This window comes from Amaricoccus solimangrovi (assembly GCF_006385685.1).
GTDB lineage: Bacteria > Pseudomonadota > Alphaproteobacteria > Rhodobacterales > Rhodobacteraceae > Amaricoccus > Amaricoccus solimangrovi.
On record NZ_VFRP01000015.1, the window covers coordinates 53,888 to 104,011 of the forward strand.

Here is a 50,124-nt window from a genome sequence, read left to right on the forward strand (position 1 = left end):
TAGGAGCCGCCGAACCGCCCGAGCATCCGCGCCAGATAACCGGTGCCGAGCCGGGCGTTGTAGATGGGATCGCTCGCGAGCCGCGCCCCGTCGTAGGGCAGGCCCTCGGCCTCGGCGACGGAGCGGGCGGTCGCGGGCATCAGCTGCATCAGCCCGCGCGCGCCCGCGCCGCTGCCGGCGCGCGCGTTGAATTCCGATTCCTGCCGGGCGATCGCCATCGCCCATTCGGTCGGCACGGCCCAGGTCGCGCCCGCCATCCGGTGCGGCGGATAGTATTGCGCCGGCAGCACGATCCCCTCGGCGGCGGCGTCCTTGGCGACGCGAAGGCCGATATGCGGCCGGCCGCTGTCGATCGCCATCTGCGCCAGCGCGGCGCGGTCCGCCGCCCCCCGCCCCTCGGCGGCCTGGCGGAAGAAGCGCGTGGCATTCGCATCGTCGCCCGCGAGCAGGAAGAGGCTCGCCGCCCGCGCCACCGGGCGCGCGGCCGCGGGCATGTCCTGCCAGTCCGGCACCGCGCCCGCCGCCACGAGATCGGCGTCGAAACCGATCCCCGCCTCCTCCGCGGCGAGCTGGCCGTAGAAGCTCGTTTGGTACCTCGCCCCTTCGCGGAAGGCCGCGGCCGCCGCCTCGGGGGCGCCCGCCGCCGCCTCGGCCCGGCCGATCCAGTAGAAGGCCCGGCCGAGGCTGATCGGCGTGCCGGCGAGACCCCGGAAGGTCCGGAAATGGCCGAGCGCGCGCTCGGGATCGTCCATCCGCGTCAGCGCGATGAAGCCGGCGAGCCATTCCGACTCGGCGTAATCGGCGCCCGAGGTGCCATGGCCGGAGGCCGCGAGGCCATAGGCCGTGGCGACGTCGCCCCGCTGGAGCGCGTCGCGCGCAAGCCCCGCGCGGCGCTCCATCCACATCTCCGGCCGGCCGAGCGTCGCCGCGGAGCCGGAATGGGCGAGCATGTAGGCGCCCGCCTCCTCCCAGCGGCGCTGCTTGACGCGGTAGAGATAGCGCTCGTAGGCGAGGCCCGGATCGTTGGCGAGGCTCTCCGGCACCGCCTCGATCAGCGCCATCAGCCCGTCGGAATCGCGCCGGACCGCGATCCGGGCGCGGCCGAGCGCGCGCCAGTCCTCCGGGACCAGCGGCAGCATCCGCTCCGCCTGGTCGGTCAGCCCGCGCCAGAGCAGCATGTCGAGCCGCTCCACGTCATGCGGCGCGACCTCCGGCTCCCAGGCGGCCTGGATCGCGACCTGCTCGGCCGGGCTCATCGAGAGGGTGGTCCAGGCCGCGACGATCGCCCGCGCCCCCTCCGCGCCCCGAGCGAGCGCCGCGAGCGCGTCGGCGTAGCGGAGCGCGCCGGAAGGCGTGAGCGGCGCCTCGTCGCCGAAGAAGGCGACCACCGCCTCGGGGGCCAGATCCGCGGGGATCTTCGCCTCGGCCCGCGCGCGGATCCGGTCACGCTCGGGCCAGTCGGCGTCGCGCGCGAGGAAATCGGCGTATTCGTCGAAACCGGCGACGCCATCGACCAGCCGGACCCAGAGGATGATGTCGGCGCCGACGCCCGCGTCCGCCGCCCGCGCCCGGGCGAGCGCGGTGGTCCAGTCGCCCGCGCGCGCCTTGCCCATCGCCTCGGTGAGCGCGCGGCCGTCGGGCGGCGAGGCCTCCGCCCTCGGCTCGTTCGCCGGCGCGAGGGCGAGCGCGCCGAAAACCGCCGCGAACAGCGCCGGAGCGAAGAGGAGGGAGAGCTTCGGGTTCATGCGGTGCCTCGGGACCTCTGGCGCCCGGGTTGGCGCGGGCGCAAGGGCCCGGCGTCCCGGATCGTCGTCGCCCCGCAGGATACCAGAGCCGCGCGCCGGAGTCAGGGCCGGGGTAAGGGCCGGGAACCGCGATCCCGCGCTTGCGGCGGCCGGGTTTCGCGACTAGGTTCGCGCCGGTTTTCGGGAGGCCGCCCAGGGTCGGGCGGCTCCCCTTCGGGAGGCTCAGCCATGCAGTTCAGAGGATCGATTCCGGCTCTCATCACCCCGTTTCGCGACGGCGCGGTGGATGAGAAGGCGCTGGTCGACCTGGTGAACTGGCATGTCGACGAAGGCACCCATGGGCTCGTCGCGGTCGGCACCACCGGCGAGACGCCGACGCTCACGCATGAGGAGCACGAGCATGTCATCGAGCTCTGCGTGCGGACGGCCGCGGGGCGGATCCCGGTGATCGCCGGCGCGGGCTCGAACAACACCGAGGAATCGGTGAGCCTGATGCGCTTCGCCAAGAAGGTCGGCGCCGACGCGGCGCTGGTCGTGACGCCCTATTACAACAAGCCGAGCCAGCGCGGCCTCTACCACCATTTCCGGACGCTGCACGACGCGGTCGAACTGCCGATCATCATCTACAACATCCCCGGCCGCTCGGTCGTCGACATGACACCCGCGACCATGGGTGAGCTTGCGAAGCTGCCGCGCATCGTCGGCGTCAAGGACGCGACCGGCGACATCACCCGCGTCTCGGACACGCGGATCACCTGCGGCAAGGACTTCATCCAGCTGTCGGGCGAGGATGCGAGCGCGCTCGGCTTCAACGCCCATGGCGGGGTCGGCTGCATCTCGGTGGTAGCGAACATCGCGCCCCGGCTCTGCGTCGAGTTCCAGCAGGCGATGCTGGACGGGAACTTCCGCGCCGCGCTCGAATATCAGGACCGGCTGATGCCGCTGCACCGCGCCGCCTTCGCCGAGCCCAACCCCTGCCCGACGAAATACGCGCTGTCGCTGCTCGGGAAATGCACCGACGAGGTCCGCTCGCCGATGGTTCCGCTCGAGGAGCCGACGAAGGAGCGGATGCGCGCGGCGATGCGCCACGCCGGTCTCATCGACTGAGGCGCCGGCCAGGAGGCCCGGCGGCCACCATGGCGGCCGTCGTGGCTGGACAGGCGGCCCCGGGCTCACTACATCGCCGGGACCATGGCCGAGAAACGCGCGAACAAGCAGAAGATCGTCGCCGAGAACCGCAAGGCGCGGCACAACTATTTCATCGAGGATGATCTCGAGACCGGGATCGTCCTCGAAGGGTCGGAGGTGAAGAGCCTCAGGACAGGCAAGGCGAACATCGCCGAGAGCTACGCCTCGGTCGAGGATGGCGAGCTCTGGCTCATCAACGGCTACATCCCCGCCTATGACCGCGCCCGCTCCTTCGGCCACGAGGAGCGGCGGCGGCGCAAGCTTCTGGTGACGAAGCGCGAGCTCTCGAAACTCTGGCAGGGCGTCGGCCGCGAGGGCATGACGCTGGTCCCGCTCGAGCTCTATTTCAACGAGAAGGGCTATGCGAAGCTGAAGCTCGGCATCGCGAAGGGCAAGAAGATGGCCGACAAGCGCGAGACCGAGAAGAAGCGCGACTGGGACCGCCAGAAGGCCCGGCTCCTGCGCGAGCGGGGGTGACGCGCCCGCGCGGAACGGCCCGTGCTCAGTCCCTCTCGCCCCGGCGCGCGCTCCGCACCGCGGCGAGCGTCGCCAGTCCGACGATCCCCAGACCGAGCATCTTGCCGAATCCGGTCTTGCCCCCGGTCGCGCCGCCGAGCGCCGTCATCATCGCGAGCTGCTTGAGACGGCCCCGCATCTCGTCGCGTTCCTCGGCGAGGCGCCGGTGCTTGCGGTCCGCCGCCTTCATCAGGACGATCACGATGGCGCCGCAGAGAAGCGCCGCGCCGGCCATGATCAGGAAGGCGTAGAGCAGGCCCACGACCGCGGTGAGCGCCGTGGTCGCGGCGGCGAGCCCGAAGACGAGCACCAGAAGCCCGAAGAAGGCGAGGATCCCGGCGTAGGCGAGCTTCCTGCCGGCATGGGATCTCATCTCTCCGACCTGCGCGGTGAAGAGCGAGATGAACAGACGGGCGATGGTCAGCATCAGCGCCGCGCGAGGAAGCCGAACAGGAAGCCGAGAATCGCGGCGATCCCGAGCGCGCGCCAAGGATAGGCGCGCGTCGCATCCGCGATGTCCTGCTCAAGCGCGCGCAATTCCTTGGCCGCGCCGTCGAGCGCCGCCTCGCCGGCGGCGATGCCGTGCGTGAGCGTCTCGTTATGGGTGATCGCATGCACCCGTTCGCGCCCGATCCTCCCCACGTTCTCGACGAGACCCGCGAGTTCGGAGCGCAGCTTGCCCACCTCCTCGGTGATCGCGTTCATGTCCTGCTCGGCGGCCTGCCCGGCCTCGGTCCGCGATTCGGTGTTCATGCCTGTCCCTCCTGCATGCCCGCGCGAGGCTAGGACCGCCGCGCGGGCGCGGTCAACCTTCGCCGGACAAACGCCGGCCCGCGCGGTGGGTTCCCGCCCTGGCGGCGCTCAGACGAAGCGGTTCACGAGATTTTCCAGCCGCTCCTGCCTGCCCGAGCGCGGTTCCGGCTCGATCCCGTCGCGCTCGACCCAGTCGGCGATCGCGCCGAGGTCCATGCCGAGCATCTCCGTCGCGTCCGGCCGGTCCCAGCCGGCGTAGCGCTCGGCCAGCGCGCGGTCGAGGCCGCCGTCCTCGACGATCGCCGCGGCCGAGAGCAGCGCGCGGGCGCAGACATCCATGCCGCCGACATGGGCCGCGATCAGATCCTCCGGATCGAGCGACTGGCGGCGCAGCTTCGAATCGAAGTTGAAGCCCCCGGACCCCAGGCCACCCGCCTTCAGGATGTGATAGAGCGCGAGCGTCATCTCCGGGTGGTTGTTCGGGAACTGGTCGGTGTCCCAGCCGGACTGGTAGTCGTTGCGGTTCGCGTCGACGCTGCCGAGGATGCCGAGCGCGGAGGCGAGCGCGATCTCGTGCTCGAAGGAATGGCCGGCGAGAACGGCGTGGCCGACCTCGATATTGACCTTCACCTCCTTCTCGAGCCCGTAGCGCCGGAGGAAGCCGTAGACCGTCGCGACGTCGTGGTCGTACTGGTGCTTGGTCGGCTCCTGCGGCTTCGGCTCGATCAGGATCGTGCCCTGGAAGCCGACGCGGTGCTTGTAGTCGACGACCATCGCGAGGAAGCGGCCGAGTTGGTCGAGCTCGCGTTCGAGATCGGTGTTGAGCAGCGTCTCGTAACCCTCGCGCCCGCCCCAGAGCACGTAGTTCGCGCCGCCGAGCCGATGGGTGACGTCGAAGACCGCGCGGACCTGGGCGGCGGCGTAGGCGAAGACCTCCGGGTCCGGATTGGTCGCGGCCCCCGCCATGTAGCGGCGGTTCGAGAAGAGGTTGGCGGTGCCCCAGAGCAGCTTGCGGCCGGTCTTCTCCATCTTCTCCGCGAAGATGTCGGCGATCTCGCGCAGGTTGCGGTTCGATTCCGCGAGGCTGTGCCCCTCCGGCGCCGCGTCGCGGTCGTGGAAGCAGAAGAAGGGGGCGTCGAGCAGGTCGAGCATCTCGAAACAGACATCGGCCTTCAGCCGCGCCGCCTCCATGCCGCCGTCGAACCAGGGGCGCGCGAAGGTGCGCCCGCCGAACGGGTCGCCCCCCTCCCAGGCGAAGCTGTGCCAGTAGGCGACGGCGAAGCGCAGATGATCCTCCATGCGCTTGCCGAGCACGAGCCGGTCCTTCTCATAGTAGCGGAAGGCGAGCGGGTTCGCGCTGTCGGGGCCTTCGTACCTCACCGGGGCCAGCCCCTGGAAGAAGTCGCTCATCGGCTCAGATCTCCTTTGTCGCGGGGTAGAGGGCCCGGTAGCGGGCATATCCGTCGGCATAGCGCGCGACGGCGCAACGCTCGGGTTCGATGACGGCTCGGATCGCCGGCGGGGCGCAGACCCGGTGCGGATCCGCCCCCTCCGCCGCGCAGATGGCGAGCCGGGCCGCGCCGAGCGCGCCGCCGACGTCGGCGTCCGCGGGGATCTCCAGCGGGCGGTTCAGCACATTGGCGATGATCCGGAGCCAGGTCTCCGACCGCGCCCCGCCGCCGACCGCGAGCGCCGAGGCGAAGTCGGTCCCCGCCGCGCCCAGCGCCGCCTGGCAGTCGGCGAAGGCGTAGGCGACGCCCTCCATCACCGCCTGGGTCAGATCGGCCGGGCCATGGCTCTGCGACAGCCCGGTGAAGGCGCCCCGCGCATTGGCGTCGTTGTGCGGCGTCCGCTCGCCGGAGAGATAGGGCAGGAAGGTGATCTCCGAGGGCCGGTCGACCGGACCAAGCCCGGCGGCCAGTTCCGCCGGCCGCTTGCCCGTGATCCGCGCCAGCCATTCGAGGCTGTCGGAGGCCGAGAGGATCACGCCCATCTGGTGCCAGGTCTCCGGGATCGCGTGGCAGAAGGCATGGACCGCGCCCCTCGTGTTCGGGGAGAAGCGGTCGTTCGAGACGAAGAGCACCCCGGAGGTGCCGAGCGAGACGAAGGCGGAGCCGGGCGTGACCACGCCGACGCCGCAGGCCGCGGCCGCGTTGTCGCCCGCGCCGCCCGCGACCACCACGGGCCCGCGGCAGCCCCAGCGCGCGGCGAGTTCGGGACGCAGGTCGCCCGAGGGTTCGGACCCCTCGACCAGCCGGGGCATGTGCCCCCGGTTCAGCCCGCTCGCCTCGAGCAGGTCGTCCGACCAGTCCCGCGCCGCGACGTCGAGCCAGAGCGTGCCGGCCGCGTCCGACATGTCGGAGACATGGTGCCCGGTCAGCCGGAACCGGACGTAGTCCTTGGGCAGCAGCACCGTGTCGATATGGGCGTAGACCTCGGGCTCGTGGTGCTTGAGCCAGAGGATCTTCGGCGCGGTGAAGCCCGGCATCGCGATGTTGCCCGCGATCTCGCGCAGCCGCGGCTCGGCCGCCTCGAGCGCCGCGCATTCCGCCGCCGCGCGCCCGTCGTTCCAGAGGATCGCGGGCCGCAGCACCTTGTCGTCGTGGTCGAGGCAGACCGCGCCGTGCATCTGCCCCGAAAGACCGATGCCGCGCAGCCCGTCGAGCGGACGCTCGGCGGCGAGCGCGTCGACCGCGCGCTCGACCGCGCCCCACCAGGCCTCCGGATCCTGTTCCGACCAGCCCGGATGGGGCCGCTGGACCGTCAGCGCCTCGCTCGCCTGGGCGAGCAGGCGCTGGTCGCCGTCGAAAAGCACGGCCTTCACCGAAGAGGTGCCGATGTCGATGCCGATATACATGCGTATTCCCCCGGGTTTCCCCGCTCCTCAGACGCTGGTCTGGGGCGTAGGCTTCTTTCCGAGGATGATCATGCCGAGGATATCGTCCTCCGTCACCTCCCCCACCCGCTCCGTTCCGACGAGCTGGCCGTTCTTCATCACCGTGACGCGGTCGCAGAGGTTCATCACGTCGTGAATGTCGTGGGAGATCAGGAAGATGCCGATCCCCTCGGATTTGAGCTGCTCGATGAGCTCGCCCACCATCTGCGTCTCGCGCACGCCCAGCGCGGCGGTGGGCTCGTCCATGATCAGGATCCTGGCGTTGAAATAGACCGCGCGCGCGATCGCGACCGACTGCCGCTGCCCGCCCGAGAGCGCCTTCACCGGCGCGTGGAACTTCTGGAAGTTCGGATTGAGCCGCTTCAGGATCTTGCGGGTCTCCGCCTCCATCGCGTCGTCGTCGACGAAGCCCATCGGCGTCACGATCTCGCGGCCGAGGAAGAGGTTCGAGGCCGCGTCGAGATTGTCGGCGAGCGCGAGCGTCTGGTAGATCGTCTCGATGTTGTAGCGCCGCGCGTCGCGGGGCGAGCGGATCTCGGCCTTCTCGCCATTGATCAGGATCTCGCCCGAATCGGCGTGATAGGCGCCGGAGAGGATCTTGATCAGCGTCGACTTGCCGGCGCCGTTGTGGCCGAGCAGGCCGACGACCTCGCCGGGATAGAGATCGACGCTGACATGATCGACGGCGCGCACGCCGCCGAAGCTGATGCAGATGTCGCGCATCTCGACGAGCGGGGTCTCTCCCTGGCGGGTGGCGGCGCTCATAGGCCGAACCTCCGGCGGTAGATGATGTCGATGACCACGGCGAGGACCAGCACCACGCCGACCACGATGGATTGCAACGGCGCGTCCACGCCCACCATCGCCATGCCCGACTGCAGGCTCTGCATGATGAGCGCGCCGATCACCGCGCCGTGGATCGTACCGATCCCGCCCGAGAGCGCCGTGCCGCCGATCACCGCGGCGGCGATCACGCGCAATTCGTCGAGCGTGCCGAGATCGTTGCCGACCGAGCCGAGGCGCGCCGAGGAGATGACCGCCGCGATCCCGGTCAGCGCGCCCATCAGCGCGAAGATCTTCAGCGTGAGCCAGCGGATGTTGATACCCGAGAGCTCCGCCGCGTCGGGATTGCCGCCGGTGGCGAAGACGTAGCGGCCGAAGCGGGTGCGCCGCGCGACCACCGTCATCACGACGGCGACGACGAGCAGGATCACGACCGGGATGGCGACGCCCTGCGCCATGTCGATCGGCCCGTCCGGGACCGGCTCGCCCCGCGCCTGCAGGATGCGCTTCGCCGCGCTCTCGGGCACGGGATAGGCGTTCATCAGCGCGACGAAACCGAGGATGCCGGCCGCGACGATGCCCGCGACCGTCGCCTCGGCCCAGAGCGGCTTCACCGGAAAGCCGTGGTGCGCGCGGCGCTTGCGCGCGTTGAAGATGAGCGCGATCGCGGCGAGGGTCGCGGCGATCCCCAAGCCCCAGCTCCAGGTCGCGCCGAGCGAGCCGCCGGCGCCGCCGCCGAGGCGCTTGAAGGTCGCGTCGAGCGGCGCGATGGTCTGCCCGCTCGTCACCCACCAGGCCGCGCCGCGCCAGACCAGCAGGCCGCCGAGCGTGACGATGAAGGCCGGCACGTTGAGATAGCCGATGATCCAGCCCTGGAAGCCGCCGATCAGCGCGCCGAAGAGGATGCCGACGATCACGGTGAGGATCCAGATCGCCGCGCTTCCCTCGCCGAACACCCCGGGCAGGACGTGGAGCTGCGTCACGCCCATGATCATGCCGACGAAGCCGAGCATCGAGCCGACGCTGAGGTCGATGTGGCGCGTCACGATCACGAAGACCATGCCCGTCGCCATCACCGCGACCGAGGCGGTCTGGACCGAGAGGTTGAAGAGGTTGCGCGGCGTCAGGAACCGGCCCCCCGTGAAGATGTCGAACACGATCCAGATCACGAAGAGCGCGCCGATCATGCCGACGAGGCGCAGGTCGATGCCGAGTTGCTTGAAGGCCTTGCCGAGGCTCATGTCGTCGGTCTCCGGTCACCCCGGGCGGGCGGGGGCGCGGTGAGGGAAGGGACGCCCGCGCGGGACGCCCCGGAAGAGGCGGGCCTTAGTCGCAGGCGGCCACGCGGCCGCTCGGGACGCCGGCGCAGAGCGCGTCCTTGGTGATCCAGCCCGCGTCGACGACGACGTTCAGGTTGTCCTTGGTGATCGGCACCGGGGTCAGGAAGATGGAATCGAGTTCGACCCCGCCGGCGGAGGTCCATTTCTTCGTCCCCTCGACCTCGTCGAGCGCCTCTCCGCTGGCCAGCGCCACGGCGATGTCGGCCGCCGCCTTGCCGAGTTCGCGCGAGTCCTTCCAGATCGTGACGGTCTGGGTGCCGAGCGCGATCCGGTTCAACGCGGCGGTGTCCGCGTCCTGGCCCGAGACCGGGATTCCCGCCATGCCCTGCGCGTTCAGCGCCGCGATCGCGCCGCCGGCCGTGCCGTCGTTCGAGGCGACCACCGCGTCGACCTTGTTGTCGTTCGCGGTCAGGATCTGCTCCATGTTGCGCTGCGCGTTCGCGGGCAGCCAGCCGTCGGTATAGGCCTCGCCCACGATGGTGACGTCGCCCGAATCGATCGACTTCTGGAGCACCTCCTGCTGGCCCGCGCGCAGGAAGTCGGCGTTCGGGTCGGTCGGAGAGCCCTTGATCATCACGTAGTTGCCCTTCGGCGCCGCCTGGAGCACCGCGGAGGCCTCCATCCGCCCGACCTCGACATTGTCGAAGGTCAGGTAGAAGGCACGCGGATCCTCGATCAGCCGGTCGTAGCCCACGACCGGGATCCCCTCCGCCTCGGCCGCGTCGAGCGCGGGGCCGACGGCGGCGGAATCCTGGGCGAGAATGATGAGCGCGTTCGCGCCCTGCGAGATCAGGCTCTCGATGTCGGAAAGCTGCTTCGAGGGAGAGCTCTGCGCGTCGGCGGAGATGTATTTCGCGCCGAGCTTGTCGAGTTCGGCCTTGATCGCCGCCTCGTCCGTCTTCCAGCGCTCCTCCTGGAAGTTGGACCAGCTGACGCCCACGGTGAGATCGGCCGCCATCGCCGAGCCGGCGAGCGCGGAACCGAGCAGGGCCGCGGTGAGCAGATACTTCATGTCGTTCTCCCCAGGTTGCGGCCTCGCGCCGCGTTATCCGCGCCTCCGATTCCGGCGACCGCGCGGTGTTTTCATGGCCGGCAGATTCCCATAATAAATTCGCTTGTCAAATTTATTTTGACACCATTGGCGGGACGGGCATGTAATCTCGGGAAGATCTCCGCCCGCGCGCGCCGAAAAACGCTCGCCGCGGTGCGAAATGCCCGACGGCCCAGCTTCGCCGTCGATCCGGAGCGGGCAGGTGCGCCGATATAGTTTCCCTTACGAATTTAACTGGTGGGGCCGCCCGTGATCGAACCCTTTCCCGGGCAGGTTCAGGGCCTGCGCAGCCAGAACCGCCGCGCGATCCTCGCCGCGATCCGGCGGCTCGGCCGGACCGCCCGCGTTGATATCGCACGCGAAACCGGGATGAGCGCGGCGACGGTGACCTCGATCACCGCCGATCTCGTCGCCCGCGGCCTCGTCGAGGAGGTGGTGGACGAGGAAGCCCGGACGGCCGGCGTCACCCGCGGTCGGCCGCGGGTGCTGCTCCGGATCCGGCCCGACGCCTATCTGGTGGGCGGTGCGAAAATCTCCGAGGACCACATCACCGTCACGCTGATGGATTTCGAGGGCAACGAATCGCACCACCACGTCGTCGAGCTCCGCCTGCTCGACAAGTCGCCCGAGGAAGTGGCCGCGCATCTGCGCCGCGCGACCGAGGCGGCGCTGAAGCTCACCGGCCGCGCGCTGGGCGATCTCGCCTGCCTCGGCGTCGGCCTGCCCGGCTTCGTCGAGGCCGCGCGCGGCCGCGTCTGGTGGAGCCCCTGCTTCCGGATGCGCGACGTTCCCTTCGGCGCGCTGCTCGCCGCCGCCTTCCCCTTCCCGGTCTTCATCGACAACGACGCCAATCTCGCGGCGCTGGCCGAGCAGTGGTTCGGCTATGGGCAGGGAGTCGCGGATTTCCTCGTGGTCACGATCGAGCAGGGCGTCGGCATGGGGATCGTGCTCGACCACCGGCTGTTCCGGGGCACGCGCGGCATCGGCGCCGAATTCGGCCATGTGAAGGTCGAGCGCGACGGCGCGCTCTGCCGCTGCGGCCAGCGCGGCTGCCTCGAGGCCTATGTCGCCGATTACGCGCTGCTGCGCGAGGCGCCGATGGCGCTCGACCCGGGCGGGCCGCCGCTCGCGCCCCGCGCCGCGCTCGACGCGCTCTTCGCCGCGGCCAAGGCCGGCGATCCGACGGCGCTCTCGATCTTCGACCGGGCCGGGAGGATGTTCAGCCTCGGCCTCGCCAATCTCGTCAACATCTTCGACCCCGCGCTCGTCATCTTCTCGGGCGAGCAGATGCGTTTCGACTTCCTCTACGGCGCGCGGGTGCTGGAGCAGATGCGCGGCAACACGCTCGCTACCGGGCGGCCGGGCCCGCGGGTCCGGGTGCACAAATGGGGCGACCGGCTCTGGGCGATGGGCGCCGCGGCGCTCGCCATCGACGGGCTGACCGAGCGCGTGCTGCGCGAGCCGCCGCCCGGCGAGGCGGCGGAGGGTCAGGGCAGCAGCCCGGCCTCGCGGTAATAGGCCTCGGCCGCGGGATGCAGCGGGGCGCCCAGGCCCCCGGTCACCGCGGCCTTCCGGTCGAGACCCGCCAGCACCGGGACGAGCCCGGTCAGCATGTCGAAATCGCCGAGGATGCCGGAGATGATGTCGCGCACCTCAGGATCGGGCGTCTCCGCGCGGGTGAGAAGCGTGGCGCCGGGACCGAAGCTCGGCGTCGGATCGGGATTGCCGCGATAGACGCCGCCGGGGATCTCCGCCTTCACGAGCGCGGGCGTGTCCGCGACGAGCCTGTCGACCGCCGCCCCCCCGGCCGGCACCAGCCGCGCGTCGCAACCCCGCGTCGTCTCGCGGATCACGAGCGCCGGATGGCCGATCGCGATCATGTAGGCGTCGATCCGGCCCCCGCAGAGCGCCGCGGCCAGATCCTCCGGCGCGAGATCGGGCGTTTCCGCGAAACTCGCATCGCTCCAGCCGAGCGCCGCGACCAGCGTCTCGGCCAGCGCGCGCTGGCCCGAGCCCTGCTGGCCGAGCGCCACGCGCTTGCCCTGGAGGTCCGTGAGCGAGGCGATCCCGGCATCGGCGCGGGCGACCACGCTCAGCGGCTCGGGGTAGAGCGACATGACCGCGCGAAGATCCTCCATCGGCCCCGCCTGCGCGAAGGCGCCGGCGCCGGCGATCGCCTCGGCCGCGACGTCGGTCTGGGCGAGCGCCAGGCCCGCCTCGCCGGCGCGCAGCGCCTCGATATTTGCGACCGAGCCCTCGCTCGGCACGGCGGCGCAGCGCAGTCCGGTCTCGGGACGATGCTGATTCGGCAAGCGGCAGAGCGCCACGCCGACGGGATAATAGACCCCGGCGAGGCTGCCGGTCCCGAGCAGGATCACGGTCGGGCCGCTCTGGCTGGCTGGCTCTTCGCTGGCTGGCGCGGGGCTGGCTGGCGGTTGGCTGGCTGGCGACACGGCGGCCGCCCCCTCGGGCGGCTTCGCCCCCTGGTCCTGACCGGTCTCCTGAGCGCGGAGCGGTCCGGCGGCGGGACCGAGCATCAGCGCGAGGCCGAGCATCGGGGCGAGAAACGGGACGCGGCGAAGCATGGAACCTCCTCGGGCGGGCGGGCGCGCCCCGGAGAAACTAGCTCCCGCGTCGCCTTCCGGCAATCGCGCGCGAGGCCACGCGCGACCGGAAGGCGCGGCGGATCACTCCGCGTCGGGCGCGGGCTCGGCGTTCAGCTGCTCGTAGTTCGGCTGGCCGATGCGCTCGAGCAGTTCGAGCTGGGTCTCGAGGAAATCCACATGGCCTTCCTCGTCGGTCAGCAGTTCCTCGAAGAGGTTCTTCGACACGTAGTCGCGCACGCTCTCGCAATAGTCGCGCGCTTCCTTGTAGAGCTTCACCGCGTCGAGCTCGGCGGCGAGGTCGCATTCGAGCGTTTCCTTCGAGCTCTCGCCGATGCGCAGCGGGTCGAGGGTCTGCAGGTTCGGATGGCCTTCGAGGAAGATGATCCGGTCCATCAGCTTGTCGGCGTGGCCCATTTCCTCGATCGACTCGGCGCGCGACTTCTTCGCGAGCTTGCCGAGGCCCCAGTCGGCCTGCAGGCGGTAGTGCAGCCAGTACTGGTTGATCGCCGTCAGTTCGCTGCGCAGCGCCTTGTTGAGATAGTCGATAACGCCCTGGTCGCCCTTCATGAGCTCGTCTCCTCGCGGAACGACGGGCATCCATGCCCGCCCTCGCCCGGACCTTAGGCAAGAGGTCCGCGGGGCGCAATATGGAATGGTTCTAAACTGCGGAGAAAAGTCCGCCCTGCCCGGCCGCTACTCCGGGACGGTGGCGAGGCGCGCGCGCCGGCGCAGGTCGCGCAGTTCCGCCGGAACGCCCAGCTTGTCGTTCGAGCGCATCTTGTCGACGAAGAGCCGGATGCAGGCGCCGCATTCCGGCGTCTTGCCCAGGGCGCGATAGATCTTGCCGGGGGTGATCAGCGTGTAGGGGTCCGCGTCCCGCATCCAGTCGATCGCCTGGTGGATGTCACGGTCGCTGATATGCGCGCAGGAACACACGATCATGGCCGAGGGTCCGGAAGGGAGCGATCGAATGCGGGCATGGCGAGTCGCCTCTGCGTAGGGTTTCTCGAAACCTGACAAAGGAACTCGGAATAATCAAGGGGCCGGAAGGGCTCCCGGTCGCAAATGTGATCGAAAGCCTCGGGATTGATTTCGCCGCCGGGGCCGGACCGGAGTCAGGCCACCGCGCGCGAGAGCGCGCACTGGCTCCAGAGGTCGCTCAGCGCGCGGACCAGATGGTCGATATCGGCGTCGCTGTGATAGGGCGTCGGCGTCAGCCGCAGCCGCTCCCCGCCTTTCGGAACCGTCGGGTAGTTGATCGGCTGGACGTAGATCCCGTAGTCCCGCAGCAGGATGTCGGAGATCATCTTGCACTTCACCGGGTCCTTCACCATCACCGGCACGATGTGGCTCGGGTTCGGCAGGTGCGGGATGCCGATCGCGTCGAGCCGGGCGCGCAGCTTCGCCACGTTGGCCCGCTGGCGCATCCGCTCCATGTCGCTGCCCTTCAGGTGGCGGATGCTGGCCCGCGCGCCCGCCGCGACGGCGGGCGGCAGCGCGGTGGTGAAGATGAAGCCGCTCGCGAAGCTGCGGATGAAATCGACCAGGTCGCGCGAACCGGTGACATAGCCGCCGACGACGCCGAAGGCCTTGCCGAGCGTGCCCTCGATCAGGGTCACACGGTCCATCAGCCCCTCGCGCTCCGCGACGCCGCCGCCGCGGGGGCCGTACATGCCGACCGCGTGCACCTCGTCGAGATAGGTCATCGCGCCGTATTTCTCGGCCACGTCGAGGATCTCGGCGATCGGGGCGATGTCGCCGTCCATCGAATAGACGCTCTCGAAGGCGACGACCTTGGGCGCGGCGGGATCGAGTTCCGCGAGATGCCGCTCGAGATCGCGCGGGTCGTTGTGCTTCCAGATCCGCTTCTCGCAGCGGGCGTGGCGGATGCCCTCGATCATGCTGGCGTGGTTGAACGCGTCGGAGAGAATCACGCAGCCTTCGAGCTTCGCGCCCAGCGTGCCGAGCGCGGCCCAGTTCGAGACATAGCCGCTCGTGAAGAGGAGCGCCGCCTCCTTGCCATGCAGATCGGCCAGTTCGGCCTCGAGCAGCACATGGTCGTGATTGTTGCCGGAGATGTTGCGCGTGCCACCCGCGCCCGCGCCGCAGCGGTCGAGCGCCTCGTGCATCGCCGTCAGCACGACCGGGTGCTGGCCCATGCCGAGATAGTCGTTCGAGCACCAGACGGTGACGCCGCTGACCGTTCCGTCCGTGTGCCGGCGGGCGCGCGGAAACGCGCCGTTCTCGCGCTCGAGCTCGGCGAAGACACGGTAGTTGCCTTCGGCCCGGAGCGCGTCCAGGTGCTTGCGGAACAGGGAATCGTAATCCATCTCGCTTCCTTCGGCATCACGCGGCGCCCGGTTTCCGGACCCCGTGTCGGCAACGAAACCGCGCCCCCCGCGGGGCGCGCGCGCCGCTGCCCATATCACCAAGCCGCCCGCCGGAACAGCCCCGGAACGGCGCCCGCATCCTGCCGCGGAAATTCGTCACGGCCACCGGGACGATGGTCGCATGACCGGTCAATGCAAGATGTTGGAACCATTCTAACCCGTCAGCCCCCGCCGCGGCAAGCTTCCGGCGCGCCTCCCCGCCCGGAAGTCCTTCGCCTCATCGCGCGGGTTCGGCCCAGAGGCCGCGCAACCGCGCCGCCACCGGGGCGAGGACGAAGCCGACGACGGGAATCAGCGCGAGGCCGACCAGCAGCCCGACCACGCCGAAACAGGCCGCCTCCACGAGCCAGCCCGCGAAACCCTTCGCAAAGGGCGCCGCCTCGGAGGCGGCGTGGGAGAGGTCATGGATCAGATGCCCCGGCTGCTCCACGCCGAGCGTCTCGAGCCCGTGCGTCAGGATCCCGCCCCCGACCCAGATCATCGCGGCCGTGCCGACGCCCGCCAGCGCGGTCAGGAAGGGCGGCATCGCCCGGACGATCGCGAGGCCGATCCGGCGGCGCAGCCCCGCGCCGCCCTCCGCCATCGCGAGACCGATGTCGTCCGCCTTCACGATCAGCGCGACGACCCCGTAGACGGCGAGCGTGATGATGATCCCGATGACCGCGAGCACGGCGGCGCGGTTCCAGAAGCCGCCGTCCGGCACCGCGGCGAGGGCGAGCACCATGATCTCTGCCGAGAGGATGAAATCGGTGCGCACCGCGCTCGCCACCTTGGCATCCTCGAGCGCCTCGGGCGAGCGCGCCCCGGCCGCCGCCTCCGCCTCTTCCTCGCCGGCGCCATGGTGGAAGAAGATCTCGAACACCTTCTCCGCGCCCTCGTAGGCGAGATAGGCGCCGCCGACCATCAGCAGCGGCGTGATCGCCCAGGCCGCGAAGAGCGACAGCAGCAGCGCGATCGGAAGCAGGAAGACGAGCTTGTTGACGAGCGAGCCCTTCGCGATCCGCGCGATGATCGGCAGTTCGCGGCTCGGGTGCAGCCCGACGACATAGCGCGGCGTCACGGCGGTGTCGTCGATCAGGATGCCGCTCGACTTCACGCTGACCTTGGCGGCGTGTCCGACCACGTCGTCGACGGAGGCGGCCGCGAGTTTCGCGAGGCCCGCGATGTCGTCGAGCAATGCGATCAGTCCGACACTCATGCCTTGTCCTCCCCGTTCCGCCCAAGCCGTCGCCCAGCCCTCGCCCGGAGCTTAGCGGCCCGGGGCGTCCCGGCGCCAGTGCCCGCGTGGGGCCAACGCCCCGAGGCGGGCGCGCGTTCCGGGACGGCCGAGAACCGGGGAAGCCCTCCCCTCAAGGGGCTTCCCCGGCCGGCGCGTGGCTGTCCCCCGCCCGGGCGCCGGGCGCCGCCCGCGGATCCGGACCGACCCACCATCGGGCCGGACCGCGCCGCGGCGCCACCGGAGGCACCGAGCCCGCCACGCACGCTCCCGGGGTCTCGGGGACCCGCGCGGGACGCAATGACATGATGTTCGGAGAGCGGCGGATCCTGGTCTCGGGCGCTTCTGCCTCGGCCGCCGTTGGATCGACTATGCCCGACGGCGCGGAAACCGCAAGGAAATCCCGCGGAGAAGTTGATTAGACTCAATCTCTTCTTCGCCGAAAGGCCGCGCCCCCGGCGAAGGACGGCGCGGAGGAATCCCGCGCCGCCCGTTCGGCTCCGCGATCAGTAGCGGTAGTGCTCGGCCTTGTAGGGGCCGTCGACGGCGACGCCGATGTAATCGGCCTGTTCCGGCAGGAGCTCGGTCAGCTTCACGCCGATCTTCGCGAGATGCAGCCGCGCGACCTTCTCGTCGAGATGCTTCGGCAGGATGTAGACCTGATTCTCGTACTGGTCGCCCTTGGTGAAGAGCTCGATCTGGGCCAGCACCTGGTTCGTGAAGGAGGCCGACATCACGAAGGACGGGTGGCCGGTCGCATTGCCGAGGTTCAGGAGCCGGCCCTGGGAGAGCAGGATGATGCGCTTCCCGTCCGGGAAGCCGATCATGTCGACCTGATCCTTGATGTTGGTCCAGGTCATGTTCTTGAGCGCGGCGACCTGGATCTCGTTGTCGAAATGGCCGATGTTGCCGACGATGGCCATGTCCTTCATCTCGCGCATGTGCTCGAGCCGGATCACGTCCTTGTTGCCGGTCGTGGTGACGAAGATGTCGGCCTTCGCAGCCACGTCCTCGAGCCGGACGACCTCGAACCCGTCCATCGCCGCCTGAAGCGCGCAGATCGGGTCGATCTCGGTCACCTGCACCCGCGCGCCCGCGCCCCTGAGCGAGGCCGCCGAGCCCTTGCCCACGTCGCCGTAGCCGAGCACGACTGCGGTCTTGCCCGCCATCATCGTGTCGGTCGCCCGCCGGATGCCGTCGACGAGCGATTCCTTGCAGCCGTACTTGTTGTCGAACTTCGACTTGGTGACCGAGTCGTTGACGTTGATCGCCGGGAAGGGCAGCCGGCCCTTCTCCATCAGCTGGTAGAGCCTGTGCACGCCGGTCGTGGTCTCCTCCGACACGCCCCTGATCCTGTGACGCTGCTTCACGAACCAGCCGGGCTCGGCGGCGAGGCGCTTGCGGATCTGGGCGAAGAAGTAGATCTCCTCCTCGGAGCCGGGGGTCTCGATGAGCGCGGTCTCGCCCTCCTCGACCCGCGCGCCGGTCAGGATGTACATCGTCGCATCGCCGCCGTCGTCGAGGATCATGTTCGCGCCGTCGGCGAAGTCGAAGATCCGGTCGGTATAGGCCCAGTACTCCTCGAGCGTCTCGCCCTTCACCGCGAAGACCGGGATGCCGCGCGCCGCGATCGCCGCCGCCGCGTGGTCCTGGGTCGAGAAGATGTTGCACGACGCCCAGCGCACTTCCGCGCCGAGATGGACCAGCGTCTCGATCAGCACGGCGGTCTGGATCGTCATGTGCAGGCTGCCGGCGATCCGCGCGCCGCTGAGCGGCTTCGCCTCGCCGAACTCCGCCCGGAGCGCCATCAGCCCCGGCATCTCGGTCTCGGCGATGTCGAGCTCCTTGCGGCCGAAATCGGCCAGGTTGATGTCCTTGACGATGTAATCAGCGCCCATGCGAAAAACTCCGAACGACTATGGCCGAACCCGAACCAGCGCCCCGCGTTTACCAGCCGTTCCCGCTCTCGACAACAGCGGCCCGCGCGCGCTTAGGTCTCCGGCGAACTCGCGCGGCGACGGGCGGCGCGGAGAGCGGGAGGTGACAGTGACGATCGAACTCGCCGCCGGCGACGCCCCGAAGAGCGACAAGGCCATCGTCTTCGCCTGCGACGCCAATTACGCCCCCTTCGCCTGGTTCGCCGCCGCCCGGATCGCCGCGCTGTCGCCGGGGCGCGACTTCGACATCTGCCTCGCGGCGACGGAGCCGCTGACGGCCCCCGCGGGGCTCGCGATCGGCGCGCGGATCTGCCGGATCGGGACCGGCGACGCCTTCGCCGCGCTTTGCCGCGACACCCGGCGGACCGGGGCGGCCTATCTGCGCTACGCGCTGCCGCGGGCGCTGGGGCGCGACTACCGGCGGATCCTCTATCTCGACGCCGACATCTTCCCGCAGGCGGGCGATCTCTCGGCGCTGCTCGACATCGACCTGCTCGGCCACGCGGTCGGCGCGGTGCGCGACAATTCGCAGTGGCGCACGCCCTCGCGCCGGCCCCGCTCCTTCGGACGGCTCGGCCTGCCCTGGGCGCCCTATTTCAACAGCGGCGTGCTGCTGATCGACACCGCCGCCTACGAGGCGGCGGGGGTGCTGGACCGCGCGCTGGCGCTCGGCGCCGAATACCCGCCCGAGCGGATCGGCCTCGACCAGGAACTGATCAACGCGACGCTGCGCGGGGACTGGGCCGAACTCTCGCCGGTCTGGAACTGGCAATATACCTGGGCCTCGCGGCTGCTCGAAGGCATGGTCTGCGCCAATCTGGTGCATTTCATCGGCCACCGGAAACCCTGGACCCACGACGGCGGCGAACTGCCGCCCCGGTTCCGCCGCGCCTATCGCGCCTTTCTCGCCACGCATTTTCCCGACCGGCCGCCGATCGGGCCGGACGGGATGCTTCCGCACCGCAATCCGGTCTTCCTCTATCAGCTCTATCTCAAGCATCTCGTCAGCACCTGGCCGATGATCGCCTATCTCTCCCGCTTCCCGGACGAACTGACCGCGCTCGAACCCGACTGACGCCCGCGGTCTCGACAAGCACCCCCGGCGGCGGCTAGCACGCTGGCAACCCCGGAGCGGAGAAGGACGGACATGGCGAAGGCGCGCGCGTGGCAAAGGATGCTGTCGGGCCGCAGGCTGGACCTGCTCGATCCCTCGCCGCTCGACATCGAGATCGAGGACATCGCCCATGGCCTCGCCTTCGTCGCGCGCTGGAACGGCCAGACGACCGGGGACTTCCCCTATTCCGTCGCCGAGCATTCGCTGCTCGTCGAGGAGATCTACGGCCAGATCGCGACGCGGCCGCTGCCACGCTGGCGGCTCGCCGCGCTGCTGCACGACGCCCCGGAATACGTGATCGGCGACATGATCTCGCCGGTGAAGGCGGCGATCGGCCCGGGCTACGCCGCGCTCGACATCCGCCTCGCCCAGGCGGTGCACCTGCGCTTCGGCCTGCCCGCGACGCTGCCCGCGCCGGTGAAGGCGCAGATCAAGCGCGCCGACCGCGTCTCCGCCTGGATCGAGGCGGTGCGGCTCGCGGGGTTCACGCTGGAGGAGGCCGACCGCTTCTTCGGCGACGCCCGCGCCGCAGGCCTCGAAGGCCGCGCGCTGACGCTACGCCCGCCCGCGGAAGTGAAACAGGCCTTCATCGCCCGGTTCGAGGACCTGATGCGCGACTGCGAGCCGCGATAGGCCCAGGCGGCGGCATCCGGTGCGAAGCCGACCCCGGCCATCTCCGGCGCGGCCGCATTGCGCTTGACGGCCGTCGCGGGCTACACCACCTAACGATCCGGCCCGACCGCAACGATGCTGGCCGCCGCCCAGACCGGACGCGGCGGCCGACGCGATGGAGACGCTCCGCATGGAACTCAAGCCCGCCGCCCAGACCGACACGCTGATCAAGGACGGGGACGAAGCCGGCTTCATGGCCGACGTGGTCGACGCCTCGATGGAGGTTCCGGTCATCGTCGATTTCTGGGCGCCCTGGTGCGGCCCCTGCAAGTCGCTCGGACCCACGCTCGAAAAGGCGGTGACCGAGGCGAAGGGCAAGGTCCGGCTCGTCAAGATCGACGTCGACCAGAACCCGCGGATCGCCGCCCAGCTCCGCGTCCAGTCGATCCCGGCGGTCTTCGCCTTCTACAAGGGCCAGCCGATCGACGGCTTCATGGGCGCGCAGTCGCCCGCGCAGATCAAGGATTTCATCGCGCGGCTGATCGAGGGTTCAGGCGGCAACGCCGGGCTCGAGGAGGCGCTCGCCATGGCCGAGGAGATGCTCGACGAGGGCGCGGTCGCGGACGCGGCGCAGACCTTCGCCGCGATCCTCGCCGAGGACGAAGGCAACGCCGCGGCGCTCGGCGGGCTCGCCCGCGCCCATCTCGCGCTCGGCGAGGTCGAGAAGGCGGCGGCGATCCTCGATCTCGCGCCGAAGGAGAAGCTCAACGATCCGGCGATCCTCGCCGCCCGCGCGCAGATCGAGCTCGCCGGGACCGGCGCCGACGCGGGCGAGGTGGCCCGGCTTGGCGCCGAGGTCGAGCGCGATCCCGCCAACCACCAGGCCCGCTTCGATCTCGCCGACGCGCTGATCGCCAAGGGCGACGCCGAGGAGGCGATCGCCCAGCTGCTCGAGCTCTTCCGGCGCGACCGGGAATGGAACGACGGCGCCGCCAAGGCGCGGCTCTTCACGCTCTTCGACAGCCTCGGGCCGAAGCATCCGGCGGTGCTCAAGGGACGGCGCGGCCTTTCCTCGATGATCTTCGCCTGACGGGCGGGGGCGGGTCATGGCCAAGACCTTCACCCTGGCCGATCTTCCGGACTGCGTTCCGATCTTCCCGCTGCCCGGCGCGCTGCTCCTGCCCCGCGCGCGGCTGCCGCTCAACATCTTCGAGCCGCGCTACCTCGCGATGCTCGAGGATACGCTGAAGACGCCGCACCGGCTGATCGGCATGATCCAGCCCGTCCCCCTGCCCGAGGGGCGCGCCGCCCCGGGCCATATGCGGCTGCACCAGATCGGCTGCGCCGGCCGCGTCACCGCGCTGCAGGAGACCGAGGACGGGCGGTATCTCATCACCCTCTCCGGCGTCTGCCGCTTCCGGATCGGCGACCCGCGCGAGGGATTTGCGCCCTATCTGCGCGCCGAGGTCGCGTGGGCGGATTTCGAGCGCGACCTCGGCCGGACCGAGCAGGACCCGGGTTTCGACCGCCCGGCCTTCCTCGACGTGCTGGCGCGCTTCTTCGCCGCCGCGCAGCTCAATTCCGACTGGGACAGCCTGAAGCAGGCGGAGCCGGAGCTGCTCGTCAATTCGCTCTCGATCCTCTGCCCGTTCGATCCGGAGGAAAAGCAGGCGCTGCTCGAGGCGCCGACGCTCGCGACCCGGCGGGAGACGCTGGTCACGCTGATGGAATTCGCCCTCAGGGGCGGCGGCGAGGAAGGATCCATCCAATGACGGAAATGCCCGAGGCCCCGGCGGCGGGCGCCGGCGCGCATGCGATCGACCGGCGGATGCTCGAATTCCTGGTCTGCCCGGTCACCCGCGGCCCGCTCGTCTACGACGCCGCCCGGCAGGAGCTGATCTCGCGCGGCGCGCATCTCGCCTTCCCGATCCGGGGCGGCATCCCGGTGATGCTGATCGACGAGGCACGCCGCCTCGACGACTGAGGCCCGGTCCCGGCGCGGGAATAAGCCTATGCATATTCGCGCGCCGGACCGGAATATGCATAGGCTTATTCGCCCGAGGGTCAGCCCCGGATCGCCCGGAGCATGCGCTCGACATTCGCGGGATCCGCGTCGGGCGTGATGCCGTGGCCGAGGTTGAAGACATGGGGCCCGCCGGCGAAGGCCGCGACGCAGGCGCGCGTCGCCGCGTCGAGCGCGGAGCCGCCGGTCACGAGCAGGAGCGGGTCGAGATTGCCCTGCAGGCAGATCCCCGGCAGCGCGCGGCGCGCCCAGGCCGGATCGACCGAGGTGTCGAGCGCGAGCGCGGAGACCCCCGTCGCCGCGGCGAAGCTCTGGTAGTTGCCGCCCGCGCCGCGCGGGAAGCCGATCACCGGCACGCCGGGCGCCGCCGCCCTCAGCGCCGCAACGATCCGCGCGGCCGGGCGCGCGCAATAGGCGTCGAATTCCGCGCCGGGCAGCGCCCCCGCCCAGCTGTCGAAGAGCTTCACCACCTCGGCCCCGGCCTCGATCTGGCGCAGCAGATAGGCGATCGTCGCCTCGGTGATGCGCTCGATCAGCGCGTCGAAGACCGGGCGGTCCGTGTAGATGAGCCGGCGCGCCGGCGCCTGGTCGGGCGTACCCCGGCCCGCGACCATGTAGGTGGCGACCGTCCAGGGCGCGCCCGCGAAGCCGATCAGCGCTGTTTCCGCCGGAAGCTCGGCGCGGAGCCGCCGCACCGTCTCGTAGACCGGGGCCAGCGTCTCGTGGATCGCCTCGGCCGGGCCGAGCCGCGCGAGATCCTCGGCGCCCGTCACGGTCGAGAGCCGCGGCCCCTCGCCCTCGACGAAGCGGAGATCGGCCCCGAGCGCCTGGGGCACCAGCAGGATGTCGGCGAAGAGGATCGCCGCGTCGAAGCCGAAGCGGCGGATCGGCTGCAGCGTGACCTCGGTCGCGAGATCGGGATCGTAGCAGAGATCGAGGAAGCTGCCGGCCCTGGCCCGGGTGGCGCGATATTCCGGCAGGTAGCGCCCCGCCTGCCGCATCATCCAGACCGGCGGAACGGCCAGCGTCTCGCCCGCGAGCGCCCGCATCAGAAGCTTGGTCCCGGTCCGCATGGCCGCCCGCTCATCCTGTTTGTCGTTGTCTCCGCGCGACCTAACGGATAAAGCGGACGGAGAAAAGACGGGGAGGCCAGATCGCGCCCCCCACCCGACAGGGATCCCGATCTCCGCTCCATGACCGACCTTCCCGATCCAGACCGGCCGTTACGAATCGGCACCCGGGGCAGCCCTCTGGCGCTCGCCCAGGCGCAGGAGACCAAGATCCGGCTGATGGCGGCGCATGGCCTGCCCGAGGCCGCCTTCGTGATCGTTCCGATCAAGACGACGGGCGACCGGGTGCAGGACCGCTCGCTGTCGGAGCTGGGCGGCAAGGGCCTCTTCACGCGCGAGATCGAGGACGCGCTGCTCGCGGGCGAGATAGACATCGCCGTGCACTCCATGAAGGACATGCCGACGCTGCAGCCTGGCGGACTCGCGATCACCTGCTACCTGCCGCGGGAGGATGTGCGCGACGCCTTCGTGTCGCTCGACGCGCGCGCGCTGGGCGATCTTCCGCCCGGGGCGGTGGTCGGCACCTCCTCGCTCCGGCGGCGGGCGCAGCTGCGCCACCGCCGGCCGGATCTCGAGGTGGTGGAGTTCCGCGGCAACGTGCAGACCCGGCTCCGCAAGCTCTCCGAAGGGGTGGCGGAGGCGACCTTCCTCGCCATGGCCGGGCTGCGGCGGCTCGGCCTCCCGGAGATCGCGAAGGCGCCGATTCCCGTCGACGAAATGCTGCCCGCCGTCGCGCAGGGCGCGATCGGCGTGGAGCAGCGGCTGGACGACGCGGCGGTTGGCGCGCTGCTGGCGCGAATCAACGACGCGGATACGTGCCATCGCCTGCGCGCCGAGCGCGCGCTTCTCGCCGGGCTCGACGGATCCTGCCAGACGCCGATCGCGGGGCTTGCGACCCTTTCGGAGGGGAAGTTGCGGCTCCGGGCGGAGATCCTGCGTCCCGACGGATCGGAATGCGTCGCGGGCGAGACGAGCGGCGGGATCGCGGAGGCGGAGGATCTGGGCGCCGCGCTGGCCGCGGAGCTGCTCGGGCGCGCGGGCCCCGGTTTCCTCGCCAGCTAGGCGGCGGCGCCGAAGATCGTCTCGGAGTGGCGCGCGAGATAGAGCCTGAGCCAGGGGGTGAACCGCTCCGGCGCCTCGGCGATCTCCCGGACGAGTTCCGCCAGCGTCGGCCAGCGCCAGTCCATCACCTCGGCGGGATCGGGCCGGATCTCGAGTTCCGGCCGCCACGCGCCGGTGAAGAGGCGCACCACCTCGTGCTCCACCATGCCGCCGCCCACCTCGGCGCGGTATTCGATCTCGCCGCGCGGTTCCAGCGCGACGCCGGAGAGGCCCAGTTCCTCACCGAGCCGCCGCGCCGCGCAATCCGCCGGCGCCTCGCCCCAGCGCGGATGCGTGCAGCAGGCATTCGCCCAGAGGCCCGGCGTGTGATACTTGCCGAGCGCCCGGCGCTGGATCAGCAGCCGGTCGCCCCGGAGCAGGAAGACGGAGACCGCGGGATGGCGCAGGCCGCGCCGGTGCACGTCGAGCTTGTCGAGCGGGATCAGTTCGCCATTCAGCCAGGCGGGGATCAATTGCGTCATGGCGCCTTCTGGAGCGGCGCGCCGCTCGGGTCAACCGACCGGCCGGGGCGTCTTCCGAACGATGTCGCGGAGGCTGGCAGTCCCTACGGGAGTCGAACCCGTCTTTCCAGATTGAGAATCTGATGTCCTAACCGATAGACGAAGGGACCGTCCGGCATGCGTCGTGCACGGCGCGTGGCCGTGGCAGTCCCTACGGGAGTCGAACCCGTCTTTTCAGATTGAAAATCTGACGTCCTAACCGATAGACGAAGGGACCAGCGGGGCGCTATGTAACGGGGGCGCCGGTGGGGATCAAGCACCTTTTGATGGATTCCCGCGCGAAATTTGCACGGGGCTCAGACCGGGGCGACATCCTCGAGATGCAGCTTCGCCCGCGCCCGCCCGCCCCAGTCGTCGCGCTCCAGCCGTCCCGCGAAATGCAGCCGCGCGCCGACCGAGTTCTCCAGCAGTTCGCCAAGCGGCGTCGCGAAGGCGCGGAAGAGCATCGCCTCGAGCTGCCCCGTCCCCGCGCCGCCGAGGCGGAGCGCGAGATGGCCGTCGCCGACGCGCCGGATGCCCGCGAGCCGCGTCTCCGCGAGGACGAGCCGGGGCGTGGGGCTGCCGGCGCCGAAGGGCCCGGCGGCGGCGATCAGCGCGGCGAGCTCGGGTGTCGCGGCCGAGGCGTCGATCATGCCCTCGACCGTCAGCTCGTCCGGCTCGCCCGCGCCCGCCCCCTCCGCGGCGAGGAGTTCGCCGAGGCGGTCCATGGCCGGGCCGAGCTGGGCGCGGGAGAGGCTGAGCCCCGCGGCCATCCGGTGGCCGCCGCCCTTCTCGATCAGCCCCTCGCGCGCGAGCCGGGCGATGGCCGAGCCGAGGTCGACGCCGGCGATGGAGCGCGCGGAGCCCTTGCCCGCCTCGCCGTCGAAGCCGATCACGACGGAGGGGCGGCCATGCGCCTCCTTCAGCCGCGCGGCGACGATGCCGACGACGCCGGGATGCCAGCCCTCGCCGGCGGCCCAGACGAGCGGCGCCTCCCCGTCGCCGCGGGCGGCGACCTGCGCCCCGGCGGCGGCGAGCACCGCCGCCTCGAGGTCGCGCCGCGCGCCGTTCAGCCGGTGCAGCCGCTCGGCCAGCGCCGCGGCCTCGTCGGCGTCGCGCGTCGCGAGCAGCCGCGCGCCGAGATCCGCGGCGCCGATCCGCCCGCCCGCGTTCACCCGGGGGCCAAGCACGAAGCCGAGCGTGTAGGGCGTCGGCTCGCCCTTCGCGCCTGCGATCCGCGCCAGCGCCTCGACCCCCGGGCGGCCGCGCCCGGCCATCACGCGCAGCCCCTGGCGGACGAAGGCGCGGTTGAGCCCGGTCAGCGGGGCGACGTCGGCGACGGTGGCGAGCGCCACGAGATCGAGGAGCCCCATCAGGTCCGGGCCCGTCACGCCTTCCGCCCGCAGGAGCCGGTTCGCCGCGACGAGCAGCAGGAAGACCACGCCCGCCGCGCAGAGATAGCCGAGGCCCGACTCCTCGTCCTGCCGGTTCGGATTGACCACCGCGAGCGCGTCGGGCAGCGTTTCGCCCGCGAGGTGGTGGTCGACCACCACGACGTCGCAGCCGGCCGCGGCGATCGGCTCGAAGCTCAGCGTGCCGCAGTCGACGCAGAGGATGAGGTCATGCTCGGCGCCGAGCGCGCGCATCGCGGGCACGTTCGGGCCGTAGCCCTCGTCGATCCGGTCGGGGATGTAGAGCGTCGCGCCGAGCCCCAGCCCGCGCAGCCAGTCGATCAGGAGCGCCGCCGAGGCGCCGCCGTCGACGTCGTAATCGGCGAAGACCGCGATCCGTTCCCGGCCGCGCACGGCCGCGCGGAGCCGCTCCGCCGCGCGGTCCATGTCGCGCAGGCGCGACGGGTTCGGCATCAGGTCGCGGAGCGAGGGGGCGAGATAGGCGGCGGCCTCCGCCGGCCGCACGCCCCGGCGCGCGAGCACGGCGGCGACGACGGCGGGCGTCCCCGCCGCCTGGGCGATCGCCCGGGCGAGCCGGTCCTGATCGGGCGTGGGGCCGATCCAGCGACGCCCGGTCGCGGAGCGCGCGACGCCGAGGAAGGCGGGGGATTCGGCCGCCGGTCCGGCCGCGAGGCCGCGCGGGGCATGGTTCATTTCCGGTCCTCCTCCCCGCCGGACCCCGGGGGCCTCGGCGGCATGTCGTCCCGCCAGCTTCGTCCCGGCGGGATCGACGCGCGGTCTAGGGGTTCGAGCGTCGGGCGCTCGGCCATGCCGTCGTGCCACGGCTCGCTCACCGGCGGGCGGCCCGCCGGCCCGGAGCCCGACAGGATCCCCCAGAGCTTGCGCGAGGCGGCGTAGAGGCCGAGGCTCGCGCCCGCGAGCCAGACCACGAGGAACAGGCCCGCGAACACGTCCCCGCCGAGCGCCGCGGCGCCGAGCATGACGACCGCGAGGATCATCGCCGCGCCCCAGAGGATCAGCCACACGATCAGGAAACCGGCGGCGACGATCCGGGAGCGGGGAGGCCGGGACATGGTCAGTTGTTGCGCTGCCGGTAGAAGAGGCGGCGCACCGAGCCGGTCTTGGAGCGCATCAGGATCGTCTCGGTCTCCATCCACTCGCCGTCGCGGCGCGCGCCATGGACGAGCGAGCCGTCGGTGACGCCGGTCGCCGCGAAGATCACGTCCTGGGTCACCAGTTCGTCGCGGGAGTAGATCTTGTCGAGATCGTCGATCCCGGCCTTCCTGGCGCGGCCCTTCTCGTCGTCGTTGCGGAAGAGCAGCCTGCCCCACATCTGGCCGCCCATGCACTTGAGCGCCGCGGCCGCCAGCACGCCCTCCGGAGCGCCGCCCGAGCCCATGTACATGTCGATGCCGGTCTTGGCCGCCTCGGCGCAGTGCATCACGCCCGCGACGTCGCCGTCGGTGATCAGGCGGATGCGCGCGCCCGCCTCGCGGAGTTCCTCGATGAGCGCCTCGTGACGCGGGCGTTCCAGAACGCAGCACATGATGCCCCTGGGATCCGTGCCCTTGGCCCTGGCGAGCGCCTTCACCCGTTCGGTCGGGGTCATCTCGAGGCTGACGACATCCTTCTCGTAGCCCGGTCCGATCGCGAGCTTTTCCATGTAGACGTCGGGCGCGTGCAGCATCGAGCCGCGCGGACCCATCGCGATGACGGCGAGCGAGTTCGGCATGTCCTTGGCGCAGAGCGTCGTGCCCTCGAGCGGGTCGAGCGCGATGTCGACGCCCGGCCCCTTGCCGGTGCCGACCTCCTCGCCGATGTAGAGCATCGGCGCCTCGTCGCGCTCGCCCTCGCCGATCACGACCACGCCCTGGATGTCGAGCAGGTTCAGCTGCGTGCGCATCGCATCGACGGCGGCCTGGTCGGCGGCCTTCTCGTGCCCGCTGCCCACGAGCTTGGCGGCTGCGATCGCGGCCGCCTCCGACACCCGGGCGAGGCCCAGGGAAAGCATGCGGTCAGCGAAGAGTTCATCGACGGACATCTGGTTACCTTTCAAGCAGCTGCCTTGGCCACGTTCTAGACATTATGCCGGCGCCGAGAAACCCGTTTCGCCCGGGGCGGGACCGGTTCGCGCCCGAGACCCCTCACACGTCCTCGATCCGGATCGCGACCGGCGCCGCGCGGCAGACGTCGAGCGCGGCGATCCGGGCGAGCGCCCCGTCGAGCGCCGCGCGCTCGGCGCGGTGGGTGACGATCAGCACCGGCGCCTCCGCGTCGGCGTGTTCGTACTGGCGCATCCGGTTGATCGAGATGCCGGCCTCCCCGAGCGCGGCGGCGACCCGGGCCAGCACGCCGGGCGCGTCGGTGAGCGAGAAGCGCAGGTAATAGGCGGCCGGCAGCCCCTCCGCCGTCCGGTTCGCCGCGGCGAGGGCGCCGGCGGGCTGGCCGAAGGCCGGCATGACGAGGCCCCGCGCCACGTCGATCACGTCGCCGACGATGGCCGAGGCGGTCGCGCCGGCGCCCGCCCCGGGGCCCTGACAGACGATCTGGCCGACGAAATCGCCCTCGACGAGCACGAGATTCGTCACGCCCTCGAGCTGGCCGATCGGGGAATGCGCGGGCACGAGGCAGGGCTGCATCCGCGCCTCGAGCCCGTCGGCGTTGGCCTGGGCGACGCCGAGCAGCTTGATCCGGTAGCCCATGTCGGCGGCCTGCTCGATATCGGCGAGGCTCACACGCTCGATCCCCTCGATCGCGACCGCGTCGAAATCGACCCGGGTGCCGAAGGCGATCGAGACGAGCAGCGCGAGCTTCTGCGCCGCGTCGATCCCGCCCACGTCGAAACTCGGATCCGCCTCGGCGTAGCCGAGCCGCTGCGCCTCGGCGAGCACGGTCTCGTAGGAGGCGCCGGTCGCCTCCATCTGGGTCAGGATGTAGTTGCAGGTGCCGTTCATCACGCCCATGACGCGGCGGATCCGGTTGCCGGCGAGCCCCTCGGTCAGCGCCTTCACGATCGGGATCCCGCCCGCGACCGCGGCCTCGAACCGGAGCGCCGCGCCCGCCGCCTCCGCCTTCTCGGCGAGCATCTGGCCGTGACGCGCCATCATCGCCTTGTTCGCGGTCACGACATGCTTGCCCGAGCCGAGCGCGGTCAGCGCGGTGGCCTTCGCCGGCCCGTCCTCGCCCCCGATCACCTCGATCACGAGGTCCACGTCGTCGCGGCGCGCGAGGGCGACCGGATCGTCCTCCCAGTCATAGGCGGAGATGTCGACGCCGCGGTCGCGGCCGCGCGAGCGCGCGCTGATCGCGACGATCTCGACCGGCCGGCCGGCCCGCGCGGCGATGAGCCCGCCGTTTTCCTGGATCACCCTGATCACGCCGGCCCCGACCGTGCCGAGACCCGCGATGGCGACGCGCAGGGGATTGTTCATGTCGGTCTCCGGGCTTCGAGGCATGGCGCTTCCTCGTAGTGGAGTGCCGGGCGCGCCGCAATCTCGAAGTCGGCCTCGCCCGTCACCGGCCGGGACAGGGGGCGTCGGGACGGCTCAGGGTTCCCAGAACCCCCAGCCGTCGGGCAGGAAGCCGCGGGCGAGCGCGATCTTCGAGGTCCGCTCCTCATGCGTCCAGATCGCCTCGACGGTGAAGGGAATGTCGAGCACCGAGACATCGACCCGTCCGTCGGGATCCGTCGCGCTCGCCAGATAGCCGAAGCTCTCGAGCGCCTTGACGAAGGCCGCGGTATCCGCGCCCTCGTCCTCCGGGACGAATTCGAGGTCGAGCGTGATGACGCTCTCCCCGGTCAGTTCCGTCTCCTCGATGAGCTGGGCGACCGTCATCTCGGTGTCGGCGCGCTGCTCCTCGAAATCCCATTCCTCCTCGGTCACGCGGCGACCTCTTCCTCTGCGTGGTACTTGTCGAGCAGCGCCTCGGCGTTCTGCATGACCTTCCTGACGCCGCGGGCGGCCTGGCGGATCCGCTGCTCGTTCTCGACGAGGCCGAGCCTCACATAGCCCTCGCCGTATTCGCCGAAGCCGACGCCGGGCGCCACCGCGACCTCGGCCTCGCGCAGCAGGATCTTGGAGAAGCCCATCGAGCCGATCGACTGGAAGGGTTCGGGCACCGGCGCCCAGGCGAACATGGTCGCGGGCGGGGAGGGAATGGTCCAGCCGGCGCGGCCCATCGTGTCCACCAGCACGTCGCGGCGGTGCTTGTAGATCCCGCGGATCTCGGCCACGCAATCCTGCGGGCCGTTGAGCGCGGCGGCGGCGGCGACCTGGACCGGCGTGAAGGCGCCGTAGTCGAGGTAGCTCTTGATCCGCGTCAGCGCGTCCACGAGCCGCTGGTTGCCGACCGCGAAACCCATGCGCCAGCCGGGCATCGAATAGGTCTTGGAGAGCGAGGTGAACTCGACCGCGACGTCCTTCGCCCCTTCGACCTGCAGGATCGAGGGCGGAGGATTGTCGTCGAAATAGATCTCGGCATAGGCGAGATCGGAGAGCACCCAGAGATGGTGCTTCTTCGCGAAGGCGATCAGGTCGCGGTAGAAGTCGAGATCGCAGACCTGCGCCGTCGGGTTCGACGGGAAGGAGACGACCACCGCCACCGGCTTCGGCACCGAATGCAGCACCGCGCGGTCGAGCGCGCGGAGATACTGCTCCGGATCGAACCGCCCGTCGTGGAGCGCCGGCACGTGCCGGAGCGTACCGCCCGCGATCATGAAGCCGTAGGGATGGATCGGGTAGGAGGGATTGGGCACCAGCATCACGTCGCCGGGCGCGGTGATCGCCATCGCGAGATTCGCAAGCCCCTCCTTGGAGCCGAGGGTCGCGATGACCTCCTTCTCCGGATCGAGCTTCACGCCGAAGCGGCGCTCGTAATAGCCGGCCTGGGCGCGGCGCAGGCCCGGAATGCCCTTCGAGGCGGAATAGCGGTGCGTGCGCGAGCGGCGCACCGTCTCGACGAGCTTCTCGACGATATGGGAGGGCGTATCCATATCGGGGTTGCCCATGCCGAAGTCGATGATGTCCATCCCCTCGGCGCGGTACTTTGCCTTGAGGCGGTTCACCTCGGCGAAGACGTAGGGCGGAAGCCGCTTGATGCGGTAGAATTCCTCAGACATGGCGATCGAGCTCCGAAGGCGGCCGGACGCGCTTGTTATACCCCCGGCCCGCGCGCCGCAACAGTCCTGGCCGCCACGATCACGCATGTCCGGGGCGCGCGCGCGAAGGCCCCGGATCGCATCGCGGCGCGGTCAGATCCGGCTCGCGTAGCAGGTCACGACGCCGCCGACCGTGTCGGACTGGATCCGCGCGGGCAGATCGACATGCGCGAGCAGCGCGCGCGACAGCTCCGTTCCCGGGAACCGGTCGGTATAGAGCTTGATCCAGCCCCGCGACGGATTGCCGAAGGGCGAGACCTGCGAATCCGGCCGGAAGGGCGGCGTGCCCGGGCTCGGGTTGCGGTCGTCCTTCGCATAGACGTCGACGAGCGCGTTGTTGTCCGCCGCGCGGACGAGGAAGGAGATCGCGTCGTCGAGGCTCTTGCCGTCCACCTCCGTCGCGTAGAGGTCCACGCCCCCCGAGAGGCCGATCTGGGCGGAATAGACCATGAGCGCGATGTTCCGGCTCGAATTCTCCAGCGCCTTCACCCCCCGGTCGGTCTCGAGCGGGAAGCTGCCGTCCGGGCGCATCCGGCGCAGCTGGGCCATGTAGCCCTGCTCGACGCCCTTGCGGAACCGCGCCCGGTCGCCCGACATCGCGCCCCAGAGCATGTCGTTCGCGCCCCGGAAGGTGCCCGCGTTGTTCTCGCCCGGATGGGTGTCGGCGTATTCGGCGGCGCGCTGGAGCCAGCCGTCGATCAGCGTCCGGTCCTCGGGCGTCGCGACGGCGGTCTGGCGCAGGATCTGCCAGGCCGGCAGCACCGAGCCCATTCCCTCGATCACCGCGCTCGCCGCCGAATTGCTCTGGACGGCGGGAACCCAGGCATCGCGCTCGGCATGGGCGCGGAGCGCGTCGATGTCGCGCCGCGCCCGCCCCATGTCCTGGGTCAGCAGCACGCGATAGGCGTCCGTGTTGAACGCGCGGCCGAAATCGCGCGGCGCCTTGGTGTATTCGGGCTTCGGCCCGGGCGGGAAGGCGGCGAGCGACTGGGGCAGGAGCGCGGAATAGTCGGTGAGATCCTTCTCGCGCGGGCAGACGCCCACGCCCATCGGCTGGCCGGTGGCGCCGTTGTTCGCATGCAGCTCGCCGCCGCGCCGGGCGACGGGGAAGAGCGCGTCGGCCCCCGCCACGGCACCGGACTGACTGAAGGCGCCCTGTCCCGCCGGCATCGCCGCGCAGCCCGCGACGAGCAGCGCCCCGAGGCCGAGGATCACCGTCGAACGTATCATTTCCGCTTCCTCCTCCGCGACCTTGGCCTCTGATAGCGGGCCGGCGCCCGATTTGAAACCTCCGAACCGGAGGCGCGCGGAGACGCGCCCGCGGCCATTGTCTCCGCCGCCGCGCCCGATATGATCGCGCCCGCGGGCGGCCTGCCCGCTCAGGCGAAACGGTCGGAGACGACGCGGAAATCATGCCCATAGGTGTCTTCGACAGCGGCCTCGGGGGGCTCACCATCCTGGAGGCGCTGCGTCGCGCGCTGCCCGGCCAGGACTTCGTCTATCTCGGGGACAATGCGAACGCGCCCTACGGTCCGAGGCCGCCGGTCGAGATCTACGATCTCACCATCGCCGGGGTCGCGCGGCTCTTCGAGGAGGGCTGCGGGCTCGTCATCCTCGCCTGCAACACCGCCTCGGCCGTCGCCTTGCACGATCTGCAGGTGAACTGGCTCAACCCGGCGGCGCATCGCGTGCTCGGCGTCTTCGTGCCGGTGATCGAGCATCTGACGCGCCGCGACTGGGGCGACAACACGCCGCCGACCCATACCGGGCTGCGCGACGTCGCGCTCTTCGCGACGGCGGCGACGGTACAGAGCGGCGCCTTCCCACGCGAACTGAGGTTCCGCGCCCGCGACGTGACCGTGGTGCCGCGCGCCTGCGTCGGCCTCGTCGAGGCGATCGAGGCGGGCGAGCTCGCCGCCGCGGCCCTGATCGCGCGCGATCACGTCGAGGCGCTGCTCCGGCACCTGCCGGCGCCGCAGTCCGCGGTGCTCGGCTGCACGCATTATCCGCTGGTCGAGGCGGCGTTCCGCGCCGCGCTGCCCAGGGCGACCACGCTCGTCTCCCAGCCCGCGCTGATCGCGGCGAGCCTCGCGGATTATCTCGGGCGCCACCGCCGCTTCGAGGGAGGCTCGGGCGCCGTGAGCTACCTTACCACCGGCGACCCCGCCGCCGTCGGCGCCCGCGCGCGGGTCTTCACCGGAACCGCGCTGCCCTTCCGGTCGGCCTGACGCGCCGGCGCGCACCGGCCCCGGCAGATTGATCGCCGGGAAAGATTGTTCTAATCCCGATTCGAACCGTCCGTCCCTGGAGCGTCATGAGCAAGACCTTCAACGTCGCCATTCTCGGCGCCAGCGGCTATACCGGCGCCGAGCTGGTCCGGCTGATCGCGACCCACCCCTCGATCCGGATCGCCGCGCTGACCGCGGACCGCAAGGCCGGACAGAGCATGGGCGAGGTCTTCCCGCATCTGCGCCATCTCGACCTGCCCCGGCTCACCGCGATCGACGCGGTGGATTTCGCCGGCATCGACCTCGCCTTCTGCGCGCTGCCGCATGCGACGAGCCAGGAGGTGATCGCGAAGCTGCCGCGGGATCTGAAGGTCGTCGATCTCTCCGCCGATTTCCGGATCCGCGACCCTGAGGTCTATGCGAAATGGTACGGGCACGAGCATCTCGCGCTCGACCTGCAGGCGGAGGCGGTCTACGGGCTGACCGAGTTCTACCGCGACGAGATCAAATCGGCGCGGCTGGTCGCGGGCACCGGCTGCAACGCGGCGACGGGCATATACGCGATCCTGCCGCTGCTGCGCGCCGGCGTGATCGATCCGGAGATGATCCTCATCGACCTCGCCACCGGCGTCTCCGGCGCGGGCCGCTCGCCGAAGGAGGGCTCGCTCCATTCCGAGGTCTCCGAAGGCTATCACGCCTACAACGTCGCGAAGCACCGCCATCTCGCGGAATTCGACCAGGAGTTCACGAAGGCGGCCGGCCGGCCGGTCGAGGTGACCTTCACGCCCCACCTGCTGCCGCAGAACCGCGGCATCCTCGCCACCGTCTATGTGCGCGGCGAGCCGGAGGCCGTCCACAAGGCGCTCGCCGAGACCTACGCGGGCGAGCCCTTCATGGTGGTCCTGCCGCTCGGCGAGGCGCCGGCCACGCGGCACGTGCGGGGATCGAACTTCGTTCATCTCGGCGTCGTCCCCGACCGGCGGCCCGGCTGGGTCATGGTCTTCTCGACGCTCGACAATCTCACGAAGGGATCCTCGGGGCAGGCGCTGCAGAACGCGAACCTGATGCTCGGCCTGCCGGAGACGGCCGGGCTCATGGCCGCCCCGCTCTTCCCCTGACGGCGTGAGGCGGCGGCGGAAGATCTGGCGGGCCTGCGTGGTGCTCTGGAACACGCTGAACCGGTTCCAGAGCAACGACGGCTCGGCCATGGCGGGCTACATCGCCTTCTCCGGGCTGCTCTCGATCTTCCCCTTCATGATCTTCGCGGCGACGCTGACCGGCATCCTCGTGGGCGAGAGCCGGTCGGAGAAGGTGATCGACGCGCTGTTCCAGATCGCGCCGCAGCACGTGGCGCTGACGCTCGAGCCGGTGGTCGAGGAAGTGCTCGGCAAGCAGTCGAGCGAGGTGCTGACGCTCTCGGCGCTCTTCGCGGTCTGGGTCGCCTCGAACGCGGTCGAGGCGTTCCGGATCGCCTTCGACCGCGCCTATGGCATCATCGATCCGAGACACTTCATCGTGAACCGGGCGATGGCGCTCGGCATCGTGCTGCTCGGCGCGGTGGTCGCGGCGCTGCTCGGGATCTCGATCCTGCTCTCGCCGCTCATCCTGCGCCTGCTCTCGGAATACGCGCATGTCCGCGTCCCCTCCTTCGCGGGCTACGTGACCTATGGCTTCGGAATCGGGGTCTTCGTGGGATTTCTCACGCTGATGCACCGCTGGCTGCCGGGGCGGCACCTTCCGGGGACCGTGGTCTGGCCCGGGGTCATCGTCTCGACGCTGATCTGGCTCGCGGCGGCGGGCGGATTCACGCTCTATCTGAGCTTCACACCGACCTATACCGTCACCTATGGGACCTTGGCGGGGGTTATCATCACGCTCATGTTCTTCTACCTGACGGGCGCGACGATTATATTCGGGGCGGAACTGAACGCGGAACTCAACAAGCTCGCGCCGATCCAGCGCCAGCTGATGACCTGAGAATCCCGCGCGGGAGGAGAGCGAGATGGCGGTCGGGCTCAGGAAAAGGCGCCGTGTCCAGCTGATGGCGCTCGGCGCGGTCATGCTCGCGCTCGCCACGGGCATCGTCGGCTATGCGATGCGCGACGGAATCGAGTTCTTCCGCAGCCCCTCGCAACTCGCGGAACATCCGGCGCGCGCCGGCGAGCGGTTCCGGCTCGGCGGGCTGGTGGCCGAGGGATCGGTGGTCCGGGAGAGCGACGGCGTGGTGCGGTTCGACATCACCGATGGCGGCGCGACGCAGGCCGTGGCCTTCAGGGGCATCCCGCCCGACCTCTTCCGCGAGGGCCAGGGCGTGATCGCCTCCGGCGCGCTCGAGGACGGCACCTTCGTGGCGAGCGAGATCCTCGCGAAGCATGACGAGAACTACATGCCGAAGGAAGTCGCGGACGCGCTGAAGGAACAGGGCCTGTTCAAGCCGGAGGGCGGAAAGCCAGGCTCGTAGGGCGGACATCTGTCCGCCGCCCCCGGCGGAAATGGCGGACCGGGGTCCGCCCCGCGGGCCGGCGAGGGCGTAACCCGATCCTAACCATTCCCGGCCAATCCTCCCTCCGAAGAAACGGATCGAGCAGCCGCGCGCGCTCATCCGTCCGGCTTCCGATCCCGCGGTCAGGAGCCTCGCATCCCATGCAGACGGTGGAGAGCCTCGCCCGGGAGATCGTCCGGCGCGAGGGCGGATATGTGAACGACCCCGACGATCCCGGCGGGGCGACGAAGTTCGGCGTCACGCTCGCGACGCTCCGGAGCCTGCGCGGCGCCCGGGCGGGCATCGACGACCTCAGGGCGCTGAGCGCCGAGGAGGCGGCGGAGATCTACGTCCGGTTCTATTACGCCAGGCCCCGGATCGACCTGCTTCCCGAGCCGCTGCGCGCCAGCGTCTTCGACATGCAGGTGAACGCCGGCGCCAACGCGGTCAGGATCCTGCAGCGGCTGATGACGGCCTTCGGGATGAAGCTGCGCGACGACGGCGTGATCGGCCAGGGCACCGCGCGCGCGGCGCAGAAGGCGATGGCGATGGCGCCCGGCCATCTCGTCGACGCCTACGGGATCGAGCGGCGCAACTACTACTACCGGCTCGGGGATCTGAGGCCCGCGAGCCGGAAGTTCGCCCGGGCGCGGGACGGCGGCAAGGGCGGCTGGATCACCCGGGCCGAGGAATTCATCGCCGCGCGCTTCCATTTCACCCGCGCGCAGCACGACGAGAGGGTCAGGACATGGGGCTGATCGGCAATATCCTCGGCGCGCGCGAGGTCGCGGGCGCGGTGGGCGAACTGGCGCAGGTCTTCGTCGGCAACCGCGCGGAGCGCGACGCGGCCGAGGCGGCGATGGGCCAGGCGGCGCTTTCCCAATACGCGGCCGAGTTCCAGCAGGCGCCGGCGGGCTGGTTCGACCGGTTCATGAACGGGCTGAACCGGCTGCCCCGGCCGCTGCTCGTCGCGGCCACGCTCGGCCTCTTCGCCTATTCGATGATCTCGCCGGAGGGCTTCGCCCGGCGCATGGAGGCGCTCGCGCTGGTGCCCGAACCGCTCTGGTGGCTGCTTGGCGCCATCGTCTCCTTCTATTTCGGCGCGCGCGAACTGCATTACGCGCGCGGCCGGACCCAGGCGGCGCGGGCGCCGGGTGCCAAGGCCGCGGCGCGACCGTTTCTCGGCGGGCTCCCTCCCCGCGCGGCGGCGCCCGGGATCGAGGTCAGGGCGGCCGATCCGGCCTTCAACGCCGCGATCGAGGAATGGCGTGCGACGCGTTAGGGGCGGTCCTCCGCCACGCCGTCGCCGCCGGGGCGGCGGACCGGGGCCTCGCCTCCGACGGTTGCGTGAATTGCCCCCGCCGCCGTTTCGCACCATAGTGCGCCCCGTCCAGCCGGAGGGGGAGCCATGATCGTCGAGCTGGGGCATTTCGCCCTCATCCTCGCCTTTCTCGTCGCCGTCGTTCAGATGGTCGTGCCCATGGTCGGCGCCTCGAAGGGCTGGACCGACTGGATGGGCGTGGCGATCCCCGCGGCCGGCGCGCAGTTCCTGCTCACGGCCTTCGCCTTCCTCGCGCTGATGCACGCCTTCGTGGTCTCGGACTTCTCGGTGCGCCTCGTCGCCGAGAATTCGCATTCGCTGAAGCCGATGATCTACAAGATCGCCGGCACCTGGGGGAACCACGAAGGCTCGATGATGCTCTGGATGCTGATCCTGACACTCTTCGGCGCCATGGTCGCCTGGGGCGGGTCGAATCTGCCCCCCGCGCTCAGGGCGCGCGTGCTGAGCGTGCAGGCGGGCATCGCGGTCGCCTTCTTCGCCTTCATCCTCTGGACCTCGAACCCGTTCATCCGGCTCGCGAACCCGCCGATCGACGGCAACGACCTCAACCCGCTGCTGCAGGATCCGGGGCTCGCCTTCCACCCGCCCTTCCTCTACCTCGGCTATGTCGGGCTCTCGATGGCGTATTCCTTCGCCATCGCCGCGCTGATCGAGGGCCGGGTGGACGCGGCCTGGGCGCGCTGGGTGCGGCCCTGGACGCTGCTCGCCTGGGTGTTCCTCACCATCGGCATCGCCTTCGGCTCGATCTGGGCCTATTACGAGCTCGGCTGGGGCGGCTGGTGGTTCTGGGATCCCGTCGAGAACGTGAGCTTCATGCCCTGGCTCATCTCCTGCGCGCTCCTGCATTCGGCCATCGTGGTCGAGAAGCGCGACACGCTGAAGAGCTGGACCATCCTGCTCGCGATCCTCGCCTTCTCCTTCTCGATGGTCGGCGCCTTCGTGGTGCGTTCCGGCGTCATCACCTCGGTCCACGCCTTCGCGAACGATCCGGACCGGGGCGTCTTCCTGCTCCTGATCCTCGGCGCCTTCACCGGCGGCTCGCTGATGCTCTACGCCTGGCGGGCGGCGGAGCTGCGCTCGAGCGCGGTCTTCGGCATGGTGAGCCGGGAGAGCGGGATCGTCTTCAACAACGTGCTTCTCGTCGTCGCGACCCTGGTCGTCTTCTTCGGCACGCTCTGGCCGCTGATCGCGGAGGTCACCTCCGGCCGCAAGATCTCGGTCGGGCCGCCGTTCTTCGATCTCGCCTTCACCCCCTTCATGGTCGCGGTCGCGGTGATCCTGCCGATCTTCGCGATGCTGCCCTGGAAGCGGGGCAGGCTCGGCCGGGCGGCGCGGTCGCTGCGCGTCCCGGGGATCCTCGCCCTCGCTCTCGGCGCGCTCGCCTGGCAGCTCCAGACCGGGCGCTCGATGCTCGCCCCGATCGGGATCGCGCTCAGCGTCTGGCTCGTCCTTGGCGCCTTCACCGATCTCGCGCTCCGCGCCCGCGCGGGCGAGGCCGCGCTTTCCGAGACGGCGCGGCGGCTCCGCGGCCTGCCCCGCGCGGACTGGGGCAAGGCGCTCGCCCATGCCGGGCTCGGTCTCTCGATCCTCGGCATCGCCTGTATCACCGCCTGGGCGAGCGAGGACATCCGCGTGGCCCGGCTCGGCGAGAGCTGGCCGGTCGGCGCCTATACGCTGCGCCTCGACAAGGTGGAGGCGGCGGAGGGGCCGAACTACCAGACCGAGACGGCGACCGTCGCCGTCTTCCGGGGCGCGCGCCAGATCGCGACGCTCCACCCGCAGAAGCGCTTCTACCCGGTGCAGCGGATGCCCACGACCGAGGCGGCGATCGACCGCGGCCTGACGCGCGACCTCTACGTCGCGCTCGGCGACGCGCAGAAGGACGGCGGCTGGGCGGTCCGGACCTATGTGAAGCCGATGGCGAACTGGATCTGGATCGGCGCGATGGTGATGGCGCTCGGCGGGATCGTCAGCCTGACCGACCGGCGCTACCGCGTCGGCGCCCCCGCGCCCCGCGCGCCACGCGGCGCGGTCGCGGCGGAGTGAGCCCGGTGCGCGCCCTCCTCCTCGCCCTGCTCCTGCTCGCGCCGCTCCGCGCCTTCGCGGTGCAGCCGGACGAGATGCTGCCCGATCCAGCGCAGGAGGCGCGGGCGCGGGCGATCACCAAGGAGCTGCGCTGCGTCGTCTGCCAGAGCGAATCGCTCGACGAGAGCAACGCCGACATCGCGCGCGACCTGCGGCTCATGGTGCGCGAGCGGATCGTGGCCGGCGACGACGACGCGCAGGTGGTCGAGTATGTCGTCGACCGCTACGGCGAATACGTGCTGTTCCGGCCCCGCTTCTCCGCCTTCAACGCGGCGCTCTGGCTCTCGGGCCCCGCCTTCCTGCTGATCGGGGGCGGCCTCGCCCTCGTCTTCATCCGGCGCCGCGCGAAGGCGCCCGACGCCGCGCCGCCGGGGCTGACCCCGGAGGAAGAGCGGCGGCTGGCGCGGCTCATGGAAGACTGACGCGCCCGCCTTTTCCCCGCGCCCCCGCGCCGCTATCGTCCCGAACCGACCCCGCGGCCAGGCCGGGAGGATGATCCGTGCCCAAAGACCCCACTTCCCCCGCCCGCCTCCGGGAGCGGGGGCCATGATCACCGGACCGCTCGCCTCGGCGATCACCGCGGCGCCGCGCCCGCATGACCGCGACCGCGCCGCCGAGATCGAGACGCTCTTCGCCGACCTGCCCGAGGCGCCCCGGACGCTCCTCGCCGGAACGGCGGGCTGCTCGGGCTTTCTCGACGGGCTGATGCGGCGCGAGGCGGACTGGCTGCGCGCGGCGCTGGACCAGCCGCCGGAGCGGGCTTTCGGGGAGATCCTCGCGGCTGTCGAGGCCGAGGATGGCGGGCCGCTCGGCACGCGCCTGCGCGTCGCCAAGCGCCGGGCGGCGCTCCTGACCGCGCTCGCCGATCTCGGCGGCGTCTGGCCCGTCCTGAAGGTGACCCAGACGCTGACCGATCTCGCCGACCGCGCGGTCGATCTCGCGCTGAGGGGCCTCGTCGCCGAGGAGATCGCGCGGGGAAAGCTGAGGGTCGATCCCGCGGAGACCGGCGCGACGGCGGGGATGTTCGCGCTCGCCATGGGCAAGATGGGCGCGGGGGAACTCAACTATTCCTCCGACATCGACCTGATCGTGATGTTCGACGAGACGCGGCACGATCCGGACGACTACGGCGACGTGCGCAAGGTCTTCATCCGCGTCACGCAGCGGCTGGTGAAGCTCCTCTCCGAGATCACCGCCGAGGGCTATGTCTTCCGCGTGGACCTGCGGCTCCGGCCCGACCCCTCGGTGACGCCGGTCTGCATCGCGACCGATCCGGCGGAAAACTACTACGAGAGCGTCGGCCGCACCTGGGAGCGCGCGGCCTTCATCAAGGCCCGGCCCTGCGCGGGGGCGATCGACGCGGGTTGGGCCTTCCTCGAACGGCTGCGGCCATTCATCTGGCGCCGCCACCTCGATTTCGCCTCGATCCAGGACGCGCATGACATGCGCCTCCGCATCCGGGAGCACAAGAAGCTGACCGGGCCGCTCCAGATCCTCGGTCACGACGTGAAGCTGGGCCGGGGCGGCATCCGCGAGATCGAGTTCTTCACCCAGACCCGCCAGCTCATCACCGGCGGCCGCGACGCGGGGCTCCGTCAGCGCGACACGCTCGGCGCGCTCGAGGCGCTGACGGCGAAGGGATGGGTCGAGCCCGCGACGGCCGCGGCGCTGTCGGACGCCTATCTCGCCCATCGCGCGCTCGAGCACCGGCTGCAGATGCTCGACGACGCGCAGACGCACCGGATGCCGGCGACGGAGGAGGGGCTGGCGCGGCTCGTCGACTTCTGCGCCGCCGACCCCGCGCGCTTCGAATCCGAGCTGCTCGACCGGTTCCGGAGCGTCCACGAACTGACCGAGCCGTTCTTCGCCCCCGGCGGCGCGCCGCCCGAGCCGCCCGAGGTCGCCTTCGCCGATCCGGAGGCGGCGGAGGCGACGATCCAGGGGTGGACCCGGCTGCCCGCGCTCCGCTCCGACCGGGCGCGGGAACTCTTCCGGCGGCTGCTGCCGCGGATCCTGACCCAGATCGGCAAGTCCGCGAGCCCGGATCAGGCGCTCAACCTCTTCGACGGGTTCCTCAAGGTGCAGCCCGCGGGCGTGCAGCTCTTCTCGCTCATGGAGGCCAATCCGAAGGTGCTCGACCTGATCGTCGATGTCTGCGGATCGACGCCGGAACTCGCGCGCTATCTCGGGCGCAACGCCGGCGTGCTCGACGCGGTGCTGTCACGCGACTTCTACCGCCCGCTCCGGGGCGCGGCGGATCTGCGCCACGAACTGGCGGGACGGCTCGCGGAGATCGAGGATTACGAATCCGCGCTCGACTTCGCCCGAATCTGGACGAAGGAGCGGCGGTTCCGGATCGGCGTTCACCTGCTGCGCGGGATCGCGAGTTCGGAAGAAGCCGGAGACGCCTATTCCGCCGTCGCCGAGGCGGTGCTGGCCGCGGTCCTGCCGGTGGTGACGCGCGATTTCGCGTCCCGCCACGGCCTCCCGCCCGGGGCGGGCGCGGTGGTCGTCGCGATGGGCAAGCTCGGCAGCCGCGAGATGACGGCGAGTTCCGACCTCGACCTGATCGTGATCTACGACGCCGAGGGCGCGGAAAGCTCGGAGGGCCGGCGCCCCCTGCCCGTCTCGACCTATTACGCGCGCTTCACCCAGGCGATCATCGCCGCGCTCTCGGCGCCGATGTCCGAGGGCATCCTCTACGAGGTGGACATGCGCCTGCGCCCCTCGGGCCGGCAGGGGCCGCTCGCGACCAGCCTCGCCTCCTTCGCCGCCTATCAGGAGGAACAGGCCTGGACCTGGGAGCATCTGGCGCTGACCCGCGCGCGCGTGGTCGCCGGGCCGCATCTGCTCGCGGAGCGCGTGGGCGAGGCGATCGACGCGGCGCTGACCCGCGCCCATGACCCGGAGAAGGTGCTGGCGGACGTGCGCGACATGCGCCGCCGGCTGGCGGAGGCGAAGGAGGCGGCGGCGGCCGATCCCTGGGAGGTGAAGCTGGGGCCGGGCCGGATGATGGATATCGAGCTGCTCGCCCAGGCCGGCGCGCTCCTGCGCGGGCTCTCCCGGCTGCACCGGCCGCGGCGGATGCTCTCGCGGCTCGCCCGCGTCGGCTGGCTGACCGGCCCCGAGGCGGCCGCGCTCGAAGCCGCGCACGCGGCCTTCGCGACGACGCAGCAGATCCTGCGCCTCGCGAGCGACCGGACCCGCGATCCGGCCGAGATGGGGCGTGGGCTCGTTGACCTGCTGCTGGCCGCGACCGACGAGCCCGATCTCGACGCGCTGCGCGCGCGGCTCGCGGCCTCGGCCGAGGCGGCCGATGCGATCATCCGCCGGAAGCTCGGCGGGGGCGAGGCGGCGGCGGAGGCAGGAGGATGACGCCTCCGATCGTCTACCACCCGGACTACATGGCCCAGCTTCGCCCCAACCACCGCTTCCCGATGTCGAAATACGGCTATCTGCGCGAGGCGCTGATCGCGCGGGGCCTGCTGCCGGCCGCGGGGGGCTACGTGGCGCCGGCGCCCGCGCGCCTCGCGGCCGTCGCCGCGGTCCATGCGATCGACTACGTGGAACGGGTGGCGAACCAGACCCTCACGCGGGACGAGGAACGGCGCATCGGCCTGCCCGGCACCCCGGCCGTCGCCCGGCGCGCCTTTCTCTCGGCCGCCGGCACGCTGCTCGCCGCGCGGCTCGCGCTCGAACACGGGCTCGCGCTCAACATGGCCGGCGGCTCGCATCACGCGGGGCCGGCGGGGGGCGCCGGGTTCTGCGTCTTCAACGACGTCGCCGTCGCCGCCCAGGCACTGCTCGCGGAGGGGCAGGCCGCGCGCGTGCTGGTGATCGATTGCGACGTGCATCAGGGTGACGGCACGGCCGAGATCTTCGCCGGCCGCGCCGAGGTGCTGACCCTCTCGCTTCATGCCGAGCGCAACTATCCGGCCCGCAAGGCGGTCTCGAGCCTCGATTATCCGCTGCCCGACGGGCTGGCGGACCGGCCCTATCTCGAGGTGCTCGCCCATGCGCTCGCGGCGGCGGAGGCGTTCCGGCCCCGGATCGCCTTCTACAACGCCGGCGTCGATCCGCATCGCGACGACCGGCTCGGCCGGCTCGGCCTCTCCGACGAAGGGCTCCGGGCGCGGGACGCGCTGGTGATCGGCTGGGCGCGCGCGCGGGGCATCCCGCTCGTCGGCGTGCTCGGGGGCGGCTACGACGCCGATCCGCTCCGCCTCGCCGCCCGCCACGCGATCCTGTTCGAGGAAGCCGCGCGGTAGGGCGGACATCTGTCCGCCGCCCCCGCGCGCCACCGACGCGCGCCACCGACGGCGGACCGAGGTCCGCCCTACTCGAAGCGGTTGTTCTGCGGGAAGCCGCGGGGGGCCATGCGGCCCGCGTCGGCGCGCTTGCCGACCCATTCAGCGAGATCCGCGGCCGTGACGGTGCGCGTACGCCCGGCGGGATCCTTCCAGCTCAGTCCGCCGGCGAGATCGAAGGTGATCGCGTCGCTCAGCCCGCCGTCCTTGTAGCGCTGCAGCCGGGTGCCCTTGCCGCGCGCCATCTCGTCGAGTTCCGCGGCCGGAAAGACCAGCAGCTTGCGGTTCTCGCCGACGACGGCGACGTGATCGCCCCGGACCGGCCGGCAGACCTTCGCCCGCGCCTCGCCGCGCAGGTTCAGGACCTGCCTGCCGCCGCGCGTCTGCGCCAGCGCCTCGTCCTCGGGCAGGATGAAGCCGTCGCCCGCGTCGGAGGCGAGAAGCAGCCGGCCGCCCGGACGGTGGATGAAGAGCGCGACCATCCGCGCCTCGTTCGGCAGGTCCGCCATCAGCCGGATCGGCTCGCCCATGCCGCGGCCGCCGGGCAGGTTCGCGCAGGAGAGCGTGAACATCCGCCCGTTCGAGCTGAGCAGCAGCAGCCGGTCGGTCGTCTCCGCCCGGATCAGGAAGCGCGGCCCGTCGCCGTCCTTGAACCGCAGTTCCGCGTCGTCGGGCAGATGGCCCTTCATCGCGCGGATCCAGCCCATCTCGGAACAGACGACCGTGATCGGCTCGCGCTCGATCATCGCCTCGTAGGCCACGTCCTCGACGGCGGGCATGTCCTCGAACTCGGTCCGCCGCGCGCCGCCCGGCGCCTCGCGCCCGAAGGCTTTGCGGACCTCGCGCAGCTCGTCCGCGATCCGGCTCCACTGCGCCTCCTCCGAGCCGAGCAGCGCGATCAGCGCCTCGCGCTCCGCGGTCAGCGCGTCGCGCTCGCCCCGGATCTCCATTTCCTCGAGCCTGCGCAGGCTCCGCAGGCGCATGTTGAGGATCGCCTCGGCCTGGGTGTCGGTGAGATGGAATTCCGCCATCATCACCGCCTTCGGCTCGTCCTCGGTCCGGATGATCTCGATCACCCGGTCGAGGTTGAGGTAGGCCACGAGATAGCCCTCGAGGATCTCGAGCCGCGCCTCGATCTTGCCGAGCCGGAAGCGGGAGCGGCGCAGCAGCACGTCGCGGCGGTGATCGAGGAAGGCGCGCAGCACTTCCCTGAGGGAACAGACCTTCGGCGTGCGGCCGTCGATCAGCACGTTCATGTTGAGCGCGAAGCGGGTCTCGAGGTCGCTCGCCTTGAACAGCATCTCCATCATCACGGCGGCGTCGACCGTGCGGGCCCTCGGCTCCAGCACGATCCTGAGATCCTCGGCGCTCTCGTCGCGCACATCGGCGAGGACCGGCACCTTCTTCGCGTTGATGAGCTCGGCGATCCGCTCGATCAGCCGGCCCTTCTGCACCTGGTAGGGGATCTCGGTGACCACGACCTGCCACTGGCCTCGCCCGAGATCCTCGACCGCCCAGCGCGCGCGAAGCCGGAAGCTGCCCCGCCCCGTGCGATAGGCCTCCTTGATGTTCGCGCGCGGCTCCACGATGACGCCGCCGGTCGGGAAGTCCGGCCCCTGCACGAAATCGAGCAGCTTCTCGTCCGAGGCGCCCGGCGCCCTGATGAGATGCAGGCAGGCGCGGCAGAGTTCGTCGATGTTGTGCGGCGGGATGTTGGTCGCCATGCCGACGGCGATCCCGCTCGATCCGTTCGCGAGGAGGTTCGGGAAGCCGGCGGGCAGGACCACGGGCTCGCGCTCGGACCCGTCGTAATTGTCGCGGAAATCGACCGCGTCCTCGGCGAGCCCTTCCATCAGCGCCGCCGCGGCCGAGGTCAGCCGCGCCTCGGTGTAGCGCTGCGCCGCCGGGTTGTCGCCGTCGATATTGCCGAAATTGCCCTGGCCGTCGACCAGCGGATAACGGACGTTGAAATCCTGCGCGAGCCGGGCCAGCGCGTCATAGATCGCCTGATCGCCGTGCGGGTGGTAGTTGCCCATCACCTCGCCGACGATCTTCGCGCATTTGCGGAAGGCGGTGCCGGGATCGAGCCTCAGCCCGCGCATCGCATAGAGGATGCGCCGGTGCACCGGCTTCAGCCCGTCGCGCGCGTCGGGCAGCGCGCGGTGGGTGATCGTCGAAAGCGCGTAGGTGAGGTAACGCTCCCCGAGCGCGGTCGAAAGCGCCTCGAAGGTCATGTCACCGGAGGGGAGATCGTCGGTCGGGTCGGCCATCGCAGTCTCGTACCGAGCCCGCGGCCACCCGTCCAGCGCGAAAGCGTCAGCGTTCCGGGGGCCAGCCGAGTTCGGCGGCGATCCGCTTTCCGTGTTCGAGATATTCGTCGGCGCGGGAGAGGTCGATCATGTCCCCGAGGCGCACGTTGACCTCCTCCGGCGTGAAGGGCACCCGCGCCGCCGCACTCGCGAAGGTGAGCTCGGAGAAATCGAACCGGCCCCCGGCGCTGCCGAAGAAATCGACGCGGACGCTCATGAAATCCCGCGCGTAGAGCCGGGCGTCGGCCAGCATGTCCTCGAGCCGGTCCGGCCGCGGCACCGGCTCAGGATCGACCGGAAAGCCCTTCCAGTGGAAAGCGGTGGGCTTCCAGTCCGGCGTGTAGAGGTTGCGCCGGTAGCCGTGCTCGTTCCGGCCCTTGACGACGAGGATGAAGACCGGCTCGCCCATCATGCAGAAGATCTTGTATTCGAGCTGCCCGCCGGGCGCGGAGGGCACGTATTCCTCGACCAGCCAGCGCTTGGGAACCGCGCGGTAGTGAAACTCGCCGGTGCTGCGCCACTGGTCGTAGCCCATCCAGCGCGCGAGCTTCGCCACCAGATCCGAGCGGCGCGTCGGCGTCTCGCCGCGCTCGATATGGTTCTGGCCGCTGCCGAAGCTCGTCTTCAGGACGAATCTCGCCGGCAGGTTCGCGCCCGCGAGATCCCGGGGCGTCCAGCCTTGGGCGATCAGCCGCGGCGGCTGGATACATCCTCCGCGATAGCGGACGTAATCGCGCACCGCGATCTTGTCGGCGACGAGGCTCATCAGCGGATTGGGATGGTGCAGGAATTGCCAGCGGACCTTCTCGTTGTACCACGTCGGATTGACGAGATCGGGCAGGTGGTCGTTCTTGCGGGCATAGGCGTAGGTCAGCATCTCGAGCTCGGAGGAAAAGACCCGCTCGTAGATCGTCTCCTGCACCGGCTGCCTCAGCATTCCGAACGCTTTCAGGAGCTTGGCCCCTCGGCCCAGCCATCGCCTCTGGCGGTCGATCCGGGCCACGAAGGCGTCGCGGTCCGCGTCATAACGAGGCATCGCCTCCTCCGTGCAACACGCCGACCCATGCCAGGACATGGACAGGCCCCTCCCCCGCGCACCATGTAGACCATGCGCGCCCGCGCGTGAAGGGCCGGCGTCAAAGCGAGGGGCCGGCATGATGCAAGTTTAACGTGTGCTCCTGCGAAGAAGAGGTCATGACCCCGACTCCCTCCCCCGCCGACGGCTCGGCGCGTTCGATCCTCATCACCGGCTGCTCCTCGGGAATCGGCCTCGACGCCGCGCGGACACTCGCCGCGCGCGGCTGGCGCGTGCTCGCGACCTGCCGCGACCCGAAAGACTGCGAACGGCTCGAAACCGCGGGGCTCGAGAGCTTCCCGCTCGACCTCTCCTGCGAGGACAGCATCCGCCGCGCCATCCCGGAAACGGCGGAGCGGCTCGGTGGCATGCCGGACGCGCTCTTCAACAACGGCGCCTTCGCGATTCCCGGCGCCGTCGAGGACATGCCGCGGGCGGCGTTTCGCGAGATCTTCGAGGTCAACCTCCTCGGTCAGTTCGACCTGACGAATCGCATCCTGCCCGGCATGCGCGCGCGCGGTTCCGGGCGGATCGTGATGAATTCCTCGGTACTGGGCCTCGTCGCGGCACCCTGGCGGGGCGCCTATGTCGCGACGAAATTCGCGCTCGAGGGGCTGACGGACACGCTCCGCCTCGAGTTGCGCGGCAGCGGGATCGCGGTCGTTCTGATCGAACCCGGGCCGATCGGCACGCCCTTCCGTGCCAAATCGATCCCCCGATTCGAGCGGCATGTGAACTGGCGCGCCTCGCCCCACGCGGCGCGCTACGCGCGCGAGCTCCTGCCGCGCCTCTATGCCGAACGCTCCCGCCCCGACCGGTTCGAACTTCCTCCCGGCGCGGTCACCGCGAAACTCGTCGCCGCGCTCGAGGCGAAACGGCCCGCCGCGCGCTACACCGTGACCCATCCCGCCCGCGCGGCGGCGATCCTGCGCCGGCTGCTGCCGGCGCGCTGGCTCGACCGCGTCGTCGCGGGGCGCTGATCGCCCGCTTTGCAAAACCGCGGTCGATCCGGTACCCAAGGAAACCCGAGCCGGAGCCACCCGCCATGATCCACGATCCCCTCTTCATCCTCGCGGCGATCGCCTGTCTGGTGACCGTGGGCGTGCTGCTGGTCGGCGTGGGCGGCTTCGCCAAGGGCGGAGACTTCAACCGCAAGCATGCGAACAAGATCATGCGGCTGCGCCTGCTCGCGCAGTTCATCGCCGTCGTGCTGATCGTGCTGTTCGTCTATCTCTCGCGCAAAGGCTGAACGATGGTAGTGCTGAACCGGATCTATACCCGCACCGGCGACAAGGGGGAGACCGCGCTCGGCGACGGGACGCGGGTGCCCAAGCACGCGCCCCGGGTCTCGGCCTATGGCACGGTCGACGAACTCAACGCGACGCTCGGCCTCGCCCGGCTCCATGCGACGGCGGAGCTCGATCCGGCGCTGTCGCGGATCCAGAACGACCTCTTCGACCTCGGCGCCGATCTCTGCGTGCCCGACATCGAGAACGACGCGACGGCGAAATATCCGCGGCTGCGCATGGCGGCGGCCCAGGTCGACCGGCTGGAATCCGAGATCGACGCGTTCAACGCGGAGCTGACCCCGCTCCGGAGCTTCATCCTGCCCGGCGGCTCCGCGCTTTCGGCGCATCTGCACCTCGCCCGCACCGTCTGCCGGCGGGCGGAGCGGCTCGCGATCGAGCTCGCCGCGGCGGAGACGGTCAATGCCGAGGCGGTGAAATACCTCAACCGCCTCTCCGACTGGCTCTTCGTCGCGGCGCGGATCGCCAACGACAAGGGCGCGGCCGACGTGCTCTGGGTTCCCGGCGCGAACCGCTAGCCGCCTCTCCGAGGCCTGCCCCGCCTTCGGATCATTTTGAGACTCGCGGATTTGCCCTATATTGTTCATGGGGCCTCCGGTGTCTCCGGACCGGCTCCGCGGGGAGGGTCCAGGAATGGAGATCCGTCGGGAAGCCGCGACCTATTCGCGCGCGGAGATCATATCGGACGCGGTCGTACATGGCGCCGCCATCCTGGCCGCGCTGATCGCCGTGCCCGTTCTCGTCACGCTCGCGGCCCTCTGGGTGGGCGACGCCACCACGATCACGGCGCTGGTCATCTACGGCGTCACGCTGATCGCGATGTTCTGCTGCTCGGCCTTCTACAATTTCGTCACCAGCCCCGCCTGGCACGACTACCTGCGCCGCGTTGACCAGTCGGCGATCTACATCAAGATCGCCGGCGCCTATACGCCCTTCGTCGTGCTGACCGGCACCTCCGCCGGCGTCTTTCTCGCCGGTGTCTGGGCGGTGGCGCTCGCGGGCGTGACCATGGTGCTCTTCGGTCCCCCCCGGCCGCGCTGGCCGGCGCTCGCGCTCTATCTCGGCCTCGGCTGGGCCGGGCTCGTCCTGGGGCGCCAGATGATCACGGCGCTGACGCCGGCGGGCCGCGATCTCGTGATCCTCGCCGGCGCGCTCTACAGCACGGGCCTCGTCTTCTTCCTCTGGGAGCGGCTGAGGTTCCACAACACGATCTGGCACGTCTTCGTCCTCGCGGGAAGCGGGCTCGTCTACGCGGCCGTGGTGCTCGAACTCTGGAGCCGCGCCGCGACGGCGATCTGACCCCCGCCGGTCCGCCGGCGGCGAAGGATGTCGCCATTGGTTGTAGGGTGTCGCGAAATGTTATTGCGCCCCTCCGAGGCCAACCTTAGACCATCCTTGCGTCGCGCGGAGGCTCCGGGATCCGTCTTCCGACAGGGGGCGCGCGCGGGAGAGAGATCCGCCCTGACCGGGCGAGAGGGGAGCAAGCGATGAAGATCCTGGTGCCCGTGAAGCGGGTGATCGACTACAACGTGAAGGTTCGGGTGAAGGCGGACGGGTCGGGAGTGGATCTCGCGAACG

The 50,124-nt window shown here is 70.7% G+C and carries 48 protein-coding genes, 2 tRNA genes and 1 pseudogene (1 of these 51 running past the window's edge); 24 read left to right on the plus strand and 27 right to left on the minus strand.

Annotation, left to right across the window (positions count from 1 at the left end; all coding sequences use genetic code 11):
• A protein-coding gene (locus tag FJM51_RS14860) for a lytic transglycosylase domain-containing protein (protein WP_140454924.1) crosses the window boundary here: on the minus strand, window positions 1-1,745 show its 5' portion. 235 nt of this gene lie to the left of the window's left edge; 1,745 of the gene's 1,980 nt are visible here — the first part of the coding sequence; the start codon lies at window positions 1,743-1,745; its stop codon lies beyond the left edge, outside the window.
• A gap of 228 nt (window positions 1,746-1,973) precedes the next feature.
• On the opposite strand from FJM51_RS14860, the gene dapA reads away from it, so the two are divergent.
• Both dapA and smpB read left to right on the plus strand, forming a co-directional pair.
• Window positions 1,974-2,852, plus strand: coding sequence for a 4-hydroxy-tetrahydrodipicolinate synthase (gene dapA, locus FJM51_RS14865; protein ID WP_140454925.1), 879 nt, complete (start codon window positions 1,974-1,976; stop codon window positions 2,850-2,852).
• A gap of 84 nt (window positions 2,853-2,936) precedes the next feature.
• On the plus strand, window positions 2,937-3,410 hold the full coding sequence (gene smpB / locus FJM51_RS14870; protein ID WP_140454926.1) for an SsrA-binding protein SmpB: 474 nt from the start codon (window positions 2,937-2,939) through the stop codon (window positions 3,408-3,410).
• Window positions 3,411-3,435: 25 nt separating this feature from the next.
• Here smpB and FJM51_RS14875 read toward each other — a convergent pair whose 3' ends face one another.
• From FJM51_RS14875 to xylF, 7 genes are all read right to left on the minus strand, one after another.
• Window positions 3,436-3,876, minus strand: coding sequence for a hypothetical protein (locus tag FJM51_RS14875; protein WP_140454927.1), 441 nt, complete (start codon window positions 3,874-3,876; stop codon window positions 3,436-3,438).
• Entirely contained in the window at window positions 3,876-4,202 is a 327-nt protein-coding gene (locus FJM51_RS14880; protein WP_140454928.1) for an ElaB/YgaM/YqjD family protein, read from the minus strand. The genes FJM51_RS14875 and FJM51_RS14880 overlap by 1 nt, the downstream gene beginning before the upstream one ends.
• A gap of 108 nt (window positions 4,203-4,310) precedes the next feature.
• Window positions 4,311-5,612: a xylose isomerase gene (gene xylA, locus FJM51_RS14885; RefSeq protein WP_140454929.1), complete on the minus strand. Its 1,302-nt coding sequence runs from the start codon at window positions 5,610-5,612 to the stop codon at window positions 4,311-4,313.
• A 4-nt stretch (window positions 5,613-5,616) separates the two neighbouring features.
• The gene (gene xylB / locus FJM51_RS14890) at window positions 5,617-7,059 is read right to left on the minus strand and encodes a xylulokinase (protein ID WP_140454930.1); all 1,443 of its coding nucleotides are present in this window, start codon (window positions 7,057-7,059) and stop codon (window positions 5,617-5,619) included.
• 27 nt (window positions 7,060-7,086) lie between these two features.
• A complete protein-coding gene (locus tag FJM51_RS14895; RefSeq protein WP_233713135.1) occupies window positions 7,087-7,863 on the minus strand; it encodes an ATP-binding cassette domain-containing protein in 777 nt (258 codons plus the stop codon).
• Window positions 7,860-9,122, minus strand: coding sequence for a sugar ABC transporter permease (locus tag FJM51_RS14900; RefSeq protein WP_140454931.1), 1,263 nt, complete (start codon window positions 9,120-9,122; stop codon window positions 7,860-7,862). The genes FJM51_RS14895 and FJM51_RS14900 overlap by 4 nt, the downstream gene beginning before the upstream one ends.
• Before the next feature lie 85 nt (window positions 9,123-9,207).
• Complete coding sequence (gene xylF, locus FJM51_RS14905; RefSeq protein WP_140454932.1) at window positions 9,208-10,233, minus strand: D-xylose ABC transporter substrate-binding protein; 1,026 nt, start codon at window positions 10,231-10,233, stop codon at window positions 9,208-9,210.
• A gap of 288 nt (window positions 10,234-10,521) precedes the next feature.
• Between xylF and FJM51_RS14910 the strand changes: the two genes are divergently transcribed.
• On the plus strand, window positions 10,522-11,787 hold the full coding sequence (locus FJM51_RS14910) for an ROK family transcriptional regulator (protein ID WP_233713136.1): 1,266 nt from the start codon (window positions 10,522-10,524) through the stop codon (window positions 11,785-11,787).
• Here FJM51_RS14910 and FJM51_RS14915 read toward each other — a convergent pair.
• The 6 genes from FJM51_RS14915 to ahcY all read right to left on the minus strand — a co-directional run bounded on the left by FJM51_RS14915 (window position 11,760) and on the right by ahcY (window position 18,382).
• Complete coding sequence (locus tag FJM51_RS14915; protein WP_140454933.1) at window positions 11,760-12,857, minus strand: TAXI family TRAP transporter solute-binding subunit; 1,098 nt, start codon at window positions 12,855-12,857, stop codon at window positions 11,760-11,762. The two genes, FJM51_RS14910 and FJM51_RS14915, sit on opposite strands and share 28 nt — an antisense overlap.
• A gap of 102 nt (window positions 12,858-12,959) precedes the next feature.
• Window positions 12,960-13,445, minus strand: coding sequence for a bacterioferritin (gene bfr / locus FJM51_RS14920; RefSeq protein ID WP_140454934.1), 486 nt, complete (start codon window positions 13,443-13,445; stop codon window positions 12,960-12,962).
• Between the two features lie 126 nt (window positions 13,446-13,571).
• The gene (locus FJM51_RS14925; protein WP_140454935.1) at window positions 13,572-13,820 is read right to left on the minus strand and encodes a (2Fe-2S)-binding protein; all 249 of its coding nucleotides are present in this window, start codon (window positions 13,818-13,820) and stop codon (window positions 13,572-13,574) included.
• A 173-nt stretch (window positions 13,821-13,993) separates the two neighbouring features.
• Window positions 13,994-15,208 carry a 5-aminolevulinate synthase gene (gene hemA / locus FJM51_RS14930; RefSeq protein ID WP_140454936.1) on the minus strand — a complete coding sequence of 405 codons (1,215 nt, stop codon included), beginning with the start codon at window positions 15,206-15,208 and terminating at the stop codon, window positions 13,994-13,996.
• 277 nt (window positions 15,209-15,485) lie between these two features.
• A complete protein-coding gene (locus FJM51_RS14935; protein WP_140454937.1) occupies window positions 15,486-16,466 on the minus strand; it encodes a DUF808 domain-containing protein in 981 nt (326 codons plus the stop codon).
• A 524-nt stretch (window positions 16,467-16,990) separates the two neighbouring features.
• Window positions 16,991-18,382 (minus strand): adenosylhomocysteinase, encoded by a 1,392-nt coding sequence (ahcY, locus tag FJM51_RS14940; RefSeq protein WP_140454938.1) that lies wholly within the window; start codon window positions 18,380-18,382, stop codon window positions 16,991-16,993.
• Window positions 18,383-18,524: 142 nt separating this feature from the next.
• Here ahcY and FJM51_RS14945 point away from each other — a divergent pair, with 142 nt between their 5' ends.
• The 5 genes from FJM51_RS14945 to FJM51_RS14965 all read left to right on the plus strand — a co-directional run bounded on the left by FJM51_RS14945 (window position 18,525) and on the right by FJM51_RS14965 (window position 22,131).
• Window positions 18,525-19,496: a glycosyltransferase family 8 protein gene (locus FJM51_RS14945; protein WP_233713137.1), complete on the plus strand. Its 972-nt coding sequence runs from the start codon at window positions 18,525-18,527 to the stop codon at window positions 19,494-19,496.
• 72 nt (window positions 19,497-19,568) lie between these two features.
• Window positions 19,569-20,168, plus strand: a complete 600-nt coding sequence (locus tag FJM51_RS14950; RefSeq protein WP_140454940.1) for an HD domain-containing protein — start codon at window positions 19,569-19,571, stop codon at window positions 20,166-20,168.
• 169 nt (window positions 20,169-20,337) lie between these two features.
• On the plus strand, window positions 20,338-21,237 hold the full coding sequence (gene trxA, locus FJM51_RS14955) for a thioredoxin (RefSeq protein ID WP_140454941.1): 900 nt from the start codon (window positions 20,338-20,340) through the stop codon (window positions 21,235-21,237).
• Window positions 21,238-21,253: 16 nt separating this feature from the next.
• Window positions 21,254-21,919 carry an LON peptidase substrate-binding domain-containing protein gene (locus FJM51_RS14960; protein WP_140454942.1) on the plus strand — a complete coding sequence of 222 codons (666 nt, stop codon included), beginning with the start codon at window positions 21,254-21,256 and terminating at the stop codon, window positions 21,917-21,919.
• 5 nt (window positions 21,920-21,924) lie between these two features.
• Window positions 21,925-22,131, plus strand: a complete 207-nt coding sequence (locus tag FJM51_RS14965) for a Trm112 family protein (protein ID WP_438502762.1) — start codon at window positions 21,925-21,927, stop codon at window positions 22,129-22,131.
• A gap of 80 nt (window positions 22,132-22,211) precedes the next feature.
• Here FJM51_RS14965 and hemE read toward each other — a convergent pair whose 3' ends face one another.
• A complete protein-coding gene (hemE, locus tag FJM51_RS14970) occupies window positions 22,212-23,243 on the minus strand; it encodes a uroporphyrinogen decarboxylase (RefSeq protein WP_140454944.1) in 1,032 nt (343 codons plus the stop codon).
• Window positions 23,244-23,363: 120 nt separating this feature from the next.
• Between hemE and hemC the strand changes: the two genes are divergently transcribed.
• On the plus strand, window positions 23,364-24,302 hold the full coding sequence (hemC, locus tag FJM51_RS14975; RefSeq protein ID WP_140454945.1) for a hydroxymethylbilane synthase: 939 nt from the start codon (window positions 23,364-23,366) through the stop codon (window positions 24,300-24,302).
• On the opposite strand, the gene idi is transcribed toward hemC, so the two are convergent.
• From idi to FJM51_RS15025, 10 genes are all read right to left on the minus strand, one after another.
• Window positions 24,299-24,823 carry an isopentenyl-diphosphate Delta-isomerase gene (gene idi, locus FJM51_RS14980; protein ID WP_140454946.1) on the minus strand — a complete coding sequence of 175 codons (525 nt, stop codon included), beginning with the start codon at window positions 24,821-24,823 and terminating at the stop codon, window positions 24,299-24,301. The two genes, hemC and idi, sit on opposite strands and share 4 nt — an antisense overlap.
• A gap of 74 nt (window positions 24,824-24,897) precedes the next feature.
• A tRNA-Glu gene (locus FJM51_RS14985) sits at window positions 24,898-24,972 on the minus strand.
• A gap of 32 nt (window positions 24,973-25,004) precedes the next feature.
• Window positions 25,005-25,079: transfer RNA gene (locus FJM51_RS14990), tRNA-Glu, on the minus strand.
• Window positions 25,080-25,158: 79 nt separating this feature from the next.
• Window positions 25,159-26,946 (minus strand): single-stranded-DNA-specific exonuclease RecJ, encoded by a 1,788-nt coding sequence (gene recJ / locus FJM51_RS14995; protein WP_140454947.1) that lies wholly within the window; start codon window positions 26,944-26,946, stop codon window positions 25,159-25,161.
• Entirely contained in the window at window positions 26,943-27,326 is a 384-nt protein-coding gene (locus FJM51_RS15000; RefSeq protein ID WP_140454948.1) for a hypothetical protein, read from the minus strand. Before FJM51_RS15000 ends, recJ begins: the two co-directional genes overlap by 4 nt.
• 2 nt (window positions 27,327-27,328) lie before the next feature.
• A complete protein-coding gene (glpX, locus tag FJM51_RS15005; RefSeq protein WP_140454949.1) occupies window positions 27,329-28,294 on the minus strand; it encodes a class II fructose-bisphosphatase in 966 nt (321 codons plus the stop codon).
• 103 nt (window positions 28,295-28,397) lie between these two features.
• A complete protein-coding gene (locus FJM51_RS15010) occupies window positions 28,398-29,684 on the minus strand; it encodes a homoserine dehydrogenase (protein ID WP_140454950.1) in 1,287 nt (428 codons plus the stop codon).
• Window positions 29,685-29,798: 114 nt separating this feature from the next.
• Window positions 29,799-30,137 (minus strand): hypothetical protein, encoded by a 339-nt coding sequence (locus FJM51_RS15015; RefSeq protein WP_140454951.1) that lies wholly within the window; start codon window positions 30,135-30,137, stop codon window positions 29,799-29,801.
• Entirely contained in the window at window positions 30,134-31,372 is a 1,239-nt protein-coding gene (locus tag FJM51_RS15020) for an LL-diaminopimelate aminotransferase (RefSeq protein WP_140454952.1), read from the minus strand. The genes FJM51_RS15015 and FJM51_RS15020 overlap by 4 nt, the downstream gene beginning before the upstream one ends.
• Window positions 31,373-31,504: 132 nt before the next feature.
• Window positions 31,505-32,641 (minus strand): alginate lyase family protein, encoded by a 1,137-nt coding sequence (locus FJM51_RS15025; protein ID WP_140454953.1) that lies wholly within the window; start codon window positions 32,639-32,641, stop codon window positions 31,505-31,507.
• 182 nt (window positions 32,642-32,823) lie between these two features.
• On the opposite strand from FJM51_RS15025, the gene FJM51_RS15030 reads away from it, so the two are divergent.
• The 10 genes from FJM51_RS15030 (at window position 32,824) to FJM51_RS15075 (ending at window position 43,816) form a co-directional block, all read left to right on the plus strand.
• Window positions 32,824-33,639, plus strand: coding sequence for a glutamate racemase (locus FJM51_RS15030; protein WP_140454954.1), 816 nt, complete (start codon window positions 32,824-32,826; stop codon window positions 33,637-33,639).
• 86 nt (window positions 33,640-33,725) lie between these two features.
• Window positions 33,726-34,757 (plus strand): N-acetyl-gamma-glutamyl-phosphate reductase, encoded by a 1,032-nt coding sequence (gene argC, locus FJM51_RS15035; RefSeq protein ID WP_140454955.1) that lies wholly within the window; start codon window positions 33,726-33,728, stop codon window positions 34,755-34,757.
• Window positions 34,758-34,794: 37 nt separating this feature from the next.
• Complete coding sequence (locus FJM51_RS15040; RefSeq protein ID WP_140454956.1) at window positions 34,795-35,616, plus strand: YihY/virulence factor BrkB family protein; 822 nt, start codon at window positions 34,795-34,797, stop codon at window positions 35,614-35,616.
• A 25-nt stretch (window positions 35,617-35,641) separates the two neighbouring features.
• Window positions 35,642-36,100 (plus strand): cytochrome c maturation protein CcmE, encoded by a 459-nt coding sequence (gene ccmE, locus FJM51_RS15045; RefSeq protein ID WP_140454957.1) that lies wholly within the window; start codon window positions 35,642-35,644, stop codon window positions 36,098-36,100.
• Between the two features lie 182 nt (window positions 36,101-36,282).
• Complete coding sequence (locus FJM51_RS15050; protein ID WP_140454958.1) at window positions 36,283-36,879, plus strand: holin-associated N-acetylmuramidase; 597 nt, start codon at window positions 36,283-36,285, stop codon at window positions 36,877-36,879.
• Entirely contained in the window at window positions 36,870-37,403 is a 534-nt protein-coding gene (locus FJM51_RS15055) for a holin family protein (protein WP_140454959.1), read from the plus strand. The genes FJM51_RS15050 and FJM51_RS15055 overlap by 10 nt, the downstream gene beginning before the upstream one ends.
• Before the next feature lie 126 nt (window positions 37,404-37,529).
• Window positions 37,530-39,509 (plus strand): heme lyase CcmF/NrfE family subunit, encoded by a 1,980-nt coding sequence (locus FJM51_RS15060; RefSeq protein WP_140454960.1) that lies wholly within the window; start codon window positions 37,530-37,532, stop codon window positions 39,507-39,509.
• A gap of 5 nt (window positions 39,510-39,514) precedes the next feature.
• On the plus strand, window positions 39,515-39,970 hold the full coding sequence (locus FJM51_RS15065; protein WP_140454961.1) for a cytochrome c-type biogenesis protein: 456 nt from the start codon (window positions 39,515-39,517) through the stop codon (window positions 39,968-39,970).
• 124 nt (window positions 39,971-40,094) lie between these two features.
• Window positions 40,095-42,923, plus strand: a complete 2,829-nt coding sequence (glnE, locus tag FJM51_RS15070) for a bifunctional [glutamate--ammonia ligase]-adenylyl-L-tyrosine phosphorylase/[glutamate--ammonia-ligase] adenylyltransferase (RefSeq protein WP_140454962.1) — start codon at window positions 40,095-40,097, stop codon at window positions 42,921-42,923.
• Complete coding sequence (locus FJM51_RS15075; RefSeq protein ID WP_140454963.1) at window positions 42,920-43,816, plus strand: histone deacetylase family protein; 897 nt, start codon at window positions 42,920-42,922, stop codon at window positions 43,814-43,816. Before glnE ends, FJM51_RS15075 begins: the two co-directional genes overlap by 4 nt.
• 68 nt (window positions 43,817-43,884) lie before the next feature.
• Here FJM51_RS15075 and parC read toward each other — a convergent pair whose 3' ends face one another.
• Together parC and FJM51_RS15085 are read right to left on the minus strand one after the other, a co-directional pair.
• On the minus strand, window positions 43,885-46,125 hold the full coding sequence (gene parC / locus FJM51_RS15080; RefSeq protein WP_140454964.1) for a DNA topoisomerase IV subunit A: 2,241 nt from the start codon (window positions 46,123-46,125) through the stop codon (window positions 43,885-43,887).
• Between the two features lie 46 nt (window positions 46,126-46,171).
• Window positions 46,172-47,200, minus strand: coding sequence for an ATP-grasp fold amidoligase family protein (locus tag FJM51_RS15085; protein ID WP_181164570.1), 1,029 nt, complete (start codon window positions 47,198-47,200; stop codon window positions 46,172-46,174).
• A 158-nt stretch (window positions 47,201-47,358) separates the two neighbouring features.
• On the opposite strand from FJM51_RS15085, the gene FJM51_RS15090 reads away from it, so the two are divergent.
• The 5 genes and pseudogenes from FJM51_RS15090 to FJM51_RS15110 all read left to right on the plus strand — a co-directional run.
• Entirely contained in the window at window positions 47,359-48,219 is an 861-nt protein-coding gene (locus tag FJM51_RS15090) for an SDR family NAD(P)-dependent oxidoreductase (protein WP_140454966.1), read from the plus strand.
• 65 nt (window positions 48,220-48,284) lie between these two features.
• A complete protein-coding gene (locus FJM51_RS15095; protein ID WP_140454967.1) occupies window positions 48,285-48,488 on the plus strand; it encodes a twin transmembrane helix small protein in 204 nt (67 codons plus the stop codon).
• Window positions 48,489-48,491: 3 nt separating this feature from the next.
• The gene (locus tag FJM51_RS15100; RefSeq protein ID WP_140454968.1) at window positions 48,492-49,064 is read left to right on the plus strand and encodes a cob(I)yrinic acid a,c-diamide adenosyltransferase; all 573 of its coding nucleotides are present in this window, start codon (window positions 48,492-48,494) and stop codon (window positions 49,062-49,064) included.
• A 115-nt stretch (window positions 49,065-49,179) separates the two neighbouring features.
• A complete protein-coding gene (gene trhA / locus FJM51_RS15105; protein ID WP_140454969.1) occupies window positions 49,180-49,845 on the plus strand; it encodes a PAQR family membrane homeostasis protein TrhA in 666 nt (221 codons plus the stop codon).
• Window positions 49,846-50,033: 188 nt separating this feature from the next.
• Window positions 50,034-50,124 (plus strand): annotated as a pseudogene (locus FJM51_RS15110) (electron transfer flavoprotein subunit beta/FixA family protein); the annotation flags it as partial.

Excerpts from the sequence above, each read along its gene's own strand:
- dapA (WP_140454925.1), top strand. The coding sequence starts at position 1,974 with ATGCAGTTCAGAGGATCGATTCCGGCTCTCATCACCCCGTTTCGCGAC.
- smpB (WP_140454926.1), top strand. The coding sequence starts at position 2,937 with ATGGCCGAGAAACGCGCGAACAAGCAGAAGATCGTCGCCGAGAACCGC.
- FJM51_RS14875 (WP_140454927.1), bottom strand. The coding sequence starts at position 3,876 with ATGCTGACCATCGCCCGTCTGTTCATCTCGCTCTTCACCGCGCAGGTC.
- FJM51_RS14880 (WP_140454928.1), bottom strand. The coding sequence starts at position 4,202 with ATGAACACCGAATCGCGGACCGAGGCCGGGCAGGCCGCCGAGCAGGAC.
- xylA (WP_140454929.1), bottom strand. The coding sequence starts at position 5,612 with ATGAGCGACTTCTTCCAGGGGCTGGCCCCGGTGAGGTACGAAGGCCCC.
- xylB (WP_140454930.1), bottom strand. The coding sequence starts at position 7,059 with ATGTATATCGGCATCGACATCGGCACCTCTTCGGTGAAGGCCGTGCTT.
- FJM51_RS14895 (WP_233713135.1), bottom strand. The coding sequence starts at position 7,863 with ATGAGCGCCGCCACCCGCCAGGGAGAGACCCCGCTCGTCGAGATGCGC.
- FJM51_RS14900 (WP_140454931.1), bottom strand. The coding sequence starts at position 9,122 with ATGAGCCTCGGCAAGGCCTTCAAGCAACTCGGCATCGACCTGCGCCTC.
- xylF (WP_140454932.1), bottom strand. The coding sequence starts at position 10,233 with ATGAAGTATCTGCTCACCGCGGCCCTGCTCGGTTCCGCGCTCGCCGGC.
- FJM51_RS14915 (WP_140454933.1), bottom strand. The coding sequence starts at position 12,857 with ATGCTTCGCCGCGTCCCGTTTCTCGCCCCGATGCTCGGCCTCGCGCTG.
- bfr (WP_140454934.1), bottom strand. The coding sequence starts at position 13,445 with ATGAAGGGCGACCAGGGCGTTATCGACTATCTCAACAAGGCGCTGCGC.
- FJM51_RS14925 (WP_140454935.1), bottom strand. The coding sequence starts at position 13,820 with ATGATCGTGTGTTCCTGCGCGCATATCAGCGACCGTGACATCCACCAG.
- hemA (WP_140454936.1), bottom strand. The coding sequence starts at position 15,208 with ATGGATTACGATTCCCTGTTCCGCAAGCACCTGGACGCGCTCCGGGCC.
- FJM51_RS14935 (WP_140454937.1), bottom strand. The coding sequence starts at position 16,466 with ATGAGTGTCGGACTGATCGCATTGCTCGACGACATCGCGGGCCTCGCG.
- ahcY (WP_140454938.1), bottom strand. The coding sequence starts at position 18,382 with ATGGGCGCTGATTACATCGTCAAGGACATCAACCTGGCCGATTTCGGC.
- FJM51_RS14950 (WP_140454940.1), top strand. The coding sequence starts at position 19,569 with ATGGCGAAGGCGCGCGCGTGGCAAAGGATGCTGTCGGGCCGCAGGCTG.
- trxA (WP_140454941.1), top strand. The coding sequence starts at position 20,338 with ATGGAACTCAAGCCCGCCGCCCAGACCGACACGCTGATCAAGGACGGG.
- FJM51_RS14960 (WP_140454942.1), top strand. The coding sequence starts at position 21,254 with ATGGCCAAGACCTTCACCCTGGCCGATCTTCCGGACTGCGTTCCGATC.
- FJM51_RS14965 (WP_438502762.1), top strand. The coding sequence starts at position 21,925 with ATGCCCGAGGCCCCGGCGGCGGGCGCCGGCGCGCATGCGATCGACCGG.
- hemE (WP_140454944.1), bottom strand. The coding sequence starts at position 23,243 with ATGCGGACCGGGACCAAGCTTCTGATGCGGGCGCTCGCGGGCGAGACG.
- hemC (WP_140454945.1), top strand. The coding sequence starts at position 23,364 with ATGACCGACCTTCCCGATCCAGACCGGCCGTTACGAATCGGCACCCGG.
- idi (WP_140454946.1), bottom strand. The coding sequence starts at position 24,823 with ATGACGCAATTGATCCCCGCCTGGCTGAATGGCGAACTGATCCCGCTC.
- recJ (WP_140454947.1), bottom strand. The coding sequence starts at position 26,946 with ATGAACCATGCCCCGCGCGGCCTCGCGGCCGGACCGGCGGCCGAATCC.
- FJM51_RS15000 (WP_140454948.1), bottom strand. The coding sequence starts at position 27,326 with ATGTCCCGGCCTCCCCGCTCCCGGATCGTCGCCGCCGGTTTCCTGATC.
- glpX (WP_140454949.1), bottom strand. The coding sequence starts at position 28,294 with ATGTCCGTCGATGAACTCTTCGCTGACCGCATGCTTTCCCTGGGCCTC.
- FJM51_RS15010 (WP_140454950.1), bottom strand. The coding sequence starts at position 29,684 with ATGAACAATCCCCTGCGCGTCGCCATCGCGGGTCTCGGCACGGTCGGG.
- FJM51_RS15020 (WP_140454952.1), bottom strand. The coding sequence starts at position 31,372 with ATGTCTGAGGAATTCTACCGCATCAAGCGGCTTCCGCCCTACGTCTTC.
- FJM51_RS15025 (WP_140454953.1), bottom strand. The coding sequence starts at position 32,641 with ATGATACGTTCGACGGTGATCCTCGGCCTCGGGGCGCTGCTCGTCGCG.
- FJM51_RS15030 (WP_140454954.1), top strand. The coding sequence starts at position 32,824 with ATGCCCATAGGTGTCTTCGACAGCGGCCTCGGGGGGCTCACCATCCTG.
- argC (WP_140454955.1), top strand. The coding sequence starts at position 33,726 with ATGAGCAAGACCTTCAACGTCGCCATTCTCGGCGCCAGCGGCTATACC.
- ccmE (WP_140454957.1), top strand. The coding sequence starts at position 35,642 with ATGGCGGTCGGGCTCAGGAAAAGGCGCCGTGTCCAGCTGATGGCGCTC.
- FJM51_RS15050 (WP_140454958.1), top strand. The coding sequence starts at position 36,283 with ATGCAGACGGTGGAGAGCCTCGCCCGGGAGATCGTCCGGCGCGAGGGC.
- FJM51_RS15055 (WP_140454959.1), top strand. The coding sequence starts at position 36,870 with ATGGGGCTGATCGGCAATATCCTCGGCGCGCGCGAGGTCGCGGGCGCG.
- FJM51_RS15060 (WP_140454960.1), top strand. The coding sequence starts at position 37,530 with ATGATCGTCGAGCTGGGGCATTTCGCCCTCATCCTCGCCTTTCTCGTC.
- glnE (WP_140454962.1), top strand. The coding sequence starts at position 40,095 with ATGATCACCGGACCGCTCGCCTCGGCGATCACCGCGGCGCCGCGCCCG.
- FJM51_RS15075 (WP_140454963.1), top strand. The coding sequence starts at position 42,920 with ATGACGCCTCCGATCGTCTACCACCCGGACTACATGGCCCAGCTTCGC.
- parC (WP_140454964.1), bottom strand. The coding sequence starts at position 46,125 with ATGGCCGACCCGACCGACGATCTCCCCTCCGGTGACATGACCTTCGAG.
- FJM51_RS15085 (WP_181164570.1), bottom strand. The coding sequence starts at position 47,200 with ATGCCTCGTTATGACGCGGACCGCGACGCCTTCGTGGCCCGGATCGAC.
- FJM51_RS15090 (WP_140454966.1), top strand. The coding sequence starts at position 47,359 with ATGACCCCGACTCCCTCCCCCGCCGACGGCTCGGCGCGTTCGATCCTC.
- FJM51_RS15095 (WP_140454967.1), top strand. The coding sequence starts at position 48,285 with ATGATCCACGATCCCCTCTTCATCCTCGCGGCGATCGCCTGTCTGGTG.
- FJM51_RS15100 (WP_140454968.1), top strand. The coding sequence starts at position 48,492 with ATGGTAGTGCTGAACCGGATCTATACCCGCACCGGCGACAAGGGGGAG.
- trhA (WP_140454969.1), top strand. The coding sequence starts at position 49,180 with ATGGAGATCCGTCGGGAAGCCGCGACCTATTCGCGCGCGGAGATCATA.